This is a genomic window from Bacteroidota bacterium (assembly GCA_035506275.1).
Lineage (GTDB): Bacteria > Bacteroidota > Ignavibacteria > UBA10030 > UBA8401 > JAGVPT01.
Genome location: DATJPT010000017.1, coordinates 1 through 57,671 on the forward strand (window position 1 = coordinate 1; position 57,671 = coordinate 57,671).

General features: G+C 53.3%; 46 protein-coding genes and 1 tRNA gene (1 of these 47 running past the window's edge). 24 read left to right on the forward strand and 23 right to left on the reverse strand.

Features of this window, described 5'->3' with window-relative positions:
* The first annotated feature begins 765 nt into the window (after positions 1–765).
* On the forward strand, positions 766–1,833 hold the full coding sequence (locus VMF88_11760) for a hypothetical protein (protein ID HTY11734.1): 1,068 nt from the start codon (positions 766–768) through the stop codon (positions 1,831–1,833).
* Positions 1,834–2,063: 230 nt separating this feature from the next.
* A complete protein-coding gene (locus tag VMF88_11765; GenBank protein ID HTY11735.1) occupies positions 2,064–2,693 on the forward strand; it encodes an outer membrane beta-barrel protein in 630 nt (209 codons plus the stop codon).
* A gap of 43 nt (positions 2,694–2,736) precedes the next feature.
* On the opposite strand, the gene VMF88_11770 is transcribed toward VMF88_11765, so the two are convergent.
* Entirely contained in the window at positions 2,737–3,885 is a 1,149-nt protein-coding gene (locus tag VMF88_11770) for a hypothetical protein (GenBank protein ID HTY11736.1), read from the reverse strand.
* A gap of 108 nt (positions 3,886–3,993) precedes the next feature.
* Here VMF88_11770 and VMF88_11775 point away from each other — a divergent pair, with 108 nt between their 5' ends.
* From VMF88_11775 to VMF88_11785, 3 genes are all read left to right on the forward strand, one after another.
* Positions 3,994–4,485 carry a cysteine peptidase family C39 domain-containing protein gene (locus tag VMF88_11775; GenBank protein ID HTY11737.1) on the forward strand — a complete coding sequence of 164 codons (492 nt, stop codon included), beginning with the start codon at positions 3,994–3,996 and terminating at the stop codon, positions 4,483–4,485.
* Positions 4,486–4,541: 56 nt separating this feature from the next.
* Complete coding sequence (locus VMF88_11780; GenBank protein ID HTY11738.1) at positions 4,542–5,090, forward strand: hypothetical protein; 549 nt, start codon at positions 4,542–4,544, stop codon at positions 5,088–5,090.
* Between the two features lie 649 nt (positions 5,091–5,739).
* Positions 5,740–5,812, forward strand: a tRNA-Glu gene (locus VMF88_11785).
* 231 nt (positions 5,813–6,043) lie between these two features.
* On the opposite strand, the gene VMF88_11790 is transcribed toward VMF88_11785, so the two are convergent.
* From VMF88_11790 to VMF88_11810, 5 genes are all read right to left on the reverse strand, one after another.
* Positions 6,044–7,333: a sigma-70 family RNA polymerase sigma factor gene (locus VMF88_11790; GenBank protein ID HTY11739.1), complete on the reverse strand. Its 1,290-nt coding sequence runs from the start codon at positions 7,331–7,333 to the stop codon at positions 6,044–6,046.
* A gap of 152 nt (positions 7,334–7,485) precedes the next feature.
* A complete protein-coding gene (locus VMF88_11795; protein ID HTY11740.1) occupies positions 7,486–7,830 on the reverse strand; it encodes a YciI family protein in 345 nt (114 codons plus the stop codon).
* 97 nt (positions 7,831–7,927) lie between these two features.
* Positions 7,928–8,320: a DoxX family protein gene (locus tag VMF88_11800; GenBank protein ID HTY11741.1), complete on the reverse strand. Its 393-nt coding sequence runs from the start codon at positions 8,318–8,320 to the stop codon at positions 7,928–7,930.
* Between the two features lie 42 nt (positions 8,321–8,362).
* Positions 8,363–8,941, reverse strand: a complete 579-nt coding sequence (locus tag VMF88_11805; GenBank protein HTY11742.1) for a YdeI family protein — start codon at positions 8,939–8,941, stop codon at positions 8,363–8,365.
* Between the two features lie 78 nt (positions 8,942–9,019).
* The gene (locus VMF88_11810) at positions 9,020–9,286 is read right to left on the reverse strand and encodes a YciI family protein (GenBank protein ID HTY11743.1); all 267 of its coding nucleotides are present in this window, start codon (positions 9,284–9,286) and stop codon (positions 9,020–9,022) included.
* 1,137 nt (positions 9,287–10,423) lie between these two features.
* Here VMF88_11810 and VMF88_11815 point away from each other — a divergent pair.
* The 3 genes from VMF88_11815 (at position 10,424) to VMF88_11825 (ending at position 14,182) form a co-directional block, all read left to right on the forward strand.
* Positions 10,424–11,386, forward strand: a complete 963-nt coding sequence (locus VMF88_11815; protein HTY11744.1) for a hypothetical protein — start codon at positions 10,424–10,426, stop codon at positions 11,384–11,386.
* A 228-nt stretch (positions 11,387–11,614) separates the two neighbouring features.
* Complete coding sequence (locus VMF88_11820; protein HTY11745.1) at positions 11,615–12,586, forward strand: alpha/beta hydrolase; 972 nt, start codon at positions 11,615–11,617, stop codon at positions 12,584–12,586.
* Between the two features lie 162 nt (positions 12,587–12,748).
* On the forward strand, positions 12,749–14,182 hold the full coding sequence (locus VMF88_11825; GenBank protein HTY11746.1) for a C25 family cysteine peptidase: 1,434 nt from the start codon (positions 12,749–12,751) through the stop codon (positions 14,180–14,182).
* Between the two features lie 47 nt (positions 14,183–14,229).
* Here the strand turns inward: VMF88_11825 and VMF88_11830 are convergent, their stop codons facing one another.
* The gene (locus tag VMF88_11830) at positions 14,230–15,423 is read right to left on the reverse strand and encodes a multidrug efflux MFS transporter (protein HTY11747.1); all 1,194 of its coding nucleotides are present in this window, start codon (positions 15,421–15,423) and stop codon (positions 14,230–14,232) included.
* Positions 15,424–15,841: 418 nt separating this feature from the next.
* On the opposite strand from VMF88_11830, the gene VMF88_11835 reads away from it, so the two are divergent.
* The 6 genes from VMF88_11835 to VMF88_11860 all read left to right on the forward strand — a co-directional run bounded on the left by VMF88_11835 (position 15,842) and on the right by VMF88_11860 (position 27,094).
* On the forward strand, positions 15,842–16,318 hold the full coding sequence (locus tag VMF88_11835; protein HTY11748.1) for a hypothetical protein: 477 nt from the start codon (positions 15,842–15,844) through the stop codon (positions 16,316–16,318).
* A gap of 17 nt (positions 16,319–16,335) precedes the next feature.
* Positions 16,336–19,470, forward strand: coding sequence for a M4 family metallopeptidase (locus tag VMF88_11840; protein HTY11749.1), 3,135 nt, complete (start codon positions 16,336–16,338; stop codon positions 19,468–19,470).
* A 331-nt stretch (positions 19,471–19,801) separates the two neighbouring features.
* Positions 19,802–20,911 (forward strand): hybrid sensor histidine kinase/response regulator, encoded by a 1,110-nt coding sequence (locus tag VMF88_11845; protein HTY11750.1) that lies wholly within the window; start codon positions 19,802–19,804, stop codon positions 20,909–20,911.
* A 62-nt stretch (positions 20,912–20,973) separates the two neighbouring features.
* Complete coding sequence (locus tag VMF88_11850) at positions 20,974–25,551, forward strand: crosslink repair DNA glycosylase YcaQ family protein (GenBank protein ID HTY11751.1); 4,578 nt, start codon at positions 20,974–20,976, stop codon at positions 25,549–25,551.
* Positions 25,552–25,643: 92 nt separating this feature from the next.
* Positions 25,644–26,600: an ion channel gene (locus VMF88_11855; GenBank protein ID HTY11752.1), complete on the forward strand. Its 957-nt coding sequence runs from the start codon at positions 25,644–25,646 to the stop codon at positions 26,598–26,600.
* Between the two features lie 5 nt (positions 26,601–26,605).
* Positions 26,606–27,094, forward strand: a complete 489-nt coding sequence (locus VMF88_11860; GenBank protein HTY11753.1) for an NYN domain-containing protein — start codon at positions 26,606–26,608, stop codon at positions 27,092–27,094.
* An 86-nt stretch (positions 27,095–27,180) separates the two neighbouring features.
* Here VMF88_11860 and VMF88_11865 read toward each other — a convergent pair whose 3' ends face one another.
* Together VMF88_11865 and carA are read right to left on the reverse strand one after the other, a co-directional pair.
* The gene (locus VMF88_11865) at positions 27,181–27,921 is read right to left on the reverse strand and encodes an SDR family NAD(P)-dependent oxidoreductase (GenBank protein HTY11754.1); all 741 of its coding nucleotides are present in this window, start codon (positions 27,919–27,921) and stop codon (positions 27,181–27,183) included.
* Between the two features lie 91 nt (positions 27,922–28,012).
* Positions 28,013–29,176, reverse strand: a complete 1,164-nt coding sequence (gene carA / locus VMF88_11870) for a glutamine-hydrolyzing carbamoyl-phosphate synthase small subunit (GenBank protein ID HTY11755.1) — start codon at positions 29,174–29,176, stop codon at positions 28,013–28,015.
* 232 nt (positions 29,177–29,408) lie between these two features.
* On the opposite strand from carA, the gene VMF88_11875 reads away from it, so the two are divergent.
* Genes VMF88_11875 through VMF88_11895 form a run of 5 tightly spaced genes read left to right on the forward strand, consistent with a single transcriptional unit; the run spans position 29,409 to position 32,554 of the window.
* Positions 29,409–30,764 (forward strand): serine hydrolase, encoded by a 1,356-nt coding sequence (locus tag VMF88_11875; protein HTY11756.1) that lies wholly within the window; start codon positions 29,409–29,411, stop codon positions 30,762–30,764.
* A 21-nt stretch (positions 30,765–30,785) separates the two neighbouring features.
* Positions 30,786–31,115: a DMT family protein gene (locus VMF88_11880; protein ID HTY11757.1), complete on the forward strand. Its 330-nt coding sequence runs from the start codon at positions 30,786–30,788 to the stop codon at positions 31,113–31,115.
* Between the two features lie 7 nt (positions 31,116–31,122).
* On the forward strand, positions 31,123–31,650 hold the full coding sequence (locus VMF88_11885; GenBank protein ID HTY11758.1) for an O-acetyl-ADP-ribose deacetylase: 528 nt from the start codon (positions 31,123–31,125) through the stop codon (positions 31,648–31,650).
* Entirely contained in the window at positions 31,637–32,068 is a 432-nt protein-coding gene (locus VMF88_11890) for a thioesterase family protein (GenBank protein HTY11759.1), read from the forward strand. The genes VMF88_11885 and VMF88_11890 overlap by 14 nt, the downstream gene beginning before the upstream one ends.
* Positions 32,069–32,089: 21 nt before the next feature.
* On the forward strand, positions 32,090–32,554 hold the full coding sequence (locus VMF88_11895; GenBank protein HTY11760.1) for a heme-binding domain-containing protein: 465 nt from the start codon (positions 32,090–32,092) through the stop codon (positions 32,552–32,554).
* A gap of 42 nt (positions 32,555–32,596) precedes the next feature.
* Here VMF88_11895 and rdgB read toward each other — a convergent pair whose 3' ends face one another.
* The 8 genes from rdgB to VMF88_11935 all read right to left on the reverse strand — a co-directional run bounded on the left by rdgB (position 32,597) and on the right by VMF88_11935 (position 39,560).
* Positions 32,597–33,184 (reverse strand): RdgB/HAM1 family non-canonical purine NTP pyrophosphatase, encoded by a 588-nt coding sequence (gene rdgB / locus VMF88_11900; GenBank protein HTY11761.1) that lies wholly within the window; start codon positions 33,182–33,184, stop codon positions 32,597–32,599.
* 27 nt (positions 33,185–33,211) lie between these two features.
* Positions 33,212–33,664, reverse strand: a complete 453-nt coding sequence (locus VMF88_11905; GenBank protein ID HTY11762.1) for a nucleoside deaminase — start codon at positions 33,662–33,664, stop codon at positions 33,212–33,214.
* A 137-nt stretch (positions 33,665–33,801) separates the two neighbouring features.
* Entirely contained in the window at positions 33,802–35,160 is a 1,359-nt protein-coding gene (gene radA, locus VMF88_11910) for a DNA repair protein RadA (GenBank protein HTY11763.1), read from the reverse strand.
* A gap of 110 nt (positions 35,161–35,270) precedes the next feature.
* A complete protein-coding gene (locus VMF88_11915) occupies positions 35,271–35,783 on the reverse strand; it encodes an ORF6N domain-containing protein (protein HTY11764.1) in 513 nt (170 codons plus the stop codon).
* A gap of 88 nt (positions 35,784–35,871) precedes the next feature.
* The gene (locus tag VMF88_11920) at positions 35,872–37,134 is read right to left on the reverse strand and encodes a TRAP transporter large permease subunit (GenBank protein ID HTY11765.1); all 1,263 of its coding nucleotides are present in this window, start codon (positions 37,132–37,134) and stop codon (positions 35,872–35,874) included.
* Positions 37,134–37,646 (reverse strand): TRAP transporter small permease, encoded by a 513-nt coding sequence (locus VMF88_11925; GenBank protein ID HTY11766.1) that lies wholly within the window; start codon positions 37,644–37,646, stop codon positions 37,134–37,136. Before VMF88_11925 ends, VMF88_11920 begins: the two co-directional genes overlap by 1 nt.
* Positions 37,643–38,635, reverse strand: coding sequence for a TRAP transporter substrate-binding protein DctP (gene dctP / locus VMF88_11930; protein HTY11767.1), 993 nt, complete (start codon positions 38,633–38,635; stop codon positions 37,643–37,645). Before dctP ends, VMF88_11925 begins: the two co-directional genes overlap by 4 nt.
* 46 nt (positions 38,636–38,681) lie before the next feature.
* A complete protein-coding gene (locus VMF88_11935) occupies positions 38,682–39,560 on the reverse strand; it encodes a TRAP transporter TatT component family protein (protein ID HTY11768.1) in 879 nt (292 codons plus the stop codon).
* Positions 39,561–39,670: 110 nt separating this feature from the next.
* Here VMF88_11935 and VMF88_11940 point away from each other — a divergent pair, with 110 nt between their 5' ends.
* The 5 genes from VMF88_11940 (at position 39,671) to VMF88_11960 (ending at position 45,213) form a co-directional block, all read left to right on the forward strand.
* Positions 39,671–40,342: a response regulator transcription factor gene (locus tag VMF88_11940; GenBank protein HTY11769.1), complete on the forward strand. Its 672-nt coding sequence runs from the start codon at positions 39,671–39,673 to the stop codon at positions 40,340–40,342.
* A gap of 1 nt (position 40,343) precedes the next feature.
* The gene (locus VMF88_11945) at positions 40,344–41,828 is read left to right on the forward strand and encodes an ATP-binding protein (protein HTY11770.1); all 1,485 of its coding nucleotides are present in this window, start codon (positions 40,344–40,346) and stop codon (positions 41,826–41,828) included.
* Positions 41,829–41,946: 118 nt separating this feature from the next.
* Positions 41,947–42,228, forward strand: coding sequence for a hypothetical protein (locus VMF88_11950; GenBank protein ID HTY11771.1), 282 nt, complete (start codon positions 41,947–41,949; stop codon positions 42,226–42,228).
* Positions 42,229–42,353: 125 nt separating this feature from the next.
* Positions 42,354–43,619 carry a hypothetical protein gene (locus tag VMF88_11955; GenBank protein ID HTY11772.1) on the forward strand — a complete coding sequence of 422 codons (1,266 nt, stop codon included), beginning with the start codon at positions 42,354–42,356 and terminating at the stop codon, positions 43,617–43,619.
* 175 nt (positions 43,620–43,794) lie between these two features.
* Positions 43,795–45,213 carry an amino acid permease gene (locus VMF88_11960; protein HTY11773.1) on the forward strand — a complete coding sequence of 473 codons (1,419 nt, stop codon included), beginning with the start codon at positions 43,795–43,797 and terminating at the stop codon, positions 45,211–45,213.
* Positions 45,214–45,289: 76 nt separating this feature from the next.
* Here VMF88_11960 and VMF88_11965 read toward each other — a convergent pair whose 3' ends face one another.
* The 6 genes from VMF88_11965 to VMF88_11990 form a co-directional block, all read right to left on the reverse strand.
* Positions 45,290–48,433, reverse strand: a complete 3,144-nt coding sequence (locus tag VMF88_11965; GenBank protein HTY11774.1) for a biopolymer transporter Tol — start codon at positions 48,431–48,433, stop codon at positions 45,290–45,292.
* Positions 48,434–48,524: 91 nt separating this feature from the next.
* Positions 48,525–50,696 carry a ribonuclease R gene (rnr, locus tag VMF88_11970; GenBank protein HTY11775.1) on the reverse strand — a complete coding sequence of 724 codons (2,172 nt, stop codon included), beginning with the start codon at positions 50,694–50,696 and terminating at the stop codon, positions 48,525–48,527.
* Positions 50,697–50,719: 23 nt separating this feature from the next.
* Positions 50,720–55,273: a translocation/assembly module TamB domain-containing protein gene (locus tag VMF88_11975; protein ID HTY11776.1), complete on the reverse strand. Its 4,554-nt coding sequence runs from the start codon at positions 55,271–55,273 to the stop codon at positions 50,720–50,722.
* The gene (gene rfaE2 / locus VMF88_11980) at positions 55,270–55,764 is read right to left on the reverse strand and encodes a D-glycero-beta-D-manno-heptose 1-phosphate adenylyltransferase (GenBank protein HTY11777.1); all 495 of its coding nucleotides are present in this window, start codon (positions 55,762–55,764) and stop codon (positions 55,270–55,272) included. Before rfaE2 ends, VMF88_11975 begins: the two co-directional genes overlap by 4 nt.
* Before the next feature lie 27 nt (positions 55,765–55,791).
* Entirely contained in the window at positions 55,792–56,787 is a 996-nt protein-coding gene (rfaE1, locus tag VMF88_11985) for a D-glycero-beta-D-manno-heptose-7-phosphate kinase (protein HTY11778.1), read from the reverse strand.
* 134 nt (positions 56,788–56,921) lie between these two features.
* Positions 56,922–57,671: the 3' end of a FlgD immunoglobulin-like domain containing protein gene (locus VMF88_11990; GenBank protein ID HTY11779.1), read on the reverse strand. 1,365 nt of this gene lie beyond the right edge of the window; 750 of the gene's 2,115 nt are visible here — the last part of the coding sequence; its start codon lies off the right edge, out of view; its stop codon occupies positions 56,922–56,924.

Here is a 57,671-nt window from a genome sequence, read left to right on the forward strand (position 1 = left end):
AACACATACAATAAGCTCAGACCTCACAGCTCATTGAATTACAGACCACCGGCACCGGAGACATTTTATCCCCTTCAGTTAGCCAATGCCTGAAGGACAAAACTAAACTACGCACTGGCACATAAACTGGGGGCAGGTCAGATGGAGCAGGAAATAATCTTTGTCTTTTGTCGATAGACGCACAAACATCGAAATTTGTAACCAGCCTTCGGACGTATGTCGATCAACCGTGCTGGACTCCAGATGGAGATACTGTCTTATTTTATATCGAGGGCCAAAAGTATTACGCTACTAACCTAAATGACAACACCGTTAGATATTATCCTTATAATGCATTGCCCAATATATCCCTTTCGGATTATGGCAAAATAGTTCATGGTGTTTTTCCATATGCACGAAACTGTCAAATCATTGAGATTGATAGAAGCAATATGACACCGAAAAGAATATTAGCTCAAAATAGTTGCCGTTATCGAGATTTATTATTTTCACATGATTTAAGGCATTTATTATTTTCTAAAACGGATCGATATAATGGCGACTATAGTTTATGGATAGAAGAAATCAAATAATCATATGATTAATGCCGAGCATACTTATTACAAAACATATCTTGACTTTCAGCGAACGCTCGATTACATTTACCTCTATCAGGCGGAGGCAAACCTTATAAGATTACCTTGTTAATGTTTTTTCAGCAATAACTCCCGTCCATATATCAAAGACTGGACGGGGAATTTCCTTAAAAACATAACGAGGTGCTCCATGAAAACGGTCATGCGACACGGTAATTGTCTAACCCTTTCTTCTTTTTCCCTTCGTTTCCTCGCTTGTTTTTTCTTGACACTATCATCCTGCATGGATCACACCACTGATCCAGTTGCATCAAGCCCGTTTACCACAGCCCCTGGAATCCAATTAACACAGACGGGAGAGGCATCTCAAATTGGCTGGCTGCAATCCGGCAACGTGATTGCCTATAATGCACTTACGCTGGATGGGTCCATGATGGCTGGGACCGTAAAAAGCGTCAATTGTGATTCAAAAATGATAACCGTCTTGGATGCAACAAGGCGGGACTTCAATCAATTTCAGACTGCAGGGGACTCGGTCTTTTATGTGACATTGAACCTCGATAATTCAACAAGTACGTTTTTACGGTCCGGCTTTTCTGTTCAGCCGACAGAAAGTCTTACACACTGGGCAACCGTTAGCGCAGTAATCTCACCGGATCGAAATCTTGTGGCCGTCAACGGTCCAATTGATTCAGTCTTTGTTATTTCCACCAAAACGTTGTCGCAAAGGAGTTTCGCGTTGCACTTATATGAATATCCTATGTTATTCTCGCCCGACTCGAAAAAATTACTACTTTCATCAGGCAGAATATTGGATATCACAGACGGATCATCGACAAACCTTCCTTCGCCGTTACCGCAGTACCCTATGTTAATTCGTTGGAATGAGACCGGCCTTTGGGAGCTCAGTTGCACGCAAGATACGTTGCCGACTTATTATCTCACGAATCTTCTTAACAATGAATCTACTGCAATTTTGCATGCTCCGCAGAACACTGGGTATAGCCAAATGTGTGCATGGTCATCCGACAACAAGAAAATTGCGATAATTCGGATGGCAACTCTGCTGAACACTGTCCCTGCAGTCATGAACTTATATGTTTACGATATGACCACTCAAACCGTCAAGTTCATCGTTGGTGTCAATGTACGTATACATAATTCAAATCTGGCTGGACTTAACTCGTTCTCATTTTCTCCGGATGGCAAAAAAATTGCATACTCCGTAGAAGGCAATATTTACTACCAGAATCTCTAAGCAACTTATTTTCGCCTCAAGGCCGCCTAACCAGCGGCTCAAGTGGCGCTTTACGCCATGCTGCCTTTGGCACTCACTGACGGATCCAGCTGTCGGCGAATGCACCGCGCGAAAAATCAAAGGAACTGAAATGAACAACCGCCACGTCCGCGCAACGAACCACATGGAACTAGCTGTACGTCGCCGCAGCTTAGCCCCGGTCCGTTAGCCCGCACAAGGAATCGTATATTATGACTCTGCTCAAACTAGCATTGGGCCTACTTCTCCTCACTGCTTCTTGCGTCGCTCAAACGATGGTTGGCCTGCAAGGAGGCATTAATTGGTCAAACTACGATATCAAGCCTACCCCCGGGAACGTCTACGGAACTGGATTAGGCCCCAATTTCGGCCTCCTCGTCCAATCCAAATTGCCCAATGAGCTTTATGTCATTGGAGGCCTGTCCTATGTCGAAAAGACTATCCCGTGGTTGGTTCATCTGTATCTTGAATCAAGCAGTCCGGACATCGAATTCCACTACGAGTTTACTCAGCTCTCGGTCTCTCTCAAAAAGGAATTTCCAATCTACGGTTTGGGACCCTACATCATGGTCGGCGGAACATGCGGATTTCTAAATTCCGCTTCGTATGTTGACGATCGATTCGGCGGGCCAGCATCTACCATCGGCTGGTCAAACGATGCTAGGAGAACTGACTTCGACCTTAACCTGGGTCTCGGACTATCCTACCGTCTCGATGACGCTGTGTCGATCTTTGCCGATGTTAAATATTCGTATGACCTTGTTAGCCTAAGCAAAGAGGGATCAGGAAATACATACATTAGAAGCACACAAGGCTCGTGCGGCATCTTAGTCGGACTCTAGCGTGCGGGCTAACCAGCGGCTCAAGCTGACGCAAATTGCCGTCTCACGGCGTTCCCTGAGCCACTACGTACACTTGTGGGCTGACCTCGTTAGAAAAAAACGCTTTTCCATTACTTGTTTTCACTATCCTGCTAATCGCACCAAAGCCCGATTCTGGAGGAGGGATACCTGGAATAATTATCTGCTGGAAGGTGCTACCGTTCCACTGATAAGATTCATATCGAGCGCTGCAGAACCAGACATCGTTTGGTGAAAAAATATTTATAACCAAAGCAACGCTCCCAAAACTGTGGAATGGAAGCCCCAACGACGATAAATTTGTGGCTGCAAAGTTGAGAGATTGACCTTTTGATTGAAGGAGAAAGGAATCGAATCCGCCAAGATACAACTGGAGAGAATCCGTGGCTGAGCACCTGTAAGCATTGATATCAGTCAAAACACTATAGTCTCCTGGCAGCGAAATCACGTTTTCAACGGTATCCTGATTATCAAATAGTTTAGACCATTTTATTCCGTCATATTTCCAGTATTGTTCATAATCCGATCCTGAAGCAAGAGATGAATATCCTGAAGCGTAGATTTCAGTTTTTGAAACGCCGTTAACATGATTGAAAGTGAAATTTGTCGGCGCCTTGGAATAAACCCACTGTGAGCTGTATCCATCCTTCGTATATACCATCCCACTGTCTCCAACGGCAATAAAGAAGCCATTTTTATCTGTCCAAACCGAGTACAGCACTCCTGGAGTTTGAAATTGATACCCGCTCCATTTTTTTGTCGAATTGTCAAACTCAGCTATTGCCGGTTTCTCACCAACGTACAGCAAATATCCAGCGGCAACCATATAACGGTTATCGCCTGTCACGTCATTTGGTATTGCGAAAACATCCGTGAATTGGATTGTATCTTTCCATTCGGTACCATTCCAATGCAATGCTATGTAACTTGTCTGACCAGGAACGGTGGGACCATGAAGATTTCCGACGACCCATGCATCGTTATCAGAAAACGCCCACACCCCACCTACTTCTGACGGCCACCAGGCAATCGTATCGGTTCGCCAAGTAAAATTTCGGTTACCAGGAGGAGAGTCGCAACTGGTTGGCGAAGGGGAATTGGTCGGTGGCTCTTTTCTGCAACTAACCGAGAGGAGAAACAGAGTAATAAATATGATTAAAGTAGATATCTTCATACGAAGGTCATGTTCCGAAGTGCCCCATCCGCCCCGTTAGAAGGTCGCGATAATGCTGATAAGTTTCAATACCGGGTATAAGATAGAAACAACCCGAAAGGAACTATCATGCAATTACAAACGGCGGTTGATTTTGTGGCAACAGCTGCAGCTCGCCTTGAAGAATCCGCCTACCCAAACGCAATCATCCTTCCAAACTTTCCCTGTTCGATTCAGCTTGACTATTACTCTTGCGGTGCGAAATCGGCCTACACCATCCCGAAATACTTCGGTAAACGCTGCACTCCTCTATCAGTCGAGCTCGAACTCCGCACCGCCTATGAAGGAACCTCTATCAGCGACATCAAAAGAGTGCTTAAGAGACACGGACTCAAGTATCGAAAGATCCGCGATCTGAGGAGAGCAATAGATGACGGACATCCTGCGCTTCTTTCTCTGTATGAACACTGGCATTATCCAGTCTGTTATGGACAATCGGACTCGCATTATTTTGTTATGAAACCATCGCTGGGAGATATGGGCAGCTTGTCGCGTGCAGTCAGAAAGAAGAAGCTTAAGCGGGTGTGGGATGGGTGGGGTTTGGAGGTCAAGTCTCACTGAAACTTCCAGACCCCGTGCCTCGTAATGCTTATGCATAGAATAAAAGGAGGTCTCTCATGAAGCATAACATTTCTATGTTCTCAGTTGTGCTGCTCACTGCCGTGGTATTTAGCCAGATTAACGCCCAAACAAAATGTATCTGGATTGTCAACTCACAAGATGGAACGCAAGTTCAAAAGATCGGACTTTCGCTCTCTCTCGTCAAGCTCCTGAGTAGCACTGGTGGAGATTTCGACGTCAACGGCGTAAAAATGTCCTATGAATCACTCCTGCATGTATATCGGGATGGCTCTACTAAACGAATAGAAGACAGTACCGGAAAAGGCGAGACAAAAATCTACGGTGGAAAGTTCGATCAGGAAATGAAAGAAAGCTCCGAAATGCAGGACCAGCTCATAGTTGAAAGCTCCGACAGCGGGTCGCAGCCCACAATATCCAAAGTGCCTGTGAAATCAGTTGGAGCCGTCGGCATTGTTCTGGCGATGATCGGGTCAAAAGATCTTGACCGTGACATCGACAGGATCGAATCGGCGCTTGAACAAGGCGGTGTGCTCTATATTCGGGATGAGCAAAAAGATTCTCGGTTGTGGATCTACGTGAATTGACAACAACCAGTGGTTGTTACGCCATCTGCACTTGTCCATTCTTCATTCGGTCCCTCTTCTCACGGTTTGATATAGCACCGTTTTATATGCTTTAAATGATTGCTGCGTCCGACCGCATAAACATTGAGTAGTTATCTGCCGTTCTTGAATATCGCCATTTTGATTTTTTTTGGCTATCTCCTTTTTGCGGACGGAAGGTCGCATTTTGTCATTTCGCAGGTTACCTATGGTGTATGACATGATGACAAAATAGTATTTTGTCACTTCGTCAATGACACAACTTTTGAAGAAATGATACGATGAATCTCTTAGGATTGTGGAAGATGACAAAACCCCCGGCTTCTCTGGCAATCGCTATGCGGAAAAAGAGAACTCCTCAGACATTTAGCAAAAAAGGATAGTACTGGTATTCGGCACTAATCGGTTTCTTTTTCTTCGAGTAAAATGAACGATGTTACGAAAAAGAATATTACATATAGAATGTTGCACTCCATACCATCATTTCGTAAATTGATCAACCTAATCTTGTTCTTTTGAGGTGGTTACCAAGCGGTTACCATTTGAGAGAAAAATAGGGAAAAATTTACTTATTGAGAGTTTGAAGTAATAGATAACCGTCGAAATTCACCAGAGTTCGCAACACTTAACCGGCGCCATCGTCTAACGGTTCAGGACGGAGCCCTCTCAAGGCTCAAATACGGGTTCGATTCCCGTTGGCGCTACTTGTTTCCCCGCTTCTCCCCTCATCAGCAAACGCAATGACCGCAGCTGCGCTTTGTCCTTCCTGATATCTCAAAGTGGTCATCGTTAACAAGCAGTTCAGGATCAGTTGCGGACTTTTCCATGAAGTCAAGGAAGCTCTTGCGGTTTGCTGTGCGGAACAGAGGGACGATTTTCGAGAAGAACGGGAGCTGTCGCTGGCGGCTGAGCTCGTAGCATTGACCGCCGGCCCCTTACACCGCCGCGGCATTTCGTGCAGTGACAGCGGCAATTTTCGCGCGCAGCAGTTTTCGCTCCGCCTCGGACCTCGTCATGCTCATGGCGGTCTCGAACGCGCGCAGCGCTTCTCCCCTTCGTTCAAGCTGCGCATAAATATCCCCGATCAGACTGTGATAGATGTAGTACGTCTCGATCTTCTTTTTGTCCCCGACGTTTGTCAGAATATTCAACGCCTCGCGTGCGCCCCAAACTTTCATCGCAGCTACCGCTTTGTTCATCTCCAGAACCGGGGACGGAGAGATCCGGCAGAGCGCCTCGTACAGCTCAAGGATCCTCGGCCAGTTCGTCGCTTCAAAACTCCCGGCGGTGGAATGCTCGAAGGCGATCGCCGCTTCAAGATGGTACCTGCTGAGCGAACCCCCGAACGCCGACTTGTTCATGTATTCGTTCCCGGCGACGATCAGGCCGAAATTCCACTTGCTCCGGTCCTGATCCTGCATCAAGATAATTTCCCCTTCCGGCGAGAGGCGGCTGTCGTTCCGCGATGATTGGAAGCACATCAACGCCATCAGCGCATAGGTCTCCGGCAGACTGGTGAGCGGGTTCTCCGTCAGCATTGCACAGAGGAGCATCGCTTCTTCCATCAGATCCTTCCGGATCAATTCTTCGGATTCGGTCGAATTATACCCTTCGTTGAAGAGGAGGTAGACTGCGTTCAGCACCTCTTCGGTCCGGGACCTCACTTCGTCCTGCGACGGGATCGCAAACTCAACCTTGTTGTTTCTGAAGAATTCCTTTGTTCGGTAGAGCCTCTTTGAAATCGTCTCTTCGGAGGTGAGGAATGCCCTAGCAATTTCACCGGTGCTGAACCCGCAGAGCACCTTCAGGATGAGCGTAACCTGGTTTTCTTCGGGAATGGAGGGATGACAACAGACGAACATCATTCTGAGCATGTCATCTTTGACGATCTCTTCATGCCCCGGTTCGTCCATCGTCTCGGGGATCGACAACGGCGGGCTGGGAAGATCGGATCCCTCGCCGGCGGCAAGTCTGATGGCATGCTTATTCCGTCTTAGGATGTCGACGGCTTTGTTCCTCGCGGCGCGGTAAAGCCAGGCGGACGGGTTGTCGGGAATTCCGTTCACCGGCCAGAGCTGCACCGCAAGAAGGAGGGCATCCTGCACCACGTCCTCGGCGATCTCGAGGTTCTCCGTTCCGAACGTTCTCGTCAATACTGAAACGATCTTGCCGGACTCGTGGCGAAAAAGGTGATCGACAAGCTTATCGACGTTATCGGGTTTCATCGGTACAAAATTGTTGTGCGGTTTGCCATCCGCACCCACATCTTGGACGGTTATCCTTAGTCATGGCTCGATTTTACATTCTGCACTTTGACTTCTATCTTCTTCCTTCTGTATTCTGACTTCTGTCTCCTGTATTCTATTCTCACTCCCCTCTACTTGTAGACAACGATCTCCCTCACCTCCACGCTGGCATCCTCATGGTCCATGATCGGGCATTGTTTTGCCATTTCGACAGCCTCGTCGAGGTCGCGCGCTTTGACGGTGCAGTAACTGCCGACAACCTCCTTCCCTTCCGCAAAGGGTCCGTCCTGCACCCGCTTATCTTTTGTTTTTATCACCTTAGCATTCGACGATAAGCGCAAACCGGGGGTAAGCCTCCCTTCCTTCATTAAGGCCGACGTCCACTCCTGCCATTTCATCGCCTCCTTCTGAAATTCTTCGGAAGACGCCTTCTTTTGGTTTGTCCCAAACCTGAAAAGAAACATAAACTCTTTCATTCCTCTCTTCTCCTTTCCTGAAATGTCAACTTTTAGATCATTTGATCGAGTGTTCTTATTTCCCGCTCCGGATGTCTCGTAATGGAGGGAATGAAATTCAGCTATTAATTAAGATGATCTTTCTCTCTGCAGGCCTGAAATACCACGATAACAGCGTCAGGACGAGGAGGAGGAGCGAGGGAAGAATTGTGCTCGCGGGATCCCCTGCGGCGAGATGTGAATACATCGCTCCGGTCATGGCAAAGAAAAAGCCGGCATAGGCCCATTCCTTCAACAGGGGAAACTTAGGAATAAGTACCGCGATAACGCCGAGAATTTTCCATGCACCGAGGAGGGGAAGAAGATAAAGAGGATAGCCGAGGTGAGAAATCATGTCCGATCCCCCTTGTCCCGCACTCATTTTGAACAACTGCCCTCCCCCGGTCGACACCATTCCCAACGCAAGCCAAAGTGTGCCGATCCAATAAATGATCTTATTTTTCTTTGTCATAAAATGCTCCTCTTTCCGTTTTGATCTTTTCTTTTTGCACCATTAATCGTCCATCCCCTTTCCATCGAGGATGTGCCCCGTATATTTTTCGATCCTCGACTCCCGGGTTTTGGATTGCTTGGGTTGAGAAAAATAATAGAGATATCCTCTTTGCCGTCCGGGCGTCAACGATTCAAAAGCTTTTTTTAAGGCCGGCATCGTATCCAGCTTAATTTGAAATTCTTCAGGAACTTTGTAGTCTGAAGTCTTCTTCAGAACAACTTTAACGCCGGCCTTTTCCACCTCGATCGCTTGATAAATATAAGCCTTCAGGATGGTTTTCATCCCGACGATTTCCCGGACGTTGGTGAACCGGATCTGGCGCGCCGACTGCACGTTCTCCGTTTGCTGGATCAGAATATGGTGAGTATCCTTCAGCAGGGCGCCTTTGAAAAAGAGGAAGGCGCAGTATTCCTTGAACCCATGGATCAACACTACGTTCTTATTCTGGAATGAATAGCACGGACACCCCCACTTCAATTCTTCGGTCAGGCCGCAGTCAAGTGCGATCGTCCTCATTTTTTCGTATTCTCCTCCCCACTTTTTGGTCTTATGAAAGAAGAAATCAACCTTAGGGTTCATCCGTGCCGGAGAATTCTTGCCGTTCATGTTATTGCCCTTTGCCATGGGATGCATTTGTAGTTTGTTCATGAATTTTTTTCATCGGTTATGGGCCGGTTCGCGCACTTCAACACTTCCGCCGCTTTCAAAGATCGGGCAGCCTCTCGCCGTTTCAATCGCCTCGTCAAGACTGCCGGCTTTGATGACCTGATATCCCCCGATGGTCTCCATCCTCTCCAAGAAAGGACCGTGAATTAATTCCTTTTTTGCTCCGGAGAGAACGGTACCGCCGGCCAGCAAACGCTCGCCGCTTCCCAGTTTCTTCCTGTCTTCGAGTTCACCTAGCCACTTCCGCCATTTTAACAATGAGCGTTGAAGTTGTTCAGGGGATGCATCGGCAAAATTGAACCTACTCCTGAATATCAGCAAATATTTTTTCAGTTTCTTCCCTTTTGTCCATGTGGCATTATCAGACCCTTTTTGAACTCTATAATAACAACGAATGAGGAAGAAAAATTTGGACTGGAGAGATTGAGATCTTTGAAATGTGATTTTTGGCTTAGTTTTAGGCGAAAATACTTGAGGGGGCAGATTCGGCCGCTTTGTCTCACCGTCTGGCAGTGTTACAGTCCCGCATTCGGAGCTTTTGGGACGATAGTTCTCACGTTCCCGATCTTAGATCGGGGAGGGAGTGAATCTAGTTCTCGATGTGTTCAACCGGAAGACTAGCTGCCGAAGCGACTGCCAAACTGAGTTTGGGAGCGAGATGGGAAATTTTCAAACTGTAACACAACCTACCGTTTGCAATTCTCGCAATTTCTTTTTAAAGTGTCTGCCACACAAGGGGGATCTTGGGGCGCACGCAGGCAGAATTCTCTCCTAACTCCATTATTCCCATGTTTAGATGGCGATGAAGCACCTCGCTGGCACTTCGTCGGCAATCGTCAGAGTGCAAGGGGGTGAATCATGAAACACTTTAGAGCGGCAATCCCCGCGATCGTGATGCTCGCGCAGCTCCAATCAATCCGATCCTGCAAGAACAATGCGACCGCACCTGTTCTGGAATCTACACCCGTTCAAGCGGCGGAGCAACACGTGACTCCCGTCCAGCGCACACTCCCCCGGATGAGATCATCAGAAGGGAAGGAATCCGGTCCATCCACTATTTCGAATATTATTCCACTGCGCGCAGCACGCCTCCAGAGAGCATGTTCAAGCTCCTCACTGAATATTACCTGGATTCCACTCATCTGAAGACGATGCAATACGACGGCGGAATGACCTATTGGTATGTAAGTGTCTTAGATACAAACAAGGAATAGAGGCCTAGCCTCCATCCAAACTGTGCGCAAAATTGTCGTTGATACGAATGCCGTATATCCTGACCCGGTATTTACGCCGCAAAAAAAATACGGGCTCCCTGACCGCTACTCGGCGTCGCTCCCGTAAGATGATTCCTGGGGCTGGAGTATGCCGCTACTCGCTCGGTTGCAGCAGAAACATATGAACTTCAAATTTCCGAAACTTTCATTTTCAGCGGTCACAACTCTTGAGGCTGCGGTCGTTGTGCTTTCCCTGTCCCAATCCCTCGTCATGGGCTGTGATATCCTGAGTCCCCAGACGCAGCCGGACCTCTCTACAATCCCGTGGGGCTGGCTCACCGGCAAAATCGCGTTTGTGAATCAGGACGAAGGGGAGTATGCCTCGGGCGAGCGCATCTACATCATTGACCCCGGTGACAGATCGGTCAAGTCGGTTGTCTCCTCCGACCAGACTGACGACTTTGTCGGGGCATTTATTTCCCCGCGAGGCGATCAGATAGCCTATAATGAGCTGAGCAGATCTTCGGTCTTGGATCTAGGCAGCGGTACGCTGACGAGGTCCGATACAACATATGTCATCGGATACACACGTCACAATTTTCCTGTTTACTCCTCCATATACGGAACCCACGAGATGATAATAAACGGGAACAAGGTCAAGTTCGCCGTTGATGCACGCTCGAACATCGCCTTTGGCCCTGGTGACGCCTATGCGGTTTATTGCACGCCGAATCCCAGCGGTTACATTCAGCTTGTCAGGCTGGATCCACAAGATTCTTCATACCACTTCATCGGAGCTTCGATGCTGGGTGATACGGTGACAGCGGCCGGCAATCCTGACATCTCGGAAGACGGAAAACAGATCGTGTACACAAAGAGCTTCGTGAACGTGAACCGCGGGAGCGAAATCTGGATCATTAATATGGACGGGTCCAACGATCATAAGATCATCAGCGGATATGAGACCTCCTTCGATTATGCGATGTGGTCGCCGGATGATAAACATGTCGTCTGCTCCTCGACAGATTTGGAACCAAACTATGGTTATGGTTCCAGTAACAGAATTATGATTTACAGCACGGATTTGGACAGCTTGCAGCAATTGATAAACATCAACGGCGATTACACCTCGTGGACGAAGTAACTGCGGCTCTTGTTGCTCCCCTTATCGGCCGCTCAACTTCAGAACCAGCCGCCGGCCCTTCGATAGCGATCGATAACGCCGACATATCGCTCCGATCATCCGCAGGCTTAGTCTATGCGCTATGGACAATGCATTGCAGACTGTCATAGGACCTATCATCGCAAAATTCTCACATTCTCCACAGAACGATAGACGACACATTTCATTCACGATCAATTCAAAGCACACATGAAAATTGACCACGCATTCAGACTTTTCACGTTATCAGCTCTCATACTCCTCTACCTTTCTCTCAACGGTAGTCTTCTTTCGCAGATCAGCCAGGGTAAAGATGTTCAGCTTGCAAGCGGAGAGTTTACGGCACAGATCAACGGGCTGAAGCTCTGGTACAGAGTCTCCGGCTCCGGTCCTGTTTGCATCCACCCAACCCCCGGCTGGGGACCGAGCAGCGACATGTATTTTCTGACGCTGAAACCGCTTGAAAAAATCTTCACCATGGTCTACCTGGATACCCGCGGCTGCGGCCGCTCGGAGCGCCCCGATTCAAACGCCTATGCGATGAAAAATTTTGTCGACGACCTCGAAGGGCTGAGAAAACACCTCGGGGTTGAAACGGTATGGCTCATGGGACACTCCGACGGAGGTCCGATGATACTGAATTATACGTTCGAATACCCTCATCGCGTGGACGGATTGATCCTCGCAGACGCCCCGGTGGGGAACACGTCTCAGAGCAATGAACGGATCGAGCGGATGCAGCTGAGAAAGAACGAGCCCTGGTTCGACAGCGCCTTCAAGGCCTTCCGGACGATGCCGACGACTCAAAAAGAATTTGAGACGATGATTCAAACCATCCTCCCTTTCTTTTTCTCGTCGATCGAAAACCTGGAAAAGAACCGGTGGGTGTTCGAGAAAACAACTGTCTCGTTCGCCGCGCAGCGGGGACGGGGAATATCCGACCAGACATCAGCGGATTTGGACACATTTCTGCCGGCAACAAAAATACCGGCCTTCATTGTCGCAGGGAGTGATGACTTCATCTGCTCTCCCGCCGCCGCGCAGCGCCTGCACGACGAGATCCCCGGCTCAGCGCTCCTGATCATCAACAAGGCCGGACACTTTCCATGGCTTGAACAGCCGGAAGTTTTTTTTGGAGGAATACGCGCGTTCGTCTCTTCATTGAAAAAGGGGGGCGAATAATATCATCGATGGTCCTCCCCCGACCGGGAAATATTATGTGAGGTACGAAGCTCATCACACGGGCATTTTTTCACTTTGGCCGTCGTTGGAAATCGATTCAATGCCAGCACTTGGACTTGAACCGGGGGGCTCCAACGCCGGCACAGCATACTGAATAGACCGATGAAAAAGATTTGTCTTCTCATTCTCTTCATATCCATCCTGCCCGGGCGGACGATCGCCGGCGACCTCAAGGATACGACGAACCGGGCCGACTACATTCTTATCGCTCCTGCCTCCTCCTGCGCGGCCGCAGAAACGCTGGCTGCCTTCCGCCGCGCTAAGAACGGTCTGGCCACGATGGTCGTGGAATTGGACACGATCTATGCGCAATTCGGCGGCGGAACAACTCCTGATACCGCACTGAAAAGTTTCGTGCAGTATTCGCTCTCGAACTGGAGCGACCCCAAGCCGCAATTCTTTGTTCTTGCGGGGAACACTGACGCGATTCCATCCCATCCGGAGCCCGAGACACTTATCAATGCCGGGGCCACAGTGTTCGACTCCACCTTGATGATCGATCAATGGTTCATTGAGCAGATGGACAGCACAGGGCTTCCGCACACCCGCGGATGCATCGCCCGCTTTCCGGCGTGGGATTCATCGGCGCTTTCGACCATGATCGCAAAAACGATCGAGTACGAGGACGACACCGCGACGGCATGGACGAAAAGAGTAATTTCTTTGGCAGATTTCGACTCTCTCGACGGCGGTTTTATTTTTGAGAGTGATGCGGCACAGCTTCGCTCTCGTTTCTGCACGGTGTGGAGCGACACGATCCCGGTCGATATCAGAGCATCCTCGCCGAACCACATCGACACAATGAGTTTCCTGAAACTCTGGGATGCGGGGGCTGCGATCGTATCGTATTGCGGCCATGCGAATCAGGTCGTCCTCTCGGCCACAGATTATTTCACGACCGCGGACGTCGATTCTCTCACCAACGGCAACCGGCTCCCCGTCTGTCTGTTTGGAGGATGCGACCTGACATACGACACGCGCCCGCCGATCTCGATTCCGACACACCTTCTTCAAAAAAGCAATGGCGGGGCCGTGGCAGTCATCTCCTCGGAGGGATTGAATTATGAGTGGCAAACCTATATGTTTTATGCCGCGATGGTCGATTCATTGATTGCAAAGAGGGAGCAGCCGATCGGCCCGGTTTTCGAGGAGGCAAAGCCAGATGCATACTGGTATGAGATGACAAAAAGATTTACGCTCCTTGGCGACCCCGCATTGGTCATCAAGCATCCCTCGGCAGCGACGGCTGTCCCAGTACGGCATGCGCAGCCCTCGAGTTTCGTCTTGGCGCAGAACTACCCCAACCCGTTCAATCCTTCAACAGTGATCAGTTACCAGCTGTCTGTGAACGGACGCGTAACGCTGATGGTGTATGATCTTCTCGGCAGGGAGGTAGCGAAACTGGTCGACGAAGAGAAGCGCCCCGGCTCGTATCGGGTGGTCTTTGACGGCTCGAGGTTGGCAAGCGGCGTTTATTTTTATCGCCTGACAGCTTCGGGCTTCACCGAGACAAAGAAGCTGATGCTCCTCAAATGACCCGATGAACGGAACATTTTCGACAGCGGGAACGCTGCCGCATCCGCTCACGCCGTCCTGTTCAGTTTCCGGTAAATGCTGAAATAGACGAGCGCTGCGTTTGCCAGCATCAGAGCGCTCGTCGTGAAAAAGACGTACCGCATCCCGAAGATCGATGCGATCTCCCCTCCCATTGACGCCCCCGCGAACGCACCTAAGTACGCAGCCGACATGCTGAACCCGAAGACTCTTCCCGCAAGTTCGTCGGGAGTGAGGCGCTTAATGAGCGTATTGACCGACGGGTTCAAACCGGCCGTGGCAAGTCCGAGCAGGAACCGGAGAGCGAGGAGCTGCCACGGGTCGCTGACGAACGCCTGCGGAATAAAAATGATTCCCGCCGCAACGAGGGCGACGAGCATCACCTTCTGAGGACCGATTTTGTCGGAGATTTTTCCGAGACGCGGCGCCGCCAGGATATTCGCCAGCCCCGACGCGGAGAAGACGAGCCCCGATACCAGGGCAACATGCTGGGCATCGGCGGAGAGCTGGCTGACGTAGATCGTCACGATCGGTTCGATGGAATAGAGTCCGAGCATCAGCATGAAATAGGTGGCAAAGACCGTGACCGTCAGCCTCTTGTGCGGAATGCTCTGCCACACCTGCGTTGCCCCCGGGGTCTTTTCGCTCGGGCGGACGAAGGTTTCCTTCACAAAAAAGAGGGTGGTAAGAAATGCGACCATCAGCAGTCCCCCCGTGATGAAGAAGATATACGGCAGACCGAGGCTCTCGGCGATGTATCCGCCGATCATCGGACCGAGGAGCGAACCGACGATGCTGGAAGTGGAGAGCGTCCCCAGCGCCCAGCCAGCGTGCTCTTTGTCCGTCTGCGTTGCGATGAGCGTAATGCAGGCGGTGGTGTAGCCGGTGATCGCTCCTTGCAGGAACCGGAGCTCAATGAGCTGGTAGACGTCCCTCACGAAGCCCATGCAGAAGAGGACGATCGCCATGCCGAGACTCGCGCGGAGGAGCATCGGCTTGCGTCCTACCCTGTCGGCGGCGTATCCCCAAACCGGGGAAAAAACCGCCGAGACAATGAACGTGATTCCGAACGCGATCCCGGAATATTGTTCGATCAGGTCGGTTCTCCCGACGCCAAGTTGTCTGATGTAGAGAGGCAGAACGGGAGCGAGCTGGCTCATGCCGACGCTGGTGACGAACATCCCAAACCAGCAGACGATCAGATTTCTTCTCCACATCGGCATGGACATCAGGCCGTGGTTCCGGAAAACCGGAGGGAAATATCGGAGGGTATTGTACGCATTTATATTTATGGTATAACAAAAGTGTGGTTTTGTCAAACGCGAGAACAAAATTAGAACCGATTAAGGCTGCGCAAGGGTCGGTGCACCGTAAATGGCGAGTTTTTTGTTTGCGTTTGAGCCATAGAAAACGTAGCTTTCTTTTGCTGTAGGAAGCGTTCCATTCTGATTTTTCCCCGACGGACACAACTTCTGTGTCTCAAAATTAACCGAAACACCCTGGCAGAGGCGACGGGCGATTGCGTTTACGGACCCCGGCCGGTGCTGGCCTATTCGTTCGCGAGAGCGGGCAGCAGGCGCAGTCTCCGGCTTTCCGAAGGAACGTCATTGTTCTGCCGCTGCAACAAGCAACCGGAAGACCATGATGATCAACCGCAGCAAATTCGACCGGCATTTCGAAGCGCGTTACGCAGTCATAGCCTTCAGCCTCGCTTTACCGGCACTTCTTGTTATCTCCTGCTCTGCTTCTCCCCAGAGATCGAGCGAACCGCTGAGAATCGAGCTCTACTCGGGCGGCGGTTTCGTAGGACTCTACTCGGGCATTGAGATCACTGACGATGGCTGGGCCCGCCGGTGGAAGCGTATCGGAATGGGTGAACGGGAGTATTCGGACAGCACGACCCTTTCGATCGAGACGCTCCGCTCCCTTGACTCGCTTCTCACGAGCCGGGAATTGTTCGAGACCAAGTACGAACGGACGGGAAATATTTCCACGATTCTGGATGTTGAGAAGGGACCGAAGTCGTTGCACGTTTCGTTTGCGGGAAAAGAAGTTCCCGCAGAATTACCTTCAAGCCTGAAAACACTCATACAAACTGTCAAGACTTCCATCAAATAATAGGAAAGGGTTTGACGATGAAAACCCCCATTACCGGTGTTATCGGAGGTTTGGTATTCCTGATAGGGGTACACAGCGCGGACGGGCAGCAACTCGTAAAACAGTTAAAGACCGCCGTCCCGGCACGCGAGTCAATAGGGAGTGCGCAAAGGGCATCCGTTGATGCACAAACACCGGCTGCCAAACTTAAAGCACTCCTGGGCAAGAAAGCTCTGCCGGCAATTTCACCCCGCGTCCAAAACACTGCGAAGAACTCGGCCCCGGCCGCGAATCGAATCGGCCTGACGGCGCCGAGCGCCGTCGTTGCCGCAAAGGATGAGGGAATAAGGATGATCGTCGATAAGGAATCGGGGACTCCTCTCTATCTAAAGGAAACAACCCTTCCCCGTTCGGCGACAACTTCAGTCTCATCGGCAGGAAGCGCAACCGGAGAGGCGTACCGGTTCATCAACGACAAGAAAGCCTTGCTTCAGATCGATTCTCCGAGCGCGGAATTCGAAGTCTCAAACGTCATGCAGGATGAGCTGGGCATGACACACGTAAAAATGAAACAGACAAGCCATGGGATAGATGTCTGGGGAAAAGAAATGATCGTCCACATCGGCAGGGAGGGAACCGCCGCTTCGCTCACCGGACGCATCGCGCCAACCAGAAGCGCGGCTGTGCAGGTGAATCCGAGCATAACGAAAGAAGCGGCCGTGAATACGGTGCTCGCGGACATGCGGCGGAACCGTCCCATAAGAACGTTGCCGAATCGAATGCAATCATTGCTCGGCTATGCGGGACCTGCAGCGAAGGAGGTGATCTGGTTTGACAAGGACCAGACCGCTCACCTGACCTGGCACGTGGAGGCGCGCAACGGTATGACCGAAGACTGGTATTACTTTGTGGATGCAACCAATGGGAAAATCCTCGACCGGTACAATAACGTTTGCTCTGACGGCCCGACGACTGCCAACGGGACAGACCTGAACGGCGTCACACGGTCGTTTGGAACTGTTCTTACAAACAGCGTTTATTACATGATCGATGCATCGGAGCCGATGTTCGTCAGTGCACAGACCCATTTTCCCGACTCAGTTGCAGGGGCCCTGCAGTGCTTCGACCTGCAGAATCATGATGTCGGCATGCCGCTCTATTATGTGGCCTCTCTCAATAATGCATGGAACGATCCTGCGACCGTGTCGGCGCACTTCAATGGGATCACGACATACAATTTCTACAGGACAACGTTCGGCCGGAACTCGATCGACGACGCGGGAATGTCGATCTATTCGATCGTCCACGTTACCGAGGACAGCACGGCGCTCGACAATGCCTTCTGGAACGGGCTTTTCATGTGCTACGGCGACGGGGCGACTTACTTCAAGCCACTCGCCGGCGGACTTGACGTTGCGGCACATGAGATGACGCACGGGGTCACGCAGCATACCGCGAACCTTTTGTATCAAGGACAATCGGGGGCGCTGAACGAATCGATGTCGGACGTGTTTGCTACACTGGTGGACACGTTGAATTGGACCATCGGAGAACAGATCATCAAGGATCTGAGCACATTCCCTTCCGGCGCACTGAGGGATCTCTCCAATCCGCACAACGGAGGTTCGGAGGGATCGGCCGCCTGGCAGCCTGCGATCATGAGCGAATTCGGGAACACCGACGAGGACAATGGAGGCGTTCACCTGAACAGCGGGATCCCGAATCACGCCTTTTACCTGGTCGCCTCGTCGATCGGGAGGCACGAGGCCGGACAAATATGGTACAGGGCGTTGACGGTCTATCTGACCCGCAGCGCGCAATTTCTCGATGCGCGCATCGCCACGGCAGAAGCGGCCTCCGATCTTTTTGGAACCGGGAGCAACGAAGTGACCGTCGTGAAAAATTCATGGGATGCCGTCGGGGTCCTTGAAGGAACCCCCCCGTCCGGACCGCCGGCAACGCACCTTCAGGGGCAGGATTGGATCATCGCCGTGAACACCGACCCGGGGGATCCGAACTCGATCTATGTCGCCAAGCCCCTCCCCGGCGCATCGGGAGGTTTATCGCCGCTCACGACCACGTTGGTGCTCAACCGGCCGGCGGTGACCGATACATCGGGGCTCATCGTCTTCGTCGACTCCGATAACGACCTCCGCGCCATCACCTCCAACCCGAGTTCGCCGCAGGAAACGCTGGTCGACACCCAGCATGTCTGGTGGAGCGTAGCGATCGGCCCCGGGTCGAGCAGCCTCGCGCTGACCACCAAGTTCGTCGATACCTCGATCTATTATTTTGACCTTACCAATTCCGCCAACGACAAAAAGTTCACGATCACTACGCCGTCGTACGACGGCACAAATACGAACACTGCCCTCTACGCCGACGCGATGTCGTTTGATCCGTCGGGGAGGTATCTGTTGTACGACGTGTTCAACCAGGTGACGAATCAAACCGGCGCACAAATTGGATACTGGACCATCAATGTGCTGGATGTTGAATCGGGAACGATCCAGAGCATCTTCCCGCCGCTGCCGGAGGGGGTGAGCGTCGGCAATCCATCGTATTCAAAGGCTTCGCCGAACAGGTTCCTCTTCGACTATGTCGATTCCAAAGCGAACCGGTATGCGGTCATGGCGGCGGATTTCAACACCGGCGATGTGGGGATCGTCGCCGATTCGAACGGCGCCATAGGGTACCCCACATATTCGGGGGACGATAAGACGGTGGCCTACCACACTCTCACGAATTTCGAATCCGCCGAGCATGATGCAATCCAGCTAATGCCGATGCAGGGCGACTACCTCAACGGGACACACAACCCTGAATCGTATGTGGTGGACGCCACATTTCCCGTCTGGTTTGTCGTGGGGAGCAGGGTCACCGCGGTGGAAGAACCTCCTGTCCTGATCAGAGACTTTGTATTGGAAAACAACTTTCCGAACCCATTCAACCCAAGCACGACCATTCGTTTTGTTCTTCCTGAGCGGAGCCGCGTTCGGCTGTCAGTCTTCAACGCTCTTGGACAACAGGTTGCCGGATTGGTAAATGAGGAAATGAATGCCGGAACGTACGAGAGGACATGGAACGGATCGAACTGTTCAAGCGGAATCTATTTTTATCGCCTTGAAGCCGGAACCTTCGTACAGACAAAAAAACTCATCCTCCTGAAGTAGACGACATTCTAGTTTTTTCTCAAGCCCAGCCAGCAATGTCTGGGCTTTTTTATGCTCCTCTTATCTTCAATCGTTCAATCTGCATTTTTTGGCCCCGCGCGTCAATGCGTCAAAGGAACTTCATTCTTGATTTTGCAGTTATTGGAGCAGAACGCTGTTTCCTTTTCTTAAACTCTGTTGCCATAATTCCATCGCTTTTCATTCACTCCATTGACAATTCCCCTTTCGGTTTGTAAATTTTATTGTAGCCTGGAAAATTAAAGATTCTGCAGGACGAAATTTCTTTTCTGCATCGTAGCCTTCGGGAGAAGCTTAAGCGCAGCAGTCCATTATGACCAAAATTCTCGTCATCGACGACGAAGATTCCCTCCGGGAAACGACCATCGCAATACTTCGCGCCAGCGGCTTTGATGCGCTCGGCGCAAAGAACGGCGCCGACGGCATTGAGATCGCGCGGACATCCCTTCCCGACCTGATCATTTGCGACATTCGTATGGAGCTGGTGAACGGGTACCAGATGCTGACCGCCATCAGGAACGATTCGGTGACGGCGACGATCCCGTTCATCCTCATGACGAGCAACCCGGACCGCGGCGGCATGCGGCAGGGTATGGAGCTGGGAGCGGACGATTATTTGCCCAAGCCGTTTTCCCCAGCCGAGCTCGTCTCCACAGTCGCCGCGCGATTGAAAAAGCACCGGCTGATAGCCGAGCGGGCCGAAAGAAAACTCGACGAGCTCCGGTCGAGGATGAGCACCGCTATCCCGCACGAACTCCGCACGCCCCTCAACGGCATCCTCGGATTTGCCGACATCATGCGCAAGGACTACAACAACCTGCAGCCGCAAGAGATCGCAAAGATGTCCGAGCGGATCTACAGAAACGGCAGGCGCCTTCTTCGGCTCGTCGAAAATTATCTGATCTACGCGCAGATCGGTACGCAGCAGACCGACAAGCGTCAGCAGGAACTCCTCCTCCACAGCAGCACCGACGTCGCGAACATCATCGAGGAGCTTGCCCGGGAAAAGGCCCTCGAAAGCAACCGTGTCGACGACCTCGACCTGCACCTTGTCCCCGGCTCGGTGGCGATTTCGTCCCAGTACTTCGCAAAGATCGTCGAAGAGATCGGCGACAACGCCTTCCGGTACTCGACGAAAGGAACGCCGGTATACTTCGGCACCGTCACCGAGGGAAATTCGTTAATGATGGTGGTCATCGACCGCGGGCGCGGGATGACCGGCGAGCAGATCGAGAACATCGGCGCTTACGTGCAGTTCAACCGAAAGCAGTATGAACAGCAGGGCTCCGGGCTCGGCCTGACCGTCGCGAAACAGCTGATCGAGATGCATGGGGGAAGCCTCAGCATTCAGAGCGATTTTGGACACGGGACCACCGTAACCATCCGCCTCCCTCTTTCGGCATCCCAGAAACCCCGCGCCTGAACGAGGCTCAGAAATTCCATCCCCGTCTTGCCCTTCGCCTCCCCATTACTTACTTTTATTCGATGAATACTTCAGATGTCTTGGCGGCGTTCCATCCCCTTGTCCGCTCCTGGTTCGTACAATCGTTCGGCGAACCGAGCCCTCCGCAACAACTGGGCTGGCCCTCCATTGCGGCAGGAAATAACACCCTCATCGTCGCCCCGACCGGCTCCGGAAAAACGCTCTCCGCTTTTCTCTGGTGCATCAATCACCTGGTCGAAGAAAATTTGGCCGCGGCAAAGAACGGCCACAGGGGAGAAAAAGAACGTTCCGCCGGCGTGCGCGTCCTCTATATCTCCCCCCTTAAGGCGCTCAACAACGACATCCATCGCAACCTCGAACTTCCCCTCAAAGGTATTCAGGACGCAGCGGTTTCACAATCGGTCCAGCTCGCAAAACTTCGGAGCGCCGTCCGCACGGGAGATACGACTCAAGCGGAGCGTGCTGCGATCCTGAAAAATCCCCCCGACATTTTGATCACGACGCCGGAGTCGCTCTATCTTATGCTCTCGTCGCAGAGGGCGAGAAAAATTTTCGCTTCCGTCCGCTACGTTATCGTGGACGAGATCCATTCCATCAGCGGGAACAAGCGCGGAGTACATTTATCATTGTCGCTGGAGCGGCTGGAACGGGCGACAGCGAATTCTTTCGTGCGGATCGGATTGTCGGCGACACAGCGGCCGTTGGAAACGATCGCCCGGTTCCTGGGGGGACAGGAATGGAAGAACGGACAACTGATCTCCCGCGCCGTAACGATCGTCGACGCCGGCTACAAGAAGAAAATGGACCTCCAGGTGAACTGCGTCGCGCAGGATTTTTCCGACCTTCCGACCGACAGCATCTGGACCCTGATCTTCCCCCGGCTCATCGATGAGATCTACCGGCACAAAACAACGCTGATCTTTGTGAACAACAGGCGCCTCGCCGAACGGGTTGCCGCACAATTGAACGAACTACTTGAAGGCCGGGAACACACCTTCAACAATTACGCCGTTCCGTATTCTTCCGAGCCGTTATCTCCGCCGACAAAAATACCTGACATCGTCGTGCAGGCATACCATGGCAGCATGTCGCGAACGGCCAGAGAACAGATGGAGGCGGACCTGAAACAGGGAAAACTCCGCGTGCTCGTCGCAACATCCGCGCTTGAACTCGGCATCGACATCGGCAGCATCGACCTGGTCATCCAGATCCAATCGCCAAAGGGAATTGCGAGAGGATTGCAGCGGGTCGGACGGTCGGGGCACCTCGTCAGCGCGACGAGCAAAGGGAGGATCTTCATCACGCACCGCGAGGACCTGATCGAGTCGACCGTGGTCGCGAAGGAAATGGAAGAGCATGCGATCGAAGAGACGCACGTTCCGCACGACTGTCTCGACGTCCTTGCCCAGCACATTGTTTCGATGGTAAGCGTGGAAGATTGGAACGCGGAACAGTTGTTCGACCTTGTTCGCCAATCCACCTGCTATCAAAGCCTCTCAAAAAAGGCCTTCACCAGCGTCGTCCAGTTGCTCGCCGGGCGGTACACGAACGAAGCGTTCCGCGAACTGCGGCCGCGGATCTCGTGGGACAAGGTCCGCAATACGCTCTCGGCGCTTCCCGGCTCATCGCATCTTGCGATCACGAATGCCGGTACAATTCCCGACCGGGGCTATTTTGGCGTCTACCTGGAGGATCTGAAAACAAAGATCGGCGAAGTGGACGAAGAGTTTATTTATGAAAGCCGGACGGGTGATACCTTCATTCTCGGTTCGAACGTATGGAAGATGCTCGACATCGACGCCAACAAGATCGTCGTCGCGCCGGCTCCCGGCGAACCGGCGCGGATGCCTTTCTGGCGGGGAGAAGGAATCGGGCGGACGTTCGAGCTCGGCGAAAAGATCGGAAAATTCCTGGACGAGCTTTCATCCGGTGAGCCCGCCCACGTCGAATGGCTTCGCGACAATTATCCCGTCGATGCACATTCGGCGCGAAACATCGTCGACTATCTCCGGCAGCAAAAGGCGGCAACGAAATTTCTTCCCACGCATTCTTCGATCGTGGTGGAAGGGTTCCGCGACGAGATCGGCGATCCGCGCATTGTCGTGCATTCCATCTTCGGCCGAAGGGTGAACGGGCTCCTTGGGCTCGTCCTTTCGCACCAGCTCCGCGAACGTCTCGGCACCGAGATCCAGATGCTCTACAATGACGACGGAATTCTCTTCCGCTGTTCGGACGTCGAACGGCTCCCGCTCGACCTTTTCGCCGGCCTCACCGCGGCAAAAGCGCAGGAGTTGATCCTTGATGAACTGGTCATCTCTCCCCTTTTTGGCGCGCTATTCAGGCAAAATTCAGCGCGGGCCCTTCTGTTGCCGAAGACTAGGATCGGAAAACGGACCCCCCTTTGGCTGCAGCGGCTCCGCGCCGGGGATCTGCTTCAGGTCGTGCGCAAGGTCGACGATTTCCCGATCGTCATCGAAACGATCCGCGATTGCCTGAACGACGCCCTCGATTTCGAACATTTTAAGGAAGTGATGGGGAAGGTCGAATCAGGGACGATCGGCATCCATTCGGTCCAGACAGAAATGCCGTCGCCGTTCGCATCGGCAGTTTTGTTCGATTTCATCGCGGTCTACATGTATGAAGGGGATCAGCCGAGAAACAGCTCCGCGAATCAATACCAGCATCTCAACCGGGAACTGCTTGCCGAAGTCGTGAACCTCGACGCCGTAAAAACCGTCATCAAGCACGATGCGCTCGACCGGATCGAAGAACAGCTTCAGTTCACCTCTGATACCCGCAAAGCCCGCACCGCCGAAGAATTGCTCGAGATCCTTCTGCGAATCGGTGAACTGACCCGGGAAGAGCTGGCGGAGCGTTCCGCCGGAAACGGCCCGAAGCTCAAAGACCAGCTCCAACAACAAGGGACGATCGTTCGCGTGACGATGAACGGGAAAGAATTTTTTATAGCCGCGGAGGAGGTTCCGTTCTATCTTCCGATCGCCGTGGTCAGCCGCGAAACGCTTGTTGCTCTTCCCGAGGAGTTTCAAACCTCGCCGCTCAAGCGGGAAGAATGCCTCCGCTTCCTGATAACGCGAATGCTCCGCTCGCATACGCCTCTCCGGGCGGAACAGATCGCTTCGCGGTTCGGAATTCCAAACGAAGAATGCGAAGGCATCCTCCGGTCCCTCCCCGAAGAGGAACAGATCATTCACGGTTCATTCTCGACGGAACATGAGATCGTGCAATGGTGCTACAGGCCGAACCTGGAACGGATCCATCGGGCGTCGATCAACATTCTCCGGAAGGAGATCAAGCCGGCTTCGATCAGCGATTTCACGAGTTTTCTTTCTCATTGGCAGCACCGGCATCCTTCAACGCAGACAAACGGTGAAGCGGGTCTTGTGACTGTTCTCGAACAAATGGAAGGATATGCTCTTAGCTCCGAGTTATGGGAGGCTGAGATCTTCAGGAACAGGATGAAGAACTACGACCCGGCAGCGCTGCGAACATTGTCGGCGAGGGGAGAAATTATCTGCATAGGCTCCTCCCCCGGAAAATCTCAATGGCTCTTCAGCGGAGACGGGGCCTGTTTTATCGATGAAAAGGATACGTTGCTCGAAGGGGCCTCATCCCCCGCGAAAGAGTTGTATGAGTTCCTTAAAGGCAACGGCGCATCGTTTCTTTCGGACATCCGCGAAGGAACTTCCTTTTCCCTGGCAGCGTTGAACAAGGCCGTCGCGGAATTGTTCTGGCAGAAGCTGATCACCAACGACGTTGTCGATGAAGCGTTGAACGTCAAACGGTTCAAGACCAAAGACGAATCGCCTCTTCCGGCTGAACGGATCATCTTGACGAACCCGAGGCGCAATCCGCTGAAATCGTTCGCGATGAATTCCGTCAGGAAGGCCCTGCGAAACGCCCCCGGATGGAACGGACGCTGGTCGCTCGTCCACACGCGGAGAGTTCTCGGTGAAAAGGCCTCGCTGGAAGAAAAAACGGCGCGACAGGCACAGCAGCTCCTGCTTCGTTACGGCATCGTAGCGCGGGAGATCGCAAAACGGGAAGACAACCTCCTTTCGTGGCCTTTGCTCGCACTGGAGTTCCAAAAAATGGAACTGCGCGGAGAGATCCGCCGGGGCTATTTTGTCGATGGGTTATCGGGAATGCAGTTCGCTCTGCCGGCAGCCGTTGAGATGATGAGGTCAATCACCAGTGAACGATTAACTATGAACGACACTCCTACGATGGTGATCAATGCCTGCGACCCCGCGAATCCGTACGGCCTCGGGGTCGAGATCGCTGGGAGATCGCCGGAATCCGGCCTCCGGATTTCCCGGCTTCCTTTGAATTATTTTGTCTTTGACAAAGGAACGCCGATCTTGTGGATCGAAGGCTTCGGTGCGCGAATAACGACCGTTGCCGAGTCATCCCGGGAGACGGTCCGCGCCGGACTGGAACAATTTGTTGCCAACCTCCGGTCGTCATTCCGCGACGAGCGGGAGATCATCGTTGAATACTGCGATGGGCTCCGTCCGACGGAAGGCCCGATGGCTGAAACGCTCCGTTCCATCGGTTTTTACCGGGACAAGGCGCAGACAATGAGATACGAATTACGATGAATGCACGCCACAAAGGCGGAAAGACACAAAGACCCTTATGCGTCTTTGTCCCCTTGTGGTAAAAAAACCAAACACAAATCAAAGGATCAACATTGGCAGCAAGAAAAAAGAAGACTCCCCCCTCTCTGAAAGACGACGCACAGGACCTCGGCCTCGGGTCGAAGGTCACACAACAGGAACGGACTCGATTCCTTAACCGGGACGGAAGCTTCAACGTCGAACGGACCGGACAGTCCCTCTTTAGATCGCTGAACCCGTACCATGCCCTCCTTTCGATGTCATGGGCTAAATTCCACTCGATCATTGTGGTGTCGTACTTTCTTGTCAACACGATCTTCGGGCTGCTGTATATGGCGTGCGGACTTCAGGCAATTGAGGGGTCGGCGGCCACTTCGCCCGGCGGACGTTTCTTCGACGCATTCTTCTTCAGCGTGCAAACGCTGGCGACGATCGGTTACGGCAAGATGACTCCCTCTGGATTCGCCGCGAACGTCGTCGTCGCGTTTGAAGCGTTGACCGGTCTTTTCGGGTTTGCGCTGGCGACCGGATTATTGTTCGCGCGCTTCTCCCGGCCGAACGCGCAGATTCAATACAGCGAGAAAGCGGTGATCGCCCCTTTTCATGACATTACCGGCTTCATGTTCAGGATCGTCAACGAGAGGCGAAATCAGCTCATCGAAGTTTCGGCGACTCTTACTTACAGCCGGATCGAGCACGTCAACGGAAGGAACCTCAGGCGCTTTTACCAGCTCCCGCTGGAACGGAGCAAAGTTGTTTTTTTTCCGCTCAACTGGACCATTGTCCATCCGATCGACGAGCAGAGCCCCCTCTTCGGCGTTACACAAAAGGACCTGGAGGCGACGGATGCCGAGTTTGCGATCCTGCTGACGGCGATCGACGAAACGTTTTCGCAGACGGTGCACAGCCGGTCATCCTATAAATTCGACGAGGTGGTTGTCGGCGCGAAGTTCAAGGATATGTTCCTTCCCTCCAAGAACGGCATTGTGCGCGTCGACATGAGCCTCCTGAGCGAGATCGAACTGGTCTAACGGTATTGAACGCAGCGATGCTTCCCCACTATATCATCGACGGATACAATGTCATCCACGCGATTCCAACGCTGAAGAAGCTGCTTGCGCATGATGGATCTCAGGCAAGGGAGCAGCTGATCTTTCTCGTTTCCCGGCTGACCTTCAAGCGAAAATTCCGCTGCACGATCGTTTTCGACGGAGCAAGGCCGCACGAACCCCATCCTTCGTCCACGCATTCGCCGCTCCATATCGTCTTCTCGGCGCCGCAATCAGCGGACGCCAGGATAAAATCGATGATCGAGCAGTCGAAAAACCGAACGCTCCTCGTCATCGTCTCTTCGGACCGGGAAATACTAAGCTATGCAAGAGAATGTTCCTGCCCGACGTACACGTCAAAATATTTCAGCAACCTTCTTTTTGAGGAACCCGATAGGGGGGAAGAAAAAGATCCGACGGCGTTATCGAAGGGTCAGGTCGAGGAATGGCTGAAAATTTTTGGAGAGAAGAAGTAGGCAGCTTTCTTCATCCTCCCTCCCCCCGAAGCATCTTTTCGTAACCTTCCAGGGAGCGCTCCCATCCGGCATTTACATTTCCCGCTTCATCGACGGGGCTGGTTCATCCGCTTAAACATCTCGTTCAATTCATCGCGGGACGCACGGCTGGCGTTCGAAGAAAAACCGTAGGAGATCTCCAGGCTGCCGTTTTTCAATTGCTCGACCGCGGCATCGGCGAACTCATCCAATGGCGTGGCCGTTGAATGAAGCCCCTTCCCGCCGAGGTCGGTATTCACTGCCGGGGGGATGATTTCGATGACGGAGATCGGCGTCGAGGAGAGCTGGTGTCTCAGCGAAAGCGTGAACGACCGGAGGGCCGCTTTGGTGGCGCAATAGACCGGCGCCATGGCCATCGGCGCGAAGGCCAGACCGGAAGTGATGTTGATGATTGCAGGATGACCCTGTGCTGCCAGGTGCGGAATGAACAAGGTCGTGAGATGGATCGGGGCATCAAGGTTGATGGCGATCTCCTCCTCCACCTCATCCCAGCGGGAGGCCTGAGCAAGCTGAAACCGCCGCTGGATGCCTGCATTGTTGATGAGAACGTTGGTGTTCGGGAATTCCTTCGCCGTCCACTGGAACAACGAGATTCTCTCGGAAGACCGCGAGGCATCGCATGCGCGGGTATGGATCTTCGGAAATTTTGCTTTGATTTCGCGAAGCTTATCCTCGCGGCGTCCACAGACAATCACCTCGCTGCCGGCGTTGAGAAACCGCTCGGCGAGCGCAGATCCGATGCCCGAAGCGCCGCCGGTAATAAGAACGGTCTGTGATCCTAAATCCATGAAATCCTCCTATCGTCTCGCAGAAGTCTTTTTCTATCGTTATAGAAGAGCAAATGGTGAATGGTAAACAGCGAAGATGTTACGAAAGCGGTCAGACGGCGGTTTTCTTCTTCTCGGTCTTTGTTCCGGCGTTTTCCATCAGCGCAATGAACTTTGCGAAAAGATAATCGCTGTCGTGCGGACCGGGGGAAGCTTCCGGATGATACTGGACGCAGAAAAGGGGGAGATGCTTATGCTGGAACCCTTCGACAGTGCTGTCGTTGAGGTTGAGGTGCGTCAGTTCGACGTTCTTTTCGTCCATCGTTTTCCAGTCGACGGCGAAACCGTGGTTCTGCGACGTGATCTCGATGTCGCCGGTCTGGAGGTTTTTCACCGGATGGTTGGCGCCCCGGTGCCCGAACTTCAGTTTGTACGTTTTTCCCCCGAGCGCAAGCGCGAGGAGCTGATGGCCGAGGCAGATGCCGAACATCGGCTTCGTGCCGATCAACTTCTTCAAGTTCATGATCGCATATTTCACGGCATCGGGATCGCCCGGACCGTTGGAAAGAAAAATTCCGTCGGGATTCATCGCCAGCACCTGCTCGGCCGGATACGATGCGGGGACGACGGTCAGCGCGCAGCCGTACCGCGCAAGCCGGCGGAGGATATTTTGCTTCACGCCGTAATCATACACCACGACCTTGAACCGTTCGCCGTTGCGGTGAGTGTCGCGAGTCCGCGGTGCGAGCGCGAACATCGTCCTGTCGATCTCATCCCACGAATACGGCGCGCTGCACGTCACATTTTTGGCCAGGTCGAGTCCGTTCATCTCCGGCGACGCTTTCGCCTTCTTCACCAAACTCGCATCGTCAAGGTCGATCGTCGAGAGAACGCCGCGCAAAGCGCCGAGTGTGCGGATCATCTTCGTCAGCATCCTTGTGTCGATGCCCTGGATGGCAATAATGTTGTTCTTTTTCAACCAATCGCCGAGACTGGATGCTGCCCGCCAGTTGCTGTAAAAGTCAAAATACTCCCGCACGATGAAGCCGGCAACCTGGGGCTTGACCGATTCCACATCGGCAGCATTGACGCCGTAATTTCCGATGAGCGGATACGTCATCGTGACGATCTGCCCGGCGTAGGACGGGTCTGTAAGGATCTCCTGGTAGCCGGTAATGCTCGTATTAAAGACGACTTCGCCGGTGATTTCTCCTTCGGCGCCGAAATTTTCACCGGTGAACACCGCACCGTTCTCGAGGGCTAGCTTAACGATCATTGAGAAAAGTCTTCCTTTTTTCAGCATTTAAAATACAAAAATTGCCGCGGAGAGTCAACGAAAGCGCGGGAAAGGGAGCATGCATGAGGGTCCGTAGAAAATCTTCGGGGCGCGTTGTAAACGTTCATTACTCTGATTATCTTAAACACTGCGGCAGGGAACTTCTCCCGCCGCACTTCAGTCAAATCTGTACCCCGCTCAACATGAATAACATTTTTCGACAGGATTCCCGATGAAGAACTTGATTTCCCTGCTTTTTCTTGGCGCGACCGTCCTGACATCCGCTGCACTCGGGCAGACCGACGAAGCGGCGGTCGCGCAAAAGACCGACTCGCTGATGACCGATGCCGCAAAAAAAGGAATATTCTCCGGCATCGTCATAATATCCCATAACGGAAAAGAGATCTATCACAAGAGCTCCGGCTTTGCCGATTGGGAGACCCAGCGAGCCGTTGACGACGGAACGCTGTTCAACATCGGCTCCTTGAACAAGCAGTTCACAGAAGAGCTCATCCACCAGCTCGTGAAGGAAAAGAAGGTCTCGTATGACGCGCCGTTGAGCAAGTATCTCGATGTTTTTCCTCCCAAAACGGGGGATAAAATCACCATCAGGCAGCTGCTCAATATGAGAGCGGGATTGGGGGACTTTCTGCGGGACCCGCGCTTCAGGGGCATTGAGTTTTCCGATTACACTTTGGCACAGCTTGTGGACATTATAAAGGACGAACCGCTGCTCTTTGAGCCCGGATCAAGCCAACAATATTCGAACTCCGGATATGCAGTCCTCGGAATGGTCATCGAGAAGGTGACCGGGAAAAGTTTCGAGAAAAATATTCAGGACCGAATTGCGGAGCCGCTCGGACTCAAAAATATCTATTACACCAAGGAGGAAAAAAAGCAGCAGGTGCGGCGTGCGAATGGCACCACCATCGAATTCGACGGGAACAAGAAGAGCATCGACGATATTTCCAACAGCTCACCTGCCGGAGGAATCTACACTACCGCGTCGGATCTTCTTACTTTTACCGAAGCAAAACTCCGCAACACGCTGCCGTCCGGGACCAAGTATGGGAACGGAATGTTCGGCGGAGGAACGCCGTTCTGGAATGCCGCGATCTACTACAACAAGGAAGACGGATACGCGTATGTGATCCTCGCCAACATGGGGGAAATTGCCGACGAGCTTTCGCGCCGGATCGTTTCGATCATCAGGGGAGATCCGTTTCCGCCCCTCGAATCTCCCTTTATCACAAAGCTTTATCGCCTTATCACCGAAAAGGGATATGACTATATTCACGCCAATGCCGCTTCGCTTGCAGCGCAGGCTCATCGGCCGTACGACGATCGCTTCCTGAATTTTTTTGGCTATCAATTCCTGGAGGCCGGCAAGGACGACATTGCCATCTCGCTTTTTAAGATCAATGTCGACCTTTTTCCAAACACTCCGAATACTTATGACAGTTTGGCCGAAGCGTATCTGAAGACGGGGGACAAGAAGAATGCGGCAACCTTCTATAAGAAAGAACTGGAGCTTGACCCGGATAACTCAAGGGTCAGGCGGGCACTTTCGGACCTGGGCGCACAATGATCCACATCAACGAGGAGAGGAATGAAAACGATCGGACTGCTGACGGTTTCAAACATTTTTATGACCATCGCTTGGTACGGCCATTTGAAGTTCAAAGAAGTGGCGCTGTGGAAAGTCATCCTCGTCAGCTGGCTCATCGCTTTTGTTGAATATTGCTTTCAGGTCCCCGCAAACCGGATCGGGTCGTACCAGTTCTCGGGAGCCCAGCTAAAGACGATTCAGGAAGTGATCACCCTTGTCGTCTTCAGCGTTTTCTCCGTCGTGTATCTTAAGGAGGAATTGCGCTGGAATTATGTCGTCGGCTTTGTGCTTCTCATCGCCGCCGCATTCTTCGTTTTCAAGAAATGGTAGCGATACAATGATCGAAAGAATTTCCATCACCGAAGGAGATGTTACCCGTCAAAAGACCGATGCGATCGTGAATGCGGCCAACACTTCGCTCCTCGGCGGAGGAGGCGTTGACGGCGCGATCCACCGCGCTGCGGGGCCCGAGCTGCTCGAAGAATGCCGCAGTTTACACGGATGCAACACCGGCGAAGCAAAGATAACAAAGGGGTATAAACTTCCGGCTGCATGGGTCATCCACACCGTCGGACCGGTTTGGCGCGGCGGGAACAACCGGGAGGACGAAAACTTGCGCGATTGTTACAACAACAGTTTGACACTCGCAGCGCAGCATCGGATAGAAACGATCGCATTCCCTTCCATCAGCACGGGGGTGTACGGATTTCCCATCGAGCGGGCATCACGCGTTGCTTTGAAGACCATTGCATCGTATCTTACGTCTGCCGATTACCCAAAACAAGTCACGGTGGTCTGTTACTCGCATCATGACTACCTCATCTACACCGCTGCGCTGAAAGAATTGACCGATGACGCCAAATGAAGGAAAGCCCCTCTTTATTCAGTTGCCGTTTGAGCCGAAAACGTACGATATCGATTTCGCGGCGCATGTCAGCAACATCGTTTACATCAGATGGCTCGAAGACCTGCGGATGAAGCTGCTCGACACGTATCTCCCTCTTGCGGTCCTGATGGAACGGGGGATTTCTCCCGTCGTCACGCAGACGGTCATCAATTACAAGAGACCCGTGAAAATATTCGACGCGGTGAGCGGCGCCATGTGGGGCAAGGAGGCGGGGAACGTGAAATGGGCGCTTTCCGCTGAATTTTCTGTCCGGGGAACTATCGTCACAACAGCGGAACAGCTCGGAGTGTTTGTACGAATTGACAACGGAAGGCCTGCGCCGTTCCCGGAAGAACTCCGCCGGGAATTCACAGGACTTCAAAAAACAGATCGCTAAAAACTTGACGGAGAACGAACGTTGAAAAAGATCCTTCGCTGGGTGATCATCATTGTCGCCGGAGCTTTCATCCTCATTCAATTCGGACAGCCCGACAGGTCGACTCCGCCGACCGATCCGGCGATGACCATCGCCGCGGACTCGGGGTTCAGAATGCCCGCCGCCGGATTGCTCAGGACATCGTGTTTTGACTGTCATTCTAACGAGACGCGATGGCCATGGTACAGTTACGTTGCGCCGGTGTCATGGCTTGTAGCGAGCGACATCGAGAACGGGCGCCTTCATCTTAACTTTTCCGAATGGGGAAAATACCCGAAAAGCAAAAAAGTCCTGAAGTTGGGGCAGATCTATGAGCAGGTGTCAAAGGGGGACATGCCACTGCACAATTATCTTTATATACATGCCGGTGCTAGGCTTACCGCCGCAGAGAGAGATTCAATTACCAGTTGGACCGAGCAAGAGCAAGAAAAGCTGACAGGCAATTGATCCCGGAATTCACAGCGCAGCCTTTTTCCCATCCTTAAAGATTTACTTCAATTCTTTGAGCACTTCAACGGCATTTGTCACTGCCATTGCGCGGTGGCTCAGCTTATTTTTTTCTTCCATCGTCATTTCAGCGTAGGTCCTTCTTGAACCGGCGGGAATGAACAGGGGATCGTATCCAAATCCCCCCGATCCGCGCGGTGCCTCGGCGATATCCCCTTCAACCTTCCCTTCCACCACTTTTTGGATCCCTTTCCCCACGATCGCGATGACCGTGCGGAACCGGGCATTGCGGCGCCGCGGCGGGACTCCTTTTAACGCGTTCAACAATTTTACATTATTTTCGGCATACGTCGCGTTCTCGCCAGCATAGCGGGCAGATATGACCCCCGGTTTCAATTCGAGGTAATAACATTCCAATCCGGTATCGTCGGCAAAAGACAATACTCCGGTCGCGGCGAACGCTTCGCTTGCTTTCTTCAATGCGTTTCCTTCCAGTGTGGGCTGGTCTTCGATCGTTTTGGCCACATTGGGAAAATCGACAAGGCTTTTCACCGTGAATCCATGAGGGGCCAGAATGCCGGTTATTTCTTCAACTTTGTGGCGATTGTTTGTCGCGAGAAGAATGTCCATAAGGTCAAGAATTGTTGTTGAGTGAGATCAATAGTGGATCTTATCCTGCAGCTCCTGCCATTCCCTGAACGCAACCAACGCATCCTTACGCATCATTTGCTCCATGGGAATCCGCCGCCCGGCGATCGGAAGCGCTATTTCCTTGTAAATAAAGAAATCGTCAAACCCGATTCCAGCGGCATCGATATGCGTGTTCGCATAGTAAATTCTCTCCGGGCGCGCCCAATAAATTGCGCCGAGACACATGGGGCACGGTTCGCAGGATGTGTAGATATCGCAGCCGGTCAGTTGAAATGTTCCAAGCGCCCTGCACGCTTCCCTGATCGCGACGATTTCCGCATGGGCCGTGGGGTCATTGGTCGATGTCACCAAATTCGTCCCCCGTGCTATGACGGCCCCGTCTCTCACGACCACCGCCGCAAACGGCCCCCCTTTTCCGTCGCGGATATTCTGCCGCGAAAGCTCGATCGCCTCGGCCATGAACGGATTATCAGACACGTTGAAAGATCAAAAATAAAAAATGAAGAATTAAAGATTATGAATAAAGATTAAGGGCCAATGATGAGAAGTCAGAATATAGAATTCAGATTACAAGACTAACCAAGGCGAGCTGGTAACTAACCAACAAGTTCTTTGATCGCCTGTGTGATCGATTCGACGCCGACGATGGAAATTCCGTTCGCATTTTTCAGATGTTTAAGATTATTCTGGGGGACGACGATTTTTTTGAACCCCAGCTTCGCCGCTTCCTGCACGCGTTTTTCGCTGTGAGCGATCGTCCGGATCTCTCCTCCCAATCCTATTTCCCCAATGGCGACAGCCTGCGAATCGACCGGGACGTCGCGCAGCGACGAAACGATCGATGACGCAATACCAAGGTCCGCGGCGGGTTCGTCCACACGAATTCCTCCGGCAACGTTGACGAAAACGTCGTGCGTACCGAGATCAAGCCCGACCCTCTTTTCAAGGACTGCGAGGAGCATTTGCAAACGCCGGAGGTCGAACCCCGTTGCCGTCCGCTGCGGAAGCCCGTAGCTGGTCGAACTGACCAGCGCCTGAACCTCGATCAGGATCGGCCGGGTCCCTTCAAGGGTGGCGACGATCGTCGCACCGGATGCGCCGTAGGTCCTCTCCGAAAGAAAAACTTCGGACGGATTCTTCACTTCGTGCATCCCGTCGTCGTGCATCTCGAATATCCCGATCTCGTTCGTCGAGCCGAATCGGTTCTTCGTCGCCCGCAGGATGCGGTAAGAATAATGGCGTTCTCCTTCAAACTGCAGAACGGTGTCGACCATGTGTTCGATCACCCGCGGACCGGCGAGGATCCCCTCCTTGGTCACGTGCCCGATCAAGATCACCGGGATGCTCTTGGACTTGGCGATGCGCGTGAGCAAGGCGGCGGATTCGCGGACCTGTCCGACGCTTCCCGGCGCGCTCTCAAGGTCCGGGCGGAACATCGTTTGAATAGAGTCCACGATCACAATGTCCGGGTCTCCCCGCTCGATCACGTCGCCGATCATTTCCAGGTTTGTCTCCGGGAGAAGCAGGACAGAACCCGACTGCGCGCCAAGACGCTCTGCACGGAGCTTAATTTGTTTGAGTGATTCTTCTCCGGTGATGTACAGCGTCGCTTTATCGCGCAATTTTAATGCGACCTGCATCATCAGCGTCGATTTGCCGATGCCCGGATCGCCGCCGAGGAGGACGACCGAACCGGATACGATCCCTCCGCCGAGAACCCGGTCGAATTCCGCGATCCCCGTTTTGAAGCGGACGTCCTCAAAGCCGTTGACGTCCTTCAGTGCGATCGGTTCGATCTTCGATGGGAGTCCCCCCGACTTGCGCGCGATCTTTGCCGGCGTCGGCGCCTCTTCGACGAACGTATTCCATTCATTGCAGTTGGGACATTTGCCGGTCCACCGCGGGGACATGTACCCGCACGACTGACAGACATATTTTGAAATTACTTTCGACATCGATTAAATATAGAAGATTCGCAGGGGAGATTCAATGAACGATCCGGAAAAACCCGGTACACCGGACATCTCCCTGGTCACTATGGATTCACCCCCTTATCCATTCAACCTTAGAATCCGATCGGCCGTTTCGGTTTTTCCGGGGGAGTCATCAACTGTCGTATCGCCTCGAAGATTGCCGTAATTGTTTCATCATGCTTATCTATTCTCATTTCCAATTCTTTGAGCCTCAGTGCAAGCTTTTTATGACTAGCGAGAATCTCGCGCAACTTGAGGAATACTTTGATGATGAGGATGTTTATGCGAATTGCCCGTTTACCATGAAGAACTGACGAGAGCATCGCAACTCCGTGCTCGGTGAATGCATACGGAAGAACGTTTGAGTGCTTCAAAGATCCGAACCGGTGCCAATTTGTCACCAGTTCATATTTCTCCTTCGTCGTCACCTGAAACATGAACTCCTGTGGGAATCGCTCCCGGTTTCTCCTCACCTGCCGATTGAGATATTTCGTTTCTACACCATACAGTTCTGCAAGATCTCTATCGAACATCACTCTTTGCCCTCTTAGCAAAAAGATCCGTTGTTCGATTAGATCGAACGGGACCAATTGAGTTTGTTTCATAGATTCCCCCCTAAGGAATGTTTAAGCGATATCAATCACGAATACCAAAACCCCTGACATATCGGATCAAGCTTTTCTTTACACTGATTTACTTCACCAGCCACAGGCTGAGTTGGGGGATGTACGTGATGATCAGTAATCCCGCCAGGAGTACAAGAATGAACGGGAGCGTCGCGACGGTCACTTTGCCGATCGATTTCTTGAATCGAAAGCTCGACATGAACAGGTTCATCCCGACCGGAGGCATCAGGTATGCGATCTCCAGGTTGGCAAGGAAGATGATGCCGAGATGGATCGGGTCGACGCCGTACTGCTTCGCGATCGGAACGATGAGAGGGACAACGACGATCGCCGAAAAAATTTCCATCATCATGCCGATGACCAGGAGGAAAAGGTTCAGGATCATCAGGAAAACGATCTTGCTTTCGACCACTTGACGGATCAGCTCGAAGAGTCTTTGCGGTATTTGCTGATCGATCAAAAAGCTGGTGAGCCCCATCGCCATCGCGAGGATCATCAAGATCGCGCCGACAAGGACCATGCTCTCCTTCATCACCCGCGGTACGTCGGTCGTGATCTTCAGGTCCTTGTAGATGAACACTTCCACGATGAAGACGTAAAACGCCGTGACGGCGGCTGCTTCGGTCGCCGTGAAATACCCACCGTAGATCCCTCCGATGATGAAAAAGGGAAGCGGGATCTCCCAAATAACATTTTTCAGCGCAGCCCATAATTTTTTCGCGTCGAACGGATGCCGCTCGATCTTTGACGCGATCCCCTGCCGGATGCTGTAAACGGCCAGGACGGTCACCAGCACAATTCCCGGCACAATGCCGGCCCGGAACAACTGATCGATCGAAACCTCCGCGACGGTCCCGTATAAAATGATCGGAAGGCTCGGCGGGAAGAGCAGGCCGAGGCTGCCGGACGTTGTCACGAGGCCGAGGACGAATTTTTCGCTGTATTTTTCGGCGATCAGGATCGGAAAGACGAGGCCGCCAAGCGCGACGATGGTGATCCCCGACCCGCCGGTGAACGCCGTGAAGATCGCACAGCTCGCGAGGACAACGATCGCCAATCCTCCGGGCATCCAACCGATGAGCGCCTGTGCGAGCGCGACAATGCGCTGCGGCGCCTTGCTTTCAGCGAGAAAATATCCCGAAACAGTGAACAGCGGAATCGCAAGCAGGACCGGCTGGCTGGCAAGACGGTACATTTCAACGATGATCGCTGCCGTGTCGATCCCTTGCGAAGAAAACCCCAGGAGCGATATGGTCCCGATGATCGAAAAGAGCGGCGCTCCGAAAAGGACAAGGACGGCGAGTGCGAGAACAACATAGACGAGAGGCATCAGTGCTGCTCCTCCTGGAGATGCCAGTTCCCGTGAACGATCTCCGCGAGCCACGCCGCGGAGCGCACGATAAAGCGAAATGAAATGATGCCGTATCCGGCAGGGATGATGATGATGAAGTACGTTATCGGGAGGTTGAGGATAAGCGTGTCCCCGGCCTGTCCTTCCATCTGGACGAACGCGATCGCCGCTTCCATGAGCAGGAAGCAGATGCCCGCAGCGAAGAGGTTCGTTACGACGTAGATGATTTTTCTGAACCGCTCGGGGGCAAGCTTGTTGATGAATTCAATTTTCAGGTGGCGGCCTTCGCCGGTCGCGATCACCGCGCCGAGGAACCCCAGCCAGAGCACCAGGTGCCGGAGGAACACGTCCCCCCATTCGATGCTCGTATGGAAAAAATTCCTGAGCACGACCTGGCCGAACGCCATAAGGATCATGACGCTGAGAAAAAAAATGATCAGCCAGCCGGTGATGCGGGCAAGCCAGCGGTCGACGAACAACAGCAGTTTCATTTCTTCTCCTTCGCGCGGAAATCCATGACCGACTTTTCCACGCGGTTCAGCAGATCTTCCGAATAGAGCTTCCCGACCATCAGCCGGCGCGCGTTCTTTCCGATCTCCTCATAACGGCTGATCTCGCTCGGGTCCGGTTTTGTGAATATGATCTTGTTCTTTTTCAGCACGTCGAGCGATTTCAAATTGTCTGTGCGGCTCAACTCCGTCAGCTTTCGCATCAGCTGCTTCCCGTTCCGGAGCAGAATTTCCTGAAGGTCCGGCGGCATTTTGTCGAATTCTCTCTTCGCGATGACGACGGCGCCGGAAGCGTTCGTGAGCGGATAGTCGAGCATATATTTTGTTGCGGTGTACCATTGAAGCGATACGCCCGCAAGCGGCGACGTATACATACCGTTGATCAGGCCGGTTTGGAGCGACGTCAGCACGTCGGTGATGGAGAGTTGAATCGGATTGATCCCGAAGGCTTTGAACGTCGCTTCCGCAACGGGGTCTCCTTCCCATTGCCACATTTTCACGTTGCGCATGTCCTCAACTTTCGTGACCGGGGTATTGGTGAAGACATACACAAACCCGACTTCGGCCCATCCAAGCAAGACATATCCGCCGTTTTCAAATTCCTTCCGGAGCTCGGCGTCATATTGATTAACGATGTAATCGACCTCGTCATGGTTCTTGAAAAGGAACGGAGCATCCAGAATTCGGGCCGATTTTGCGATCTCGCCGATGCCCACGCCGGTGATCCCCGCGCTTTGGAATTGTCCCAGACGGATCTTGCGAAGAACGTCCTTTTCGTCGCCGGCAACTCCCCCGGGGTAGATCTTGAACCCAAGCCGGCCGTTGCTTTCTTTCCGGATGGCCTGGTCATATTCCTTCATGACGTTGATCCAGGTGCTCCCTTCGGGGGCGAGGGTCGCAAACTTGATGGTGAATTCCTGGGCAAAAGTCTGCGTTGCGAGAAAAAGAACCGCGGTGAAAAGATATTTCATGGAGAATGTTCCTGATAATTCTGATCGATGAGTGGGATATGCTGGCCTAGAAGAACAGGTCGCCTTCTTTAGCGAGCAATGCTTTCGCTTTTTGCTTGGCAACAGCGTTGACGAGACGCTGTTCCGGGAGGATGTCGATGGACGCATCTTCCACTGTCTTCAGCAAGGATTCAAAGAGCGCTTTATCCTGGATCTGGACCGTATAGCTCTGCGCCATATAAACGTAGGGAAGAAGAAATTTTCCTTCCCCGATCTGCAGACACTTGTCAAAATGAGCTTTTGCGCTGTCGGGCTTGCCGCCGAGATTCTTTGGTATCGTCGCCAGAATCGTTCCGAAATAGAGGTGAGCGCTGCCATAGTAGAAGCGTTCATCGTTTCGGAGGACAAATTCCATCAGCGAATTGACTTTTTGAAGTTCGGCCACGGCCGAAGGGTCTGCGATGCTGAGCTTGATCAGATTTCCCCAGGCATTTGCCGTCCAGAAAATCATCGGGACATCGTCGTTCGAGAACGAACCGACCCCTGACTTGAATTCTTCCGGCGTGCCGTCGAACGCTGCGCTGAATTTTTTGTTCTTCTTCAGCACGGACAGTCCGTAGTCGCGTGCGCGGCTGTAGAGCGCTTTCGCCCGCACGGGGTCTGTGTCTTCCACAAAACCAAGAGCGTATCCGGTGAAGCCCTGCGTTAACAGCAATGCAAGGTGGTCATCGTCGTTGTCTTTCGACCGATAGAGCGCTTCGAGGAGGGTGAGATTTGCAGGTATCGATTGCTCGGCGAGCGTGAGGTCGGATTCTTCAAAAATCGCGCTGAGGCCGTTGTCGACGATGCCCGTGGTGGAATTCACCGCGACCGTTTGAAGAAGACCGCACGACCAATTGGTAAAACCGAGGAGGACGATAAACGCCGCTGCGAGTTTATTCATCATTTCGACGTTGAATATAGAGAAAACGGACCACTTTTCCAAAACAATATTGCAAATCGACTCAAAGTGTTTTAATATAGTACCGGAATTCCCAGCGCAAAAAGGAAGTTTTAATGAAAATATTGGTTGTCGAAGACGAAAAAAAAGTCGGCGCGTTCATAAAAAAGGGATTGGAAGAGGATCGTTACACCGTCGAAGTGGCCTTGGACGGCGACAAGGGAGGGGAACTCGCCGCGGAAGGATCGTTCGACCTGATCATTCTTGACATCCTGATGCCCAAGAAAGACGGGTTAACGATGTTGAAAGAACTCCGGGCAAAACATGTATCGACGCCCGTGCTCATGATCACGGCAAAAGGCTCCGTCGAGGATAAAGTGAAAGGCCTCGATACGGGGGCGGACGATTATTTGGTGAAGCCGTTTGCCATCGCTGAGCTGTTGGCGCGCGTTCGGTCCCTCCTCCGGCGCGGCGGACCGGAAAAATCGACGGCGCTCACCGTTGCTGACCTGACGCTCGACCTCGTTTCGCACAAGGCGACACGGGGGAAAAATACCATCGAGTTGACCGGAAAAGAATACACCCTCCTGGAATATTTCATGCGGAACACCAACAAAGTGCTGAGCCGTACGATCATCTCCGAGCACATTTGGAACTATAACTTCGATACCGGCACGAACATCATCGACGTGTATATCAACCATTTGCGCAACAAGATCGACGGCGAATTTGAAAGAAAGCTGATCCACACCGTGCGCGGTGTCGGCTACATGATGAAAGCATCCTGAAATGAAATACCTTCATTCGATACGGCTGAAACTGACGGCATGGTATACGCTGATCCTCGGCGTCACGCTGTTCGGGTTCGGCGCTACGGCGTATCTCTTTACGCAAGAGAACCTCCTTGCCAGCCTTGACTATTCGCTCCGCAACGAGGTCGTCTGGCTGAAGAACTTCATTGAACCACAGGCGCGCAAAGTGAAGCTCAAACAGCAGCGGTCAAAGCCGTCGGCGCAGCCGAAAAAGCAGGAGAAAAAGGTCAAACGTTCGCACGAAGTGGAAGTGACCGAGGCCGATTCCGTCGAGTTCGACCAGATCTGGAACCAGATCTACGAGCACACGCTGCTGAGCCCCAAGAAGCAGATCATTCAGATCCGCGACCGCAACGGGGACATCCTCTACAAATCATACAGCCTGGGAAAAGAGGATATTATCTTCGAGGACATCCCGTACAACACGACGAAGCTGGTGACGATCTACGATGCACAGGGGCAGCCCTTGCGTCTTGCCGTCACTCAGAACGCCTACGTGAAGATCTTCGTCGCCTATCCCGAGGCGGAGATCAGCGAAGTGCTGGGAAACCTCTTTTCGATTTTTGTCATCCTCGTGCCGGTCGCGCTGATCCTCTCGGTGCTAGGAGGATGGTTCCTCGCGAACAAATCGCTGAAGCCGGTCGACAAGATCACGAGAACGGCGCGCGACATCACAGCGCAGAATCTGGACCAGCGCATTCTTTCGGTGGACGTGGACGACGAGATCGGAAGGCTGATCTCCACGTTCAACGACATGATCGGGCGTCTGCAAAGTTCGTTCGACCAGACAAAGCAATTTTCCATCGATGCGTCGCATGAGCTTCGCACACCGCTCACGATCATGCGGGGCGAACTTGAGCTCGCCCTCCGTTCGAAACAGACGAACGAAGGGTACCGGCGCATTCTCTCCAGCACGCTCGACGAGATCCTCCGCATGTCTTCCATCATCGAAAATCTCCTGATGCTTGCCAAGGGGGACATCGGAAAATCGGCATTCACGTTCGAAAAAGTAGCGCTCGCGCCGATCATCCGGGAATTGCACGAGGACAGCGAAATGCTTGCCGAGAAAAAGCACATCCGCGTTACCCTCGAACAGGTCGACAATCTGACTGTGTCCGGCGACACAGTACGGCTTCGCCAGCTGGTGTTGAATCTGCTCGACAACGCCATCAAATACACCCCCAAAAAAGGGACGATCGAATTATCGCTGGTCCGGGAGAACGGTTCCGCCAAGATAATTGTTAAAGATAACGGCATCGGCATACCCGCCGACGAGCAATCGAAGATTTTCGACAGGTTTTACAGGGTCGATAAGGGACGTTCCCGCGACATGGGGGGGACCGGATTGGGGCTCTCGATCGCCCGGTGGATTACCGAGATTCATGGGGGAACAATATACGTCCAAAGTGAGGTCAATAAGGGGAGCGAATTCACCGTGCTCCTCCCGCTCTTGCGCAACTGACCGCTTTTCACTTGACAATGAAATGACAATATCCTAAGTTGAGCCACAGAGAAATCAAGCCTAAGTACATTAACCCACATCAATCTAATCTACATTTTTTGAAAGGAGCGGTTGTTGAATGAAACGTCTCTGTAGTATGTTGCTGGCAGTAGTGTTTGCTTTCTCGCTGTCCTTTGCACAGGATGCGATGAAGCCGCAGGATAATTCGCAGACTCCGCCTGCAAAAAGTACCATGATGAAGAAGGATAAGAAAAAGATGGCCAAGGACAAGAAGAAGATGGCGAAAGACAAGAAGAAGATGGCCAAGGACAAGAAGAAAATGTCAAAAGACAAGAAGAAGATGGCCAAGGACAAGAAGAAGATGAAGAGCAATATGATGAAAGCAGATTCCACGAAGTAATTCTTTGGATCTTTGCTGAGAATATAAAACCCCGTTTTTTTATCGAAGCGGGGTTTTTTATTAACATTCGTCCTTCATGCGTTGTCGAACGAGTTCTCTCTACGTTCCAATCACCGTCAACTCCCATGGCATTCATTCAGCGCCTTCAGAGCTTGAGGCTTCCGCGATTCCTCGTGCGGCTTCTTCGCTTTCAAATGGCTCCTCCCGCAGGCGTGTACAACGTCCATGTCATCTCGCTGGAAGAAGAACTGGAATTTCCTGACCTCCTTCCGAAAGAACTCCGCTACGCGCTGCAAAAAGATCCCTCGCTGAAAAACCGGATCGTGAAAGTATTCAAAAGCGGGAAAGCGATCGGCATCCGCACTGTAGAAAAGACACCCGAACGGGTGTTGACCGCCATCAACAACATCGCGGTCATCAGCCAGCACCGGACGATCATCACCTGGCTGCCTCGATTGCTGTTGACCCAAACGCGGCCGTCGTTTCTTCCTGCCGACCACGAAGCGGCCGCAAGAAACGGCGTCGACCTCGACGAAGAGATCGCCGTCATCCTTTCGCACCGGCTCGACTTCAAAAAATTTGTTCTGGTGGATGAGGGGAATCTGGGCGCGACATCGATCGACCGGAGGATTGTCGACGAATTGAACGAAGCGATCTCCCCCATCATCATCCGGCACGTCACCAACCGAATGACCTTCGACAACGCCGACACAAGGACGGCGACGGGGCAGGCGATCATCAAGGCGCTGTTGTTCATTGGACCGGTCGCCCAGGTTTTCGAAATGTACACTCGCGGCATCGGCAAGCTCGTCGCGGCGTCGACCGACGACGTGCTTGCCGAAACCGCAGAGCTGTTCGCCTTGCGGGGGTCGGGGTTCACCTGGAAGCAGCTGATCGTCCGTTCACGCCTCCTCATTCCGGTCTTCCTGCTCGCCACATACGGGGCGTTTGAGGTCGACCATTTGCTTGACCTCGGAAACCTTGCACTGGCGGGGTTTCTCTTCGGCGTCACCTCGGTCGCGTTATCGCTCACCACTGCGCTTCAGAGCATTCGCATGTACAAAGAATGCGTTGACGACCTCGTGAACGAAAAGAAGCTCCCGCCGCAGAAGCAACGTTCCCGCTGGGTTCTCGCCGTGATACAGGACTTCACGAACCCTGCACGACTCGGGCTTTTCATCGGCGGAATGGTCTCGCCGGTCGCTTCGATGATCATCTTCGTGTGGTTCCCGCAATTCGTGCACAACGGGTGGGTTCTCGCCGTGCTCGGCACGGCGGAAACCGTGACCGCCGGAACCGTCGTCGTTCTCGCGCGGAGGTTGAACCTGCTGAAATTCCAGCTCGACCTGAATCGACTGCTGAGGAAACAACACCGCCTGCGTCGGAGTTGAACGGCGCCGAGTTCCGCGATTTGCATTTCCATTCACCAATGCTTATTTTATCTTGTCGAAAGAAGCCCATCGATCAACCGCCTCCATCGTTTTTGCCGACTCACAATGATGTAGGTTTTCTTGTTTCTAAACCCAAGGTCCCTCTCAGTCATGTTCGACATTTTCAGGGAAAACCATGACAACGAATGACACAAGCGACACCGAACCGACCCTAGCCCGCCGCCTCGGTCTCATTTCGGCCGTCATGGTTGTCATCGGCTCCGTCGTCGGTTCCGGAATTTTTCTGACGCCGCAGAGCATCGCAGCCACGGTTCAGGTGCCGGGAGTGATGATCTTCGTCTGGATTCTCACCGGGTTGCTGACGCTTGCCGGCGCGCTGACGAATGCGGAGATCGCCGGCATGATCCCGGAAGCCGGCGGGCAGTACGTCTTTTTTCGCGTGACGTACGGCGACCTGACCGCCTTTTTGTATGGGTGGACGACGTTCATCGTCTACCAAACCGGCTCCATCGCCGCGATCGCCGTTGCCTTTGCCCGTTATTTCGGGTACTTCGTCGACCTTCCCCATTTCAGCCCCGCCCTCGAAGCATGGAAACTTCCTCTCATCGGAAATATTTATCCTCTCAAGGACATCGGCGTCAGTCTTATCGCGATCAGCGCCATCGTGCTCCTTGCTGTCGTGAATTATTTCGGTGTTCACATCGGCGGGTTTGTGCAGGACTTTTTCACCTTCCTGAAAGTTCTGGCGATCGGCGGGATCGTCGTGCTGGCGTTCACCGTGGGCCACGGCAGCACGGCAAATTTTTTCCCGTTGTGGGGAGCGCCCGCATCGGGCGCCCTGCTGAGCGCGATCGGCGTCGCAATGATCGCCACGCTCTGGTCCTACGACGGCTGGAATAGTCTCACGTACCTGGCGGGGGAGGTGAAGGAGCCGAAGAAGAACATCCCGCTGGCACTCGTCCTCGGCACGATCATCATCATCGCGATCTATGTCGCCACAAACCTTGCGTATCTTTACATCCTTCCGATCGGAGAGATCGCGAACTCGAAGCTCGTTGCAGCGGATGTGATGGAAAGAATTTTTCGCGGTTACGGCGGCGCGATCATTTCGGCCATGGTGATGGTCTCAACATTCGGCACGGTCAACGCCACCTCGATGACGACGGCTCGCGTCTATTTTGCGATGGCAAAAGACAGACTCTTCTTCAAAAGCCTCGGAACGATCCATCCTAAATACCGGACACCGGGAACGTCCCTTCTTGTCCAAGGGGTGTGGGCTTCCATTCTTACCTTGACCGGAACATACGACCAGATCTTTACGTACGTCATCTTTGCCGGATGGATCTTTTACGCGCTCGGCGCTTCGGCGGTGTTTGTCTTGAGGAAGAAAATGCCGGATACACCGCGTCCCTACAAAGTGCCGGGATATCCCTATATTCCGATCGCTTTCATTGTGGTTGCGACCTGGTTCGTCTATAACACGATCGTCCAGCAAACAGCGGATTCGATGGTGGGGCTCTTTTTGCTTTTGGCGGGACTCCCGTTCTATTATTATTGGAGCAGGCAGATCAAAAGATCAGAAACCGCACGCTGATCCCTTCGTTCCTTTAAAAGACCAAGGGCGATGAGAATATCATCGCCCTTTCTTTTTTCAACACGTCAATCGAGCGCTAGAAATCTCCTCCGAGCGAGATATAATACAACGGGACGGAGAACGATTGTCCGTCAAACGCCCAGGCAACGTCGAACTTCAGCGGAAGTCCGAACAAGATGACCCGCACTCCGTACCCGGTGCCCATGAGCAGATCTTCCGCAATTTCATTCCCCTGGTCGTTCTTAGCAAAGAACCTGTATGCCTTGTCGTCCGTCCAGGACGAACCGATATCGGCGAAGAGCGCTCCGGTAATGTTCTGCGCGGCGATCGGAAGTCCGCCGGTCACCAGATAACGGATGAGCGGAAAACGGAGTTCGTAGTTCATCAGGGCATATTTCGTGCCGTTCTTCGCATTATAGTCAAACCCGCGCATCGGCAGTGCCGGCGACAGGAAGGCGTAATCCTCGACGTTGTTGATCGGAATGCCGCCGTTCGCAAATTCCCGGTTGATCCACCCGTCCGTCCCGCCGATGAAAAATCTCTGCGCGTTCCTTCCCTCGCTGACCCCTCCGGCCCATCGGATGACGAATGAATAATCTCTCCAGAATTTTTGATACGTCCGGTAGTCCAGCGTATAGGTCTGAAAATCGAGCGAGTGGTCCCCGGCTGTCAGCGCCGGGCTGAACATCGCGGTGATATTATAGCGGGTCCCGTTATCCGGGGCGGTGATGCCCCACAGCGAGTTATCGTGAACGTAGCTGATCGAGGGCATGATGAGGTTCCGCTCGTCGGTCGGGGCGTTCAGTTCCGGGTCGTCGAGATTCTGTCTGGAGAGGTTGAGCCATGCCAGGTTGAAATCGAACCGGTTGAATCTATCCAGCGGATATGACGCTGAACTGCCTATTCCCCACGTCTGAAAGCGGTACAACGAAACGTTTCCCGTCTGATCGTACAGATAGAGGAACCGCGCGCTGTGGAATCCTTCGACCCCGTAATCAACCTTCGTCTTGAGGTAATTGTAGGCGATCACGTAATCGCTGTTCTCCAGATCGAGCATCAGGTTCGTGAGAAAATAGATCTGATGGTCGCCGAGCATGTCGCTGAACGCCATCTCGGTCGTCCCCTCCACTCCATAAAATGTGCTGTACCCGGCGTTGCCGTAAATGATGTCCGGCGAAAAATTAAGCTTGTACTTGTTCACCTTGTAGTTCCCCTGTTCGTCCACGTTGTCGCTCGGCTCAAGCTGTTTGCCGTTGGATTCCAGGTCGGCCGACGGCATCTTTTCCCTTGGCTGCTCGTCGGAGAAAACGTAATTCTGGAAGTCGATGTGGACACGGTCGCCGTACACTCCCGCGGTATCCTTGGGGGCCGCGTTTGCCGCTACGTTCGTCGAGTCCTTTGCGCCCTGACCGGTTCCTTTCTGCGCCAGCTTCATTTTTCTTTTGATGAACTCGGCAGGCTCAAGCTCCGAGACCGCCAATTTCTTGTCAAACGGCGCCTTCATTAAGTAGATGTCGAATCCCGCTTCGTTCAACGCGGCGAATGAAAGCTTATTGCCGTCCGCCGACAGCGAAAGCTGGAAAAGGCCGCTGATCGAGTTGGTCACAGGACGGTCCGCGCCGGTGACAAGGTTGCGTTCATAAATATTGCCGATGCCGTTCCGGTCGGAGACATAGAGCAACTTCGTTCCGTCCGGCGAGACGACCGGCGATGTCGCATCGCTTCCGTCGTAGTGGATGATACGCTTGATCTCCATCGTCTCGAGGCTCAGCGAATAGATATCCGACTCGGAGAAGTCGTATTTCGACATCTTGAAGTTCGCCGGAATCGCGTTCCGGTCCAGGTTGTCCCGCCTGTCGGACACGAAATAGATCGTCTTCCCGTCAGGCGACCAGTGCGGGTCGGAATCCGAAAAAATATCGTCGGTCAGGTTCGTCAGGTTCTTCGTCGCGAGGTCGTAGAGGTAGATGTCCGATTCCTTGGCATCGTCCCCGACAAAGGCGAGTTTGTCCCCTTTCGGCGACCAGTCGACGGAAAAAATCCCTTCCAGCTGAAATTGGATCTTTTCCTGATTCCCCGTCGCAGCGTCCACGATGAAAATGGCATCGCTCTCCCCGCTCTTCACGGCAAGAGCGATCTTCTTCCCGTCGGGAGACCAGGTGATGCCCGGCGTGAGCAGATGCAGTTCCTCAAAATTCTTCGTCCGCTGGCCGTCGACGATCTTTGTGACCTTATTGTCGATCGTGGACATAATGTAGACATCGAAATAATCGTCGCGGTCCGAGATGAATGCAACTTTATCCCCTTGCGGCGAAATGGAAGGGCTGGTGTTATAGAAGTCGGCTTCCTTCACGTGGTTCGTGAGCCGCGTTGCGAAGTCGGCCGGGTCTTCCCGTTTCGCAATATCGGGCCAATAGAGAACCTTTTGCTCCTTCTGCCAGCGGTCGTTGAGTTCGGAGACGCTCAGCCCGAGTGCATTCTTAAAGCCCTGGTCGATGCTGCGCGATCCCTTGATCCGGTTCAGGATCTCCGCGATCTTTTGGTCGCCGTACTTGTTCGCGATGTAATACCAGACCGACTGGCCGCCCCGGTAGGCAAAGTATCCGCTCAAATAATCGATCGGCGGGAGGTACGTGTGGATCGTCGCATCGCGCATGAACATATCCGAATTCGTATCCCAATGGAGCGATTGGTATTCCGCCATTCCTTCGTTGAACCACATGGGCAACTGGAGGCGGATGTTGTTGGAGATGATCGATTGGATCGACCCGCCGTAGAACATATCGTTGAAGACGGCATGAACGAGCTCGTGGTGGATCACATGCCGAAACATTTTATAATTGCCTTCGAACGGGACCACCACCCTGTTCTTGAACAGCTCCGTCACACCGCCGATCCCTTCCTCCAGATATTCCCCCAGGACATTGGTCTGCTGAAAGTCGTTGTGGGAATTATAGACCATGATCGGGATGCGGTTGTTGATCTCGTAATGGAAGCTCTTGCTGATGAGGGTGTATGCCGATTCGGCGGCGGCCGCCGTGAAGTTGGCGAGATATTCTCCGTTGTCGTTGAAATAAATGTCGAAGTGGTTCGATTGGATGTACCACCAGTTGAATTTTTTGTACTTCACCTTATTTTTACCGAAAACGGCTTCCTGGGCTGTCGACGTTACGGCCCCGACAGCCAGAAGCAGTGCGATGATCAAAAGGCGCAATTTCATGCGGACCTCAACGAGTGTAGGATAACGATGCGCTTCCCCCTACCGTCGCGCACCGCCTACCACTACAACGATGCGCGCCGTAAGAAAATTCCTATTTGTGCTTTCGTCTCTTCTTAGGCTGCGAGGAACGCGCCGGTTCCACGCAGGCAAAATCGATTTCTTTGTTCTCGACGTTTACACTGACAACTTTCACGGCGATGCTGTCCCCCAGGCGGAATGTCCGTCCCGTGCGCCGCCCGACCAGCGAATAATGCTTTTCATCGTGTTCATAGTAGTCGTCGCCGATGTTGCGGACATGGATCATCCCCTCGACGAGGAGATCGTTGATCTCGACATACATCCCGTAGTTGGTGACGCCCGAGATCACCCCTTCGAATTCGTCGCCAAGATGCTGTTTCATATATTCCGCCTGCATCACCTTCACGGAGGCCCGCTCGGCTTCCATCGCAACACGCTCCCGGTCGGACGACCACTTGCAGACCCGCGGAAGCGTTTCGATGAAATGCTTCCGCCGCGCGTGCGGCATTCCTTTGGCGTATTCATCCAGCATCCTGTGGACAACCAGGTCCGGGTAGCGGCGGATCGGCGAAGTAAAATGCGTGTAGTAGTCGAACGCCAGACCGAAATGCCCGATGTTTCTCTCCGAGTATACGGCCTTCGCCATGGCGCGCAGCGAGACTTCGTTGATCACATTCTCTTCCGGAGTGCCTCTCACGCGGTCCAGGAGTTTCTGCAGATCTTTTGACGAGACAGACTCGCTCACGTTTAATGAATAGCCGAATTTTTCGACGAAGACGGACAGTTCCCGGATTTTTTCCCTGTCGGGGGAATCATGGATCCGGTAGACGAACGGCGACACATCCTCTTCCTTCTTTTTCTTGCCGACGTGCGCGGCGACGGTGTAGTTCGCAAGGAGCATGCATTCTTCGACGAGCTGATGGCTCTTGAGGCGCTGCTTGATACGCACTTCAACGGGCTTCCCCCGGTCGTCATACCGGAACTTGGCTTCAGGGGAATCGAAGTCGATGCTGCCGTTTTTCATCCTCTTCTCTTTCAACGCGCGCGCCAGAGACCAGAGCGCCTTCAACGCGTCGGCGTGCTCTCCTTTGCCGGCATCCAATATGTGTTCCACGTCTTCGTACGTAAACCGGCGTTTTGAATTAATCACGCTCTTGACGATCTCATAGTCTTTGACCTTTCCCTTTTCGCTGACATCCATGATGCACGAATAGGCCAGCCGGTCGACGTTCGGTTTCAGGCTGCACAGGTCGTTGGAGAGTTTTTCGGGAAGCATCGGCACCACCTGATTCGCGAGGTAAACGCTCGTCCCTCTGTTGAAGGCCTCGGCATCGAGGGCCGTTCCCTCCTTCACATACGCGCTCACATCGGCGATATGAACGCCAAGCCGGTACGCCCCCGGCCCCAGCGGTTCGATCGACACAGCATCGTCAAAATCTTTGGCATCGTCCGGGTCGATCGTAAAACACGTCACAGCGCGGAGGTCGCGGCGGCGTGCGATCTCCTCCTCCGCGATGGTTTCAGCAATGTCCTTTACGAACGATTCGACATCGCGGGGAAAAGAGGTCGGCAGCCGGAATGCCTTGATCACCGATGCAACTTCGGCGCCCGAATCCCCCGAACGGCCGATGACCTCGACGATCCGCCCTTCGGGATTCTGAAGATCGCTCTCCCACGACTCGAACGCGACAACGACCTTGTCCCCCGGCCGTGCGCCGTTGAGCGCGTCGGGAGCGACATAAATGTCACGCGGAATTTTCCGGTCGTCGATAACGACGAAATAAAAATTCTTGCTCTGCTCAAGCGTGCCGACGAACTCATCATGGGCGCGAGAGATAACGCGGACAATTTCCCCTTCGATTTTCTCGTCGGCTCTTTTTTTATTCCGATCAGGCGCAAACAGCGAGACATCGACGGTGTCGCCGTCCAGCGCGGTACCGAGAGATTTCGGCCCGATATAGATTTCGCCGAAGGCGGACCCGGGAACCGTGACAAAGCCGTACTTCTGCTTGCTCATCGAGAGCATTCCCCTGACCGTCTGTTCCAACGGCCTGCGGGAATAACCTTTCCCGCGTGAATGCGAAAGAACCTTTCTGTCCACCATGGCATGAAGCGCTTCGCGGACCTCCTGGAAACCGCCGTCGTCCCGGATGCTCAGCCTGCGCGCGACCTGGCGGGACTTAAATGCTTCGCGCGGATGCGCATCAAAAAAATCGATGACCCGCTGCTCTATGCTGCTCTTCATATTCTCTCTTTCAAAACTCCTGATTAAAAGGCGAACTTGTAATACACGCGTGCGCCGTTCGTCGGCCGGCGATAATCCACCGTTTCCAGTGGATCGCTTTTCCGGTCGACCTCGAACATAAAATTCCGCAAATTGTCGTCCTGGATGATCGAACCGAGCGACCATTGGACGCTGACGTTGGCGTTGTTGATGTCGTTAAAGACCTTCCCTCCGAACGACCAGTACGCGTTCCCGACCACACCGCTCAGGCGGAGGTCCGGCGACGTCCCCGAGTACAAAATCTCGACATTGCTCAGCGCCGTGAAGTTGTTGGCGCGGAGGAAGTCCTGCATCATCCTTGAGAGCAGTGTATTGGTGAAGCCGGAGATGAGCGACCCGCCGATCGAGCCCCCCAAAGAGTTCGCGATCCCCTGTTTGTCGTTGGACGTCAGGTCGTCGCGGAATTTTCCGGGGCTTCCCGGCGTCGAGGTCAGCAGGAACGAGATGGCGTCGGACTCGATATCGCCGGTGCGTTCCGTCGGATTGTTGTTGTCGTCGTACGTTGTCAGCCCGATCTTTATCTTCGGGTCGTACCGTGTGCCGGTAATGGCCAGCGACACGACCACTTTTTCCGTCGCCGGTGCGGCCGCCTCTTTTTGTTGCTGCTGCGTCGCCGTTTCCGGCTTCAGATGGCTGCCGGTATACGTTGCGGTAATGTCCAACTCCGGGTTATCGGGCCTGCCGGTAAACTTCAGCGAACCCGATGCATCGAATTGTTTATAGAACTTATAGTTTGACTTATCCGACAGGTTGATCGTTCCCGTCAGCCGCACGTTGCTCTTTTCTTTGCTCAATTCCAGCTTACCGTTCAGGTCCGCGAACAGCTCTTCGTTCGTCGACGGGTTGAAGATCATCCTGATCTGCACGATCCCCTGCGTCTGAATCACGATATTGTAGCCGAGCCCGTCCAAAAAGGACGGGTCGTTGGACGTGTGCACATCTTTTTTGGAACGCAAATACGCGAAGAGCCGTGAACCGACGAGAGAATCGGCCGTCTGCCTTGACGTATCGTCGACGCTGACAACGTTCACATACCGGGCGGACACAAGGTTTGCCGACTCGCGTGTTGAAGGGAACGTGAGCGCCGCCTGCTTGATGTAGATCGCCCCGCTGACCCGTGAATTTTCTGACGTTCCGTCGAACGAAAGACCTTCGTCGCCGGTCGATGCGATGAGGTCGCCGTACACCCCCTGGTCGCTGCTGCGCGAAGTTTCCTGCAGAACTTTCAATTCTCCCTTGGCCCTCAGATGGTACTCATCGGGAATGAACCCGCGAAGCGAAATGAAGCCGCCGAAATCGATCTTGCCGGATGAATAGTCGCCGCTGATATTCTTCGCCGTGAAATTCGTCAGCGAAATTTTACTCCCGTCGAAATCGACCTTCCCCGCGGCCTGGTACTTCATATTGTTCATGGGAAAGAGGAATTTTGCGTCGCGGAATTCCATCCCCCCGTTGAACGACGGTGCGTCGAGCGACCCGGTGCAGTGCACCGAGCCCTCCATCGTCCCCTCCATCTCATCGAGCTGGTCGATGAAAGGGTCGATGACGCTGATGTCAAAATTGTGCGCCTTCAGGTACACATCCAGGCCCGTCGCGGAAAAACGATCGTCGACCGATGCGAACGCAAGGTCAACAGGGATCGACCCGCTGCAGAGCAATTGGAAGTTGTCGCGCCCCTCCGGAGCCTTGGAAAGCTGGACGGTGCAATCGGCGACCTTGTTTTCGTAGCGGACAGCGCTGTTCACAAACCCGAACTCCGCTCCCCGGTATGCAAAATTCGAAACCCCCAGCTCGCAGGTGAGAATCGGGTTCTGCATCGGCCCGTTCACCCTGCCGCTGGCGTTCACTGTCCCGCCGAACGCGATCGCGTTGGACTTGAAATTCTGAGATCTTCCGAAGTGATAGATATTCGACAGCGTAAAATTCTGGAGACGGACAAACGCCGTGATGTCCCCCCCGTAACCGATCGAGCCGCCGAAAGCGAGCTGCTCGTCCTGATGAGTAAACAGCGTCGAATCGACATCGATGCCGGACCTGCTCACCCGTGCGGAAAACTGCTGCGCGTTGTCGAGCTCGTACCCCTGATAACTGAAAGAAAAAGTGTCGAACGTAAAATCGTACTGGTCCGGAGCAACCTGCGCGCGCCCTTCGACAGCGAATTTCATGGTGCTGTCGATGTCGCTTTGGACGGAATATTCCGCATGGCGGTCGTGGAGACTGACGTCGACCGCTGCATTCCGGAAATACGAATCGCCGACAAAGAGGTTCCCCGCGTTCGCCCGCACATGGACTGCGGGGCTGTTGACAGGAGCGAGAAGATTATCCGCCGCCGCGTGTTCAACGCTGAAGTCCAACGATCCGTTTTCCACGATCAGGTAGCCGCCGGCCGTCGAGTACTTCGCCGACGCGATCGCGACCGTTCCTTCCGCCGAAAGAGTGTCCGCGCTGCCGCGGAGCGATCCGCTGACATTGCCGGCGGCGTTAAAGATATTGGTCCCGAAAAATACCGCCACGGGCTCCAGATTCTTCAGATGGAACGAATACTGAAGAGCGCACTCGCGGGAAGGAGGATCGGCAACGGCTGGGTCCAGGTTCTCACCGCCGCTCGTTTCCGCAGCGGCAAAGGAGGTATCGAAAAGCGCCCGCTGCTTCTCATATTCCCGCTGGAAATGCCGGGCATGCGACCTCACTAAATCGACGACGCCAGCGTACGTGAAGCTGCCGTCGACGGACGCATCGGCGATCGGCGATGCAAAGCGAATAGATTTCTTCCCCGTCGAATCGACTCCGACATGGAGTTCGGCCCGGACACTGTCAAACGCGTATGACTCGAACCGGGAGCCTGAAAAGCTGATGAGCAGATCGCCGGCCATATCTTCGCGCAGAAAATTCCTTCCGTCGGCCTTCAATGAGAATGAACAGTCGGAATCATAGTGATCGTCATGCAGGAGCGTCGAAAAATCAAAATGAGAGAAGGTTCCCGCAAGTGCGTACGACGGCGCGGAGGCAGAGTTGTAATCCAATCCGGCCTGGAGGTCGGCAGTCCCTCTCGGGAATTGAATCAGGGCAGAGCAGGCAATGTTCCGGTCCGAAGCGGTGATATCCATCCGAAGGTGAGAGAATGAGATCTTGTTGAACGTTGACGAATCGACGGTCACCGACGCTTTCGAGTTCAATTCTTCGACCGAAGTTCCTTCCCCTTCCACTGTCCCCGAAAAATCGAGATGAGAAGAGAGCGATGGATCAGAGAAGAATTTCCCCAGGTTGACGCCGCTTCCGCCGAACGCCGCTTTGTATTTCATCGTTGCGCCCGTAAGGTCCAGGCCGCCGTCCACCGAAACTCGCCCGGCGTCCATCGACGCGGCGGCGGTGACTTGGAAATCGAGCGGCTTACCGACATAATGAAAATCGACCGCGAGCTGCCCCGCACCGCCGAAGTCGGGAATATGAAAGAACGGAAGAAGCTCGGGAACATCAGAGGGGAAGATCGACGTCCCCTTCGACTCAATATTCAACGTGAGGTCGCCGGGGCGATGAAGGTTGAAGACCCCTCCCTCCAGGTTAATGACCGAGCGGCTGAATGCGGCGTGGAGTTTTTTCACTTTCAGGCTCCCGAATTCTCCTTCGGTCCTGCATTCCACCTGGACCGTACCACGGAGAAAATCGAGCGACGGAAGAAACCGCTGCAGGTCCTCGGCGGCCACGGTGCTCGGCAGCAGAGAACATTCAACCGGAACGAACTGAAGGGCGGCGATATCATTGATCTTCAGCGCATCGGCGGAACTCATCCTTGCCGAGAGTTCAACGCGCGAACGGGGCGTAACGATGAGAAGATTTTTGACCTCTGAAAGAACTGCGTTATGCCGGATGTCGGCCGAAAAATGAGCAAGCGTAAAGCCTTCGCGCGGCGCGGTGAATGAAATATTCTTGATGGATGCGCTCTGTTCCTTTTCTGCGACCGACGCCGAGAGTTCAACATTGAGCTTGTCGATATCCAGGTTGGAAAAATTGAACGTCCGCCGGGCTATCGAATCCGGAAGGCTCCCCGCCGCAAGGGATGTTGAATCGATAAGTCGAAAATGCGCGTTGTTGATGCGGAGGTTTTTAACGGTCACCAGCCAAGGAGAAGGAGCCGTGTCGGGCTCCGCTTTCTTCTTGGCGAGTTTGTCGACGTTCCAGGTCCCGTCGGAAAAACGGACGAGAGAAATGGACGGGTTATCAATTTCTATGCTTCCGAGAGAAATGTGCTTATTCCACAGGGGGATCGGGTCGTAGCGGACCACTGCTTTGCTTGCTTCGACGAACGGAGCGTTATCGATGTAGACGGCAACCGTGTCGATAGAAATCCCCGTAAAAAGATTCCCCTTGATTTCTCCGAGATAAACCGACGCGTTGAGGTTTGCATCGAGCACCTTATAGATCGTCGAGCGCAGCGTCTGCTTGAAGAGCGGAGTCTGCGTAAAGCCGGCCGCAGCAAACAAGAGGGCCACAACGGAAATTCCGGCGTAGGTCAATATTTTCGATGTTGTACGGATCACGTGGTTTTTCCGCTGACCGAGTATAGTTCCTTGATTCGTTCGATCACCAGGGTCGTTGAACGATCCGGGATGAACGGAATGGTGAGGACTTTTCCCCCCGATCTTTCGACAACATCTTTTCCCACAACGTCGTCGATCTTCCAATCGGCCCCTTTGACCAGAATGTCGGGGACCAGAGCGCTGATCGTTTCATACGGAGTTTCCTGGCCGAAGATGCATACGGCGTCCACGGCCTTCAACTGAGACACGAGATATGCGCGGTCCTCTTCGCCGACGACGGGACGGCGCGGTCCCTTGATTTTTTTGACCGACGCGTCGCTGTTGACCCCGACGATCAGCGCATCGCCGAGAGAACGCGAAGCGGCGAGATACTCGACATGGCCGCGGTGCAAAATATCGAAGACCCCGTTCGTAAAGACGACCTTCTTCCCCTCCTTTTTCCAACGAAGACGAACGTCGATCAATTCAGCGAGTGAGAAGACTGTTCCCATGGCAATTTCGAAAAATCTATTCGAACGTTAAGACTGGAAGGAAAGAACTCTTGCGAGCAGCGCATCAGGAAGTATTGGGACGATGCCGACCTCGCCGCACACGACGCCGCCGGCAAAATTGGCAAGGCTTGCCGATTCGTAGATTGACGCGCCCGACGCCATCGCCATCGTGAGCGTGGCGATCACCGTATCGCCGGCGCCGGAGACGTCGGCGACATGCTGCGCCCGCGTCGGCAAATGGAGCAGGGAGCCCTTATCATCCAGCAAACTCATCCCTTGTTCTCCGCGCGTGATCAGGATATTTTCTGCATTCAATTTTTCCTTCAACGCGCCGATGGCTTCGCGAAGGCTCTCGTCGGTGGCCAACTTCATGCCCAGCGCTTCCTCGACCTCTTTTCTGTTCGGCTTAAACACCGAGGCATTTTTGTATTCGAAGAAGTTTTGGAACTTGGGGTCGACGGTGACAATTTTCCTCTGACCGCGCGCCATCTCAATGATGTGATGGATCAAGGAGGCGGTGATGACCCCTTTGTTGTAGTCTTCGAGGATGATGCCGTCCAAGCTGGCAATGCTGTTCCGCAGAATCGAGAGGATCTGCTCCTGCACCGACGGGGAAATATCCCGTTTTTGTTCGTTATCGATCCTGACGACATGCTGGCCATGAGCAATGACGCGTGTTTTCACCGTCGTAGGCCGTGAAGGATCTTTTACGATCCCGCTTATTGGACAATTCTGCCCGGCGAGAAGTTTTGTCAGCAAATCGCCGTCGGCATCATCGCCGACAACGCCGACGAGGACCGGCTCCCCCCCCAGGGATTTGATATTATTGGCCACATTGGCGGCCCCGCCAAGCCGTTCGGTTTCCTTCTCCACCTCCACGATAGGAACCGGAGCCTCGGGGGAAATCCGGCCGACGGATCCCCAGAGATACTTGTCCACCATGACATCGCCGATAACGGCAATGCGCTTGTTTTTGAATTTTGAAAGAAGCTCTTTAAGCCGCGTTTCGGAAAACGTGACCACGTTGACTTTTACGTAAGTAATTGAAACAGTTATAGATAGCGAAATATAGCACTTTGGTGGGCGACAATCAATAAAAAAGGCTGCCTCGGAGGTCCGAAGCAGCCTTTTTTGGCCAGTGTACGCTGAATCCGATCTTACTTCATCATTAACATCTTCTTCGTCACGATGTAATTTGGCGCTCCGTTGGATTGGGCAACCAGTCTGTAGAAGTAAATGCCGCTCGAGACTGTTGCACCGTGATTGTTCGTTCCGTTCCACGTCACTTTGTAATGGCCGGAGACGATGTCGCCGCTGACGAGGGTCTTGACAAGTTCGCCAAGAATATTGTAGACGTTCAACTGAATCGTCGCAGAACGCGGAACAGAGAACTCGATGTTCGTCGACGGGTTGAACGGGTTCGGATAGTTCTGGCTGATCTCGTACGACGTCGGAGTCTTTTGGCTCACAACCTCAACGCCGGTCGGATAGAATCCGAGGGCCTTTTGCAGAAGGGCGACGGCGTACTTCGCATTGTGGACGCCCATGCTGCCGTCGTTCGTTACAAACGAATAGGTGTAAATACCCTGAACGAGATCGGGCCGGTTCTTTACCTTAAGGCTGTCCTTGATCGCCAGGGTCGGCTCGCCTGTCAGGCTGTCGATTGGCAGTCTGGCTTTGAGAAGAGCCAGGAGGCCGGCGACTTCGGTCTGCACGCCTTCGATTTTTCCGTTGCGGTCGTAGTCGTAGCTCGCTTTGACGTCGTCAAACGATTGGATTCCGGACCCATGGCAGGTCTGGCATGCTTCGGTATGGTCGTGCATAACGCCTGTACCGACCGTGTCCGACATCGATAATTGATGCTGTCCGCTGCCGTGCATATGGCATGTAACGCAGGCATCCGGAAC

Coding starts and splice junctions, on each gene's coding strand:
- VMF88_11925 (HTY11766.1), bottom strand. CDS start 37,646: ATGAAACTGCTGTTGTTCGTCGACCGCTGGCTTGCCCGCATCACCGGC.
- VMF88_11880 (HTY11757.1), top strand. CDS start 30,786: ATGAAAACGATCGGACTGCTGACGGTTTCAAACATTTTTATGACCATC.
- carA (HTY11755.1), bottom strand. CDS start 29,176: ATGATCGTTAAGCTAGCCCTCGAGAACGGTGCGGTGTTCACCGGTGAA.
- VMF88_11935 (HTY11768.1), bottom strand. CDS start 39,560: ATGATGAATAAACTCGCAGCGGCGTTTATCGTCCTCCTCGGTTTTACC.
- VMF88_11865 (HTY11754.1), bottom strand. CDS start 27,921: ATGGATTTAGGATCACAGACCGTTCTTATTACCGGCGGCGCTTCGGGC.
- VMF88_11920 (HTY11765.1), bottom strand. CDS start 37,134: ATGCCTCTCGTCTATGTTGTTCTCGCACTCGCCGTCCTTGTCCTTTTC.
- rdgB (HTY11761.1), bottom strand. CDS start 33,184: ATGGACATTCTTCTCGCGACAAACAATCGCCACAAAGTTGAAGAAATA.
- VMF88_11875 (HTY11756.1), top strand. CDS start 29,409: ATGAAGAACTTGATTTCCCTGCTTTTTCTTGGCGCGACCGTCCTGACA.
- VMF88_11945 (HTY11770.1), top strand. CDS start 40,344: ATGAAATACCTTCATTCGATACGGCTGAAACTGACGGCATGGTATACG.
- VMF88_11765 (HTY11735.1), top strand. CDS start 2,064: ATGACTCTGCTCAAACTAGCATTGGGCCTACTTCTCCTCACTGCTTCT.
- VMF88_11850 (HTY11751.1), top strand. CDS start 20,974: ATGAATACTTCAGATGTCTTGGCGGCGTTCCATCCCCTTGTCCGCTCC.
- VMF88_11790 (HTY11739.1), bottom strand. CDS start 7,333: ATGAAACCCGATAACGTCGATAAGCTTGTCGATCACCTTTTTCGCCAC.
- VMF88_11780 (HTY11738.1), top strand. CDS start 4,542: ATGAAGCATAACATTTCTATGTTCTCAGTTGTGCTGCTCACTGCCGTG.
- VMF88_11805 (HTY11742.1), bottom strand. CDS start 8,941: ATGAACCCTAAGGTTGATTTCTTCTTTCATAAGACCAAAAAGTGGGGA.
- VMF88_11800 (HTY11741.1), bottom strand. CDS start 8,320: ATGACAAAGAAAAATAAGATCATTTATTGGATCGGCACACTTTGGCTT.
- dctP (HTY11767.1), bottom strand. CDS start 38,635: ATGAAATATCTTTTCACCGCGGTTCTTTTTCTCGCAACGCAGACTTTT.
- VMF88_11885 (HTY11758.1), top strand. CDS start 31,123: ATGATCGAAAGAATTTCCATCACCGAAGGAGATGTTACCCGTCAAAAG.
- VMF88_11760 (HTY11734.1), top strand. CDS start 766: ATGAAAACGGTCATGCGACACGGTAATTGTCTAACCCTTTCTTCTTTT.
- VMF88_11835 (HTY11748.1), top strand. CDS start 15,842: ATGATGATCAACCGCAGCAAATTCGACCGGCATTTCGAAGCGCGTTAC.
- VMF88_11775 (HTY11737.1), top strand. CDS start 3,994: ATGCAATTACAAACGGCGGTTGATTTTGTGGCAACAGCTGCAGCTCGC.
- VMF88_11840 (HTY11749.1), top strand. CDS start 16,336: ATGAAAACCCCCATTACCGGTGTTATCGGAGGTTTGGTATTCCTGATA.
- VMF88_11960 (HTY11773.1), top strand. CDS start 43,795: ATGACAACGAATGACACAAGCGACACCGAACCGACCCTAGCCCGCCGC.
- VMF88_11795 (HTY11740.1), bottom strand. CDS start 7,830: ATGAAAGAGTTTATGTTTCTTTTCAGGTTTGGGACAAACCAAAAGAAG.
- VMF88_11950 (HTY11771.1), top strand. CDS start 41,947: ATGAAACGTCTCTGTAGTATGTTGCTGGCAGTAGTGTTTGCTTTCTCG.
- VMF88_11845 (HTY11750.1), top strand. CDS start 19,802: ATGACCAAAATTCTCGTCATCGACGACGAAGATTCCCTCCGGGAAACG.
- VMF88_11890 (HTY11759.1), top strand. CDS start 31,637: ATGACGCCAAATGAAGGAAAGCCCCTCTTTATTCAGTTGCCGTTTGAG.
- VMF88_11940 (HTY11769.1), top strand. CDS start 39,671: ATGAAAATATTGGTTGTCGAAGACGAAAAAAAAGTCGGCGCGTTCATA.
- rnr (HTY11775.1), bottom strand. CDS start 50,696: ATGAAGAGCAGCATAGAGCAGCGGGTCATCGATTTTTTTGATGCGCAT.
- VMF88_11815 (HTY11744.1), top strand. CDS start 10,424: ATGAACTTCAAATTTCCGAAACTTTCATTTTCAGCGGTCACAACTCTT.
- VMF88_11770 (HTY11736.1), bottom strand. CDS start 3,885: ATGAAGATATCTACTTTAATCATATTTATTACTCTGTTTCTCCTCTCG.
- VMF88_11820 (HTY11745.1), top strand. CDS start 11,615: ATGAAAATTGACCACGCATTCAGACTTTTCACGTTATCAGCTCTCATA.
- VMF88_11905 (HTY11762.1), bottom strand. CDS start 33,664: ATGGCCGAGGCGATCGAGCTTTCGCGGCAGAATATCCGCGACGGAAAA.
- VMF88_11955 (HTY11772.1), top strand. CDS start 42,354: ATGGCATTCATTCAGCGCCTTCAGAGCTTGAGGCTTCCGCGATTCCTC.
- VMF88_11915 (HTY11764.1), bottom strand. CDS start 35,783: ATGAAACAAACTCAATTGGTCCCGTTCGATCTAATCGAACAACGGATC.
- rfaE2 (HTY11777.1), bottom strand. CDS start 55,764: ATGGGAACAGTCTTCTCACTCGCTGAATTGATCGACGTTCGTCTTCGT.
- VMF88_11830 (HTY11747.1), bottom strand. CDS start 15,423: ATGCCGATGTGGAGAAGAAATCTGATCGTCTGCTGGTTTGGGATGTTC.
- radA (HTY11763.1), bottom strand. CDS start 35,160: ATGTCGAAAGTAATTTCAAAATATGTCTGTCAGTCGTGCGGGTACATG.
- VMF88_11825 (HTY11746.1), top strand. CDS start 12,749: ATGAAAAAGATTTGTCTTCTCATTCTCTTCATATCCATCCTGCCCGGG.
- VMF88_11965 (HTY11774.1), bottom strand. CDS start 48,433: ATGAAATTGCGCCTTTTGATCATCGCACTGCTTCTGGCTGTCGGGGCC.